The organism is Nocardia neocaledoniensis (assembly GCF_029868625.1).
GTDB lineage: Bacteria > Actinomycetota > Actinomycetes > Mycobacteriales > Mycobacteriaceae > Nocardia > Nocardia neocaledoniensis_A.
In genome coordinates, this window is record NZ_JARWOJ010000222.1 from 1 (window position 1) to 54,826 (window position 54,826).

General features: G+C 69.6%; 59 protein-coding genes and 1 pseudogene (1 of these 60 cut by a window edge). 21 read left to right on the plus strand and 39 right to left on the minus strand.

All coding sequences use genetic code 11. From position 1 onward, the window contains the following. Positions 1–201: 201 nt before the first annotated feature. The 5 genes from rlmB to carD all read right to left on the minus strand — a co-directional run bounded on the left by rlmB (position 202) and on the right by carD (position 4,379). Complete coding sequence (gene rlmB / locus QH270_RS16350) at positions 202–1,188, minus strand: 23S rRNA (guanosine(2251)-2'-O)-methyltransferase RlmB (RefSeq protein WP_280342916.1); 987 nt, start codon at positions 1,186–1,188, stop codon at positions 202–204. After that, positions 1,188–2,591, minus strand: a complete 1,404-nt coding sequence (cysS, locus tag QH270_RS16355; RefSeq protein ID WP_280342918.1) for a cysteine--tRNA ligase — start codon at positions 2,589–2,591, stop codon at positions 1,188–1,190. Before cysS ends, rlmB begins: the two co-directional genes overlap by 1 nt. A 132-nt stretch (positions 2,592–2,723) precedes the next feature. Beyond that, a complete protein-coding gene (ispF, locus tag QH270_RS16360) occupies positions 2,724–3,191 on the minus strand; it encodes a 2-C-methyl-D-erythritol 2,4-cyclodiphosphate synthase (protein ID WP_280342920.1) in 468 nt (155 codons plus the stop codon). Then, complete coding sequence (ispD, locus tag QH270_RS16365) at positions 3,188–3,889, minus strand: 2-C-methyl-D-erythritol 4-phosphate cytidylyltransferase (RefSeq protein WP_280342922.1); 702 nt, start codon at positions 3,887–3,889, stop codon at positions 3,188–3,190. Before ispD ends, ispF begins: the two co-directional genes overlap by 4 nt. A gap of 1 nt (position 3,890) precedes the next feature. Then, positions 3,891–4,379 carry an RNA polymerase-binding transcription factor CarD gene (gene carD / locus QH270_RS16370; RefSeq protein ID WP_019044685.1) on the minus strand — a complete coding sequence of 163 codons (489 nt, stop codon included), beginning with the start codon at positions 4,377–4,379 and terminating at the stop codon, positions 3,891–3,893. A 352-nt stretch (positions 4,380–4,731) separates the two neighbouring features. Here carD and QH270_RS16375 point away from each other — a divergent pair, with 352 nt between their 5' ends. Together QH270_RS16375 and radA are read left to right on the plus strand one after the other, a co-directional pair. After that, on the plus strand, positions 4,732–5,421 hold the full coding sequence (locus tag QH270_RS16375; RefSeq protein WP_280342925.1) for a hypothetical protein: 690 nt from the start codon (positions 4,732–4,734) through the stop codon (positions 5,419–5,421). Positions 5,422–5,497: 76 nt separating this feature from the next. Further along, a complete protein-coding gene (gene radA / locus QH270_RS16380) occupies positions 5,498–6,898 on the plus strand; it encodes a DNA repair protein RadA (protein WP_280342927.1) in 1,401 nt (466 codons plus the stop codon). Between the two features lie 166 nt (positions 6,899–7,064). On the opposite strand, the gene QH270_RS16385 is transcribed toward radA, so the two are convergent. Then, a complete protein-coding gene (locus QH270_RS16385) occupies positions 7,065–7,754 on the minus strand; it encodes a hypothetical protein (protein ID WP_280342930.1) in 690 nt (229 codons plus the stop codon). Between the two features lie 59 nt (positions 7,755–7,813). After that, positions 7,814–8,437: a carbonic anhydrase gene (locus QH270_RS16390; protein ID WP_280219382.1), complete on the minus strand. Its 624-nt coding sequence runs from the start codon at positions 8,435–8,437 to the stop codon at positions 7,814–7,816. Between the two features lie 90 nt (positions 8,438–8,527). Between QH270_RS16390 and QH270_RS16395 the strand changes: the two genes are divergently transcribed. Further along, positions 8,528–9,406: an A/G-specific adenine glycosylase gene (locus QH270_RS16395; protein ID WP_280342932.1), complete on the plus strand. Its 879-nt coding sequence runs from the start codon at positions 8,528–8,530 to the stop codon at positions 9,404–9,406. A 24-nt stretch (positions 9,407–9,430) separates the two neighbouring features. Here the strand turns inward: QH270_RS16395 and QH270_RS16400 are convergent, their stop codons facing one another. Further along, the gene (locus tag QH270_RS16400) at positions 9,431–10,174 is read right to left on the minus strand and encodes an alpha/beta fold hydrolase (RefSeq protein WP_280342933.1); all 744 of its coding nucleotides are present in this window, start codon (positions 10,172–10,174) and stop codon (positions 9,431–9,433) included. 72 nt (positions 10,175–10,246) lie between these two features. Here QH270_RS16400 and QH270_RS16405 point away from each other — a divergent pair, with 72 nt between their 5' ends. From QH270_RS16405 to QH270_RS16420, 4 genes are all read left to right on the plus strand, one after another. After that, positions 10,247–10,570, plus strand: coding sequence for an antibiotic biosynthesis monooxygenase family protein (locus QH270_RS16405; RefSeq protein ID WP_232996257.1), 324 nt, complete (start codon positions 10,247–10,249; stop codon positions 10,568–10,570). A gap of 195 nt (positions 10,571–10,765) precedes the next feature. Then, a complete protein-coding gene (locus tag QH270_RS16410) occupies positions 10,766–10,966 on the plus strand; it encodes a CbtB domain-containing protein (protein WP_280342936.1) in 201 nt (66 codons plus the stop codon). Beyond that, positions 10,957–11,739: a CbtA family protein gene (locus QH270_RS16415; RefSeq protein ID WP_280342938.1), complete on the plus strand. Its 783-nt coding sequence runs from the start codon at positions 10,957–10,959 to the stop codon at positions 11,737–11,739. The genes QH270_RS16410 and QH270_RS16415 overlap by 10 nt, the downstream gene beginning before the upstream one ends. A 36-nt stretch (positions 11,740–11,775) precedes the next feature. Next, positions 11,776–12,246 carry a hypothetical protein gene (locus QH270_RS16420; protein ID WP_280342940.1) on the plus strand — a complete coding sequence of 157 codons (471 nt, stop codon included), beginning with the start codon at positions 11,776–11,778 and terminating at the stop codon, positions 12,244–12,246. Between the two features lie 72 nt (positions 12,247–12,318). Here QH270_RS16420 and QH270_RS16425 read toward each other — a convergent pair whose 3' ends face one another. The 4 genes from QH270_RS16425 to QH270_RS16440 all read right to left on the minus strand — a co-directional run bounded on the left by QH270_RS16425 (position 12,319) and on the right by QH270_RS16440 (position 14,292). Continuing rightward, a complete protein-coding gene (locus QH270_RS16425; protein WP_280342943.1) occupies positions 12,319–12,756 on the minus strand; it encodes an OsmC family peroxiredoxin in 438 nt (145 codons plus the stop codon). Positions 12,757–12,816: 60 nt separating this feature from the next. Beyond that, entirely contained in the window at positions 12,817–13,197 is a 381-nt protein-coding gene (locus QH270_RS16430; RefSeq protein WP_280343086.1) for an SRPBCC family protein, read from the minus strand. A gap of 124 nt (positions 13,198–13,321) precedes the next feature. Further along, positions 13,322–13,642, minus strand: a complete 321-nt coding sequence (locus QH270_RS16435) for a DMT family transporter (protein ID WP_280342945.1) — start codon at positions 13,640–13,642, stop codon at positions 13,322–13,324. Then, positions 13,639–14,292 carry an FMN-dependent NADH-azoreductase gene (locus QH270_RS16440; protein WP_280342948.1) on the minus strand — a complete coding sequence of 218 codons (654 nt, stop codon included), beginning with the start codon at positions 14,290–14,292 and terminating at the stop codon, positions 13,639–13,641. The genes QH270_RS16435 and QH270_RS16440 overlap by 4 nt, the downstream gene beginning before the upstream one ends. 109 nt (positions 14,293–14,401) lie before the next feature. Here QH270_RS16440 and QH270_RS16445 point away from each other — a divergent pair, with 109 nt between their 5' ends. Beyond that, positions 14,402–14,995, plus strand: a complete 594-nt coding sequence (locus QH270_RS16445; protein ID WP_280342950.1) for a TetR/AcrR family transcriptional regulator — start codon at positions 14,402–14,404, stop codon at positions 14,993–14,995. Positions 14,996–15,049: 54 nt separating this feature from the next. Here the strand turns inward: QH270_RS16445 and QH270_RS16450 are convergent, their stop codons facing one another. Together QH270_RS16450 and QH270_RS16455 are read right to left on the minus strand one after the other, a co-directional pair. Further along, positions 15,050–15,910, minus strand: a complete 861-nt coding sequence (locus QH270_RS16450) for an ABC transporter permease (RefSeq protein ID WP_280342952.1) — start codon at positions 15,908–15,910, stop codon at positions 15,050–15,052. Next, positions 15,907–16,806: an ABC transporter ATP-binding protein gene (locus tag QH270_RS16455; RefSeq protein ID WP_280342955.1), complete on the minus strand. Its 900-nt coding sequence runs from the start codon at positions 16,804–16,806 to the stop codon at positions 15,907–15,909. The genes QH270_RS16450 and QH270_RS16455 overlap by 4 nt, the downstream gene beginning before the upstream one ends. A gap of 201 nt (positions 16,807–17,007) precedes the next feature. Here QH270_RS16455 and QH270_RS16460 point away from each other — a divergent pair, with 201 nt between their 5' ends. Next, a complete protein-coding gene (locus tag QH270_RS16460; RefSeq protein ID WP_280342956.1) occupies positions 17,008–18,357 on the plus strand; it encodes a sensor histidine kinase in 1,350 nt (449 codons plus the stop codon). After that, complete coding sequence (locus tag QH270_RS16465; RefSeq protein WP_280342959.1) at positions 18,354–19,034, plus strand: response regulator transcription factor; 681 nt, start codon at positions 18,354–18,356, stop codon at positions 19,032–19,034. The genes QH270_RS16460 and QH270_RS16465 overlap by 4 nt, the downstream gene beginning before the upstream one ends. A gap of 13 nt (positions 19,035–19,047) precedes the next feature. On the opposite strand, the gene QH270_RS16470 is transcribed toward QH270_RS16465, so the two are convergent. Continuing rightward, complete coding sequence (locus QH270_RS16470; protein WP_280342961.1) at positions 19,048–19,692, minus strand: vWA domain-containing protein; 645 nt, start codon at positions 19,690–19,692, stop codon at positions 19,048–19,050. A 124-nt stretch (positions 19,693–19,816) separates the two neighbouring features. On the opposite strand from QH270_RS16470, the gene QH270_RS16475 reads away from it, so the two are divergent. The 3 genes from QH270_RS16475 to QH270_RS16485 all read left to right on the plus strand — a co-directional run bounded on the left by QH270_RS16475 (position 19,817) and on the right by QH270_RS16485 (position 22,030). Then, positions 19,817–20,275 (plus strand): DUF1877 family protein, encoded by a 459-nt coding sequence (locus QH270_RS16475; protein ID WP_280342965.1) that lies wholly within the window; start codon positions 19,817–19,819, stop codon positions 20,273–20,275. A gap of 22 nt (positions 20,276–20,297) precedes the next feature. Then, positions 20,298–20,762: a YfbM family protein gene (locus QH270_RS16480; RefSeq protein WP_280342967.1), complete on the plus strand. Its 465-nt coding sequence runs from the start codon at positions 20,298–20,300 to the stop codon at positions 20,760–20,762. Between the two features lie 77 nt (positions 20,763–20,839). Next, positions 20,840–22,030 (plus strand): MFS transporter, encoded by a 1,191-nt coding sequence (locus QH270_RS16485; protein ID WP_280342969.1) that lies wholly within the window; start codon positions 20,840–20,842, stop codon positions 22,028–22,030. On the opposite strand, the gene QH270_RS16490 is transcribed toward QH270_RS16485, so the two are convergent. Beyond that, positions 21,996–22,868 carry an AraC family transcriptional regulator gene (locus tag QH270_RS16490; RefSeq protein WP_280342971.1) on the minus strand — a complete coding sequence of 291 codons (873 nt, stop codon included), beginning with the start codon at positions 22,866–22,868 and terminating at the stop codon, positions 21,996–21,998. The two genes, QH270_RS16485 and QH270_RS16490, sit on opposite strands and share 35 nt — an antisense overlap. Before the next feature lie 152 nt (positions 22,869–23,020). Between QH270_RS16490 and QH270_RS16495 the strand changes: the two genes are divergently transcribed. Together QH270_RS16495 and QH270_RS16500 are read left to right on the plus strand one after the other, a co-directional pair. Further along, complete coding sequence (locus QH270_RS16495) at positions 23,021–23,284, plus strand: hypothetical protein (protein ID WP_280343002.1); 264 nt, start codon at positions 23,021–23,023, stop codon at positions 23,282–23,284. Positions 23,285–23,293: 9 nt separating this feature from the next. Continuing rightward, the gene (locus QH270_RS16500) at positions 23,294–23,494 is read left to right on the plus strand and encodes an LLM class flavin-dependent oxidoreductase (RefSeq protein WP_280343005.1); all 201 of its coding nucleotides are present in this window, start codon (positions 23,294–23,296) and stop codon (positions 23,492–23,494) included. Here QH270_RS16500 and QH270_RS16505 read toward each other — a convergent pair. The 20 genes from QH270_RS16505 to ftsH all read right to left on the minus strand — a co-directional run bounded on the left by QH270_RS16505 (position 23,488) and on the right by ftsH (position 42,870). Further along, complete coding sequence (locus QH270_RS16505; RefSeq protein ID WP_280343007.1) at positions 23,488–23,985, minus strand: hypothetical protein; 498 nt, start codon at positions 23,983–23,985, stop codon at positions 23,488–23,490. The genes QH270_RS16500 and QH270_RS16505 overlap by 7 nt on opposite strands. Before the next feature lie 116 nt (positions 23,986–24,101). Next, the gene (locus tag QH270_RS16510) at positions 24,102–26,669 is read right to left on the minus strand and encodes an ATP-dependent Clp protease ATP-binding subunit (RefSeq protein WP_280343009.1); all 2,568 of its coding nucleotides are present in this window, start codon (positions 26,667–26,669) and stop codon (positions 24,102–24,104) included. Positions 26,670–26,919: 250 nt separating this feature from the next. Beyond that, positions 26,920–27,861 carry an esterase/lipase family protein gene (locus tag QH270_RS16515; RefSeq protein WP_280343012.1) on the minus strand — a complete coding sequence of 314 codons (942 nt, stop codon included), beginning with the start codon at positions 27,859–27,861 and terminating at the stop codon, positions 26,920–26,922. An 80-nt stretch (positions 27,862–27,941) separates the two neighbouring features. Beyond that, positions 27,942–28,538: a DUF1772 domain-containing protein gene (locus QH270_RS16520; RefSeq protein ID WP_280343013.1), complete on the minus strand. Its 597-nt coding sequence runs from the start codon at positions 28,536–28,538 to the stop codon at positions 27,942–27,944. Between the two features lie 117 nt (positions 28,539–28,655). Continuing rightward, on the minus strand, positions 28,656–29,270 hold the full coding sequence (locus QH270_RS16525; protein ID WP_280343016.1) for an FHA domain-containing protein: 615 nt from the start codon (positions 29,268–29,270) through the stop codon (positions 28,656–28,658). A 295-nt stretch (positions 29,271–29,565) separates the two neighbouring features. Further along, on the minus strand, positions 29,566–29,928 hold the full coding sequence (locus QH270_RS16530; protein ID WP_110041387.1) for a histone-like nucleoid-structuring protein Lsr2: 363 nt from the start codon (positions 29,926–29,928) through the stop codon (positions 29,566–29,568). Positions 29,929–30,043: 115 nt separating this feature from the next. Beyond that, a complete protein-coding gene (gene lysS / locus QH270_RS16535) occupies positions 30,044–31,510 on the minus strand; it encodes a lysine--tRNA ligase (RefSeq protein WP_280221771.1) in 1,467 nt (488 codons plus the stop codon). A 269-nt stretch (positions 31,511–31,779) separates the two neighbouring features. Then, the gene (locus tag QH270_RS16540; RefSeq protein WP_280343089.1) at positions 31,780–32,202 is read right to left on the minus strand and encodes a rhodanese-like domain-containing protein; all 423 of its coding nucleotides are present in this window, start codon (positions 32,200–32,202) and stop codon (positions 31,780–31,782) included. 8 nt (positions 32,203–32,210) lie between these two features. Then, complete coding sequence (locus QH270_RS16545; RefSeq protein ID WP_232996237.1) at positions 32,211–32,807, minus strand: cysteine dioxygenase; 597 nt, start codon at positions 32,805–32,807, stop codon at positions 32,211–32,213. Between the two features lie 161 nt (positions 32,808–32,968). Next, the gene (locus QH270_RS16550) at positions 32,969–33,751 is read right to left on the minus strand and encodes a type III pantothenate kinase (RefSeq protein WP_280343018.1); all 783 of its coding nucleotides are present in this window, start codon (positions 33,749–33,751) and stop codon (positions 32,969–32,971) included. 19 nt (positions 33,752–33,770) lie between these two features. Then, positions 33,771–34,190 (minus strand): aspartate 1-decarboxylase, encoded by a 420-nt coding sequence (panD, locus tag QH270_RS16555; protein ID WP_110041391.1) that lies wholly within the window; start codon positions 34,188–34,190, stop codon positions 33,771–33,773. A 14-nt stretch (positions 34,191–34,204) separates the two neighbouring features. Then, on the minus strand, positions 34,205–35,161 hold the full coding sequence (panC, locus tag QH270_RS16560; protein WP_280343025.1) for a pantoate--beta-alanine ligase: 957 nt from the start codon (positions 35,159–35,161) through the stop codon (positions 34,205–34,207). Then, positions 35,161–36,075: a Rossmann-like and DUF2520 domain-containing protein gene (locus QH270_RS16565; RefSeq protein WP_280343027.1), complete on the minus strand. Its 915-nt coding sequence runs from the start codon at positions 36,073–36,075 to the stop codon at positions 35,161–35,163. Before QH270_RS16565 ends, panC begins: the two co-directional genes overlap by 1 nt. Before the next feature lie 154 nt (positions 36,076–36,229). After that, positions 36,230–37,399 (minus strand): DUF6779 domain-containing protein, encoded by a 1,170-nt coding sequence (locus QH270_RS16570; protein ID WP_280343029.1) that lies wholly within the window; start codon positions 37,397–37,399, stop codon positions 36,230–36,232. Positions 37,400–37,467: 68 nt separating this feature from the next. Further along, a complete protein-coding gene (locus tag QH270_RS16575) occupies positions 37,468–37,941 on the minus strand; it encodes a DUF3180 domain-containing protein (RefSeq protein ID WP_110041395.1) in 474 nt (157 codons plus the stop codon). Continuing rightward, positions 37,935–38,462 carry a 2-amino-4-hydroxy-6-hydroxymethyldihydropteridine diphosphokinase gene (gene folK / locus QH270_RS16580; RefSeq protein WP_280343032.1) on the minus strand — a complete coding sequence of 176 codons (528 nt, stop codon included), beginning with the start codon at positions 38,460–38,462 and terminating at the stop codon, positions 37,935–37,937. Before folK ends, QH270_RS16575 begins: the two co-directional genes overlap by 7 nt. Then, positions 38,459–38,881: a dihydroneopterin aldolase gene (gene folB / locus QH270_RS16585; RefSeq protein ID WP_110041397.1), complete on the minus strand. Its 423-nt coding sequence runs from the start codon at positions 38,879–38,881 to the stop codon at positions 38,459–38,461. The genes folK and folB overlap by 4 nt, the downstream gene beginning before the upstream one ends. Continuing rightward, positions 38,878–39,747: a dihydropteroate synthase gene (gene folP / locus QH270_RS16590; RefSeq protein ID WP_280343034.1), complete on the minus strand. Its 870-nt coding sequence runs from the start codon at positions 39,745–39,747 to the stop codon at positions 38,878–38,880. Before folP ends, folB begins: the two co-directional genes overlap by 4 nt. Further along, positions 39,744–40,379 (minus strand): GTP cyclohydrolase I FolE, encoded by a 636-nt coding sequence (folE, locus tag QH270_RS16595; protein WP_280343092.1) that lies wholly within the window; start codon positions 40,377–40,379, stop codon positions 39,744–39,746. The genes folP and folE overlap by 4 nt, the downstream gene beginning before the upstream one ends. 133 nt (positions 40,380–40,512) lie before the next feature. After that, positions 40,513–42,870 carry an ATP-dependent zinc metalloprotease FtsH gene (gene ftsH / locus QH270_RS16600; RefSeq protein ID WP_280343039.1) on the minus strand — a complete coding sequence of 786 codons (2,358 nt, stop codon included), beginning with the start codon at positions 42,868–42,870 and terminating at the stop codon, positions 40,513–40,515. A gap of 276 nt (positions 42,871–43,146) precedes the next feature. On the opposite strand from ftsH, the gene QH270_RS16605 reads away from it, so the two are divergent. Beyond that, the gene (locus tag QH270_RS16605; RefSeq protein WP_280343040.1) at positions 43,147–44,082 is read left to right on the plus strand and encodes a hypothetical protein; all 936 of its coding nucleotides are present in this window, start codon (positions 43,147–43,149) and stop codon (positions 44,080–44,082) included. Positions 44,083–44,106: 24 nt separating this feature from the next. Here the strand turns inward: QH270_RS16605 and QH270_RS16610 are convergent, their stop codons facing one another. Next, a complete protein-coding gene (locus QH270_RS16610; protein WP_280343042.1) occupies positions 44,107–44,964 on the minus strand; it encodes a DUF1266 domain-containing protein in 858 nt (285 codons plus the stop codon). A gap of 62 nt (positions 44,965–45,026) precedes the next feature. On the opposite strand from QH270_RS16610, the gene QH270_RS16615 reads away from it, so the two are divergent. From QH270_RS16615 to QH270_RS16625, 3 genes are all read left to right on the plus strand, one after another. Continuing rightward, the gene (locus tag QH270_RS16615) at positions 45,027–45,299 is read left to right on the plus strand and encodes a DUF2277 domain-containing protein (protein ID WP_110041402.1); all 273 of its coding nucleotides are present in this window, start codon (positions 45,027–45,029) and stop codon (positions 45,297–45,299) included. A gap of 77 nt (positions 45,300–45,376) precedes the next feature. Then, the gene (locus QH270_RS16620; RefSeq protein WP_280343044.1) at positions 45,377–46,927 is read left to right on the plus strand and encodes an aldehyde dehydrogenase family protein; all 1,551 of its coding nucleotides are present in this window, start codon (positions 45,377–45,379) and stop codon (positions 46,925–46,927) included. A 377-nt stretch (positions 46,928–47,304) separates the two neighbouring features. Next, positions 47,305–48,201 (plus strand): LysR family transcriptional regulator, encoded by an 897-nt coding sequence (locus tag QH270_RS16625; RefSeq protein WP_280343046.1) that lies wholly within the window; start codon positions 47,305–47,307, stop codon positions 48,199–48,201. Here QH270_RS16625 and QH270_RS16630 read toward each other — a convergent pair. Further along, on the minus strand, positions 48,198–49,532 hold the full coding sequence (locus QH270_RS16630) for an amidase (RefSeq protein WP_280343095.1): 1,335 nt from the start codon (positions 49,530–49,532) through the stop codon (positions 48,198–48,200). The two genes, QH270_RS16625 and QH270_RS16630, sit on opposite strands and share 4 nt — an antisense overlap. 196 nt (positions 49,533–49,728) lie before the next feature. Here QH270_RS16630 and QH270_RS16635 point away from each other — a divergent pair. Together QH270_RS16635 and QH270_RS16640 are read left to right on the plus strand one after the other, a co-directional pair. Further along, positions 49,729–52,135 (plus strand): annotated as a pseudogene (locus QH270_RS16635) (serine/threonine-protein kinase). Positions 52,136–52,232: 97 nt separating this feature from the next. Then, the gene (locus QH270_RS16640; protein WP_280343097.1) at positions 52,233–54,146 is read left to right on the plus strand and encodes a serine/threonine-protein kinase; all 1,914 of its coding nucleotides are present in this window, start codon (positions 52,233–52,235) and stop codon (positions 54,144–54,146) included. Positions 54,147–54,149: 3 nt separating this feature from the next. On the opposite strand, the gene QH270_RS16645 is transcribed toward QH270_RS16640, so the two are convergent. Beyond that, positions 54,150–54,826, minus strand: partial view of an SDR family NAD(P)-dependent oxidoreductase gene (locus tag QH270_RS16645; protein ID WP_280343048.1) — the 3' portion only. It continues 154 nt past the right edge of the window; 677 of the gene's 831 nt are visible here — the last part of the coding sequence; the start codon falls outside the window, past its right edge — the gene reads right to left on this strand; its stop codon occupies positions 54,150–54,152.

Here is a 54,826-nt window from a genome sequence, read left to right on the forward strand (position 1 = left end):
AATTCTACTGTGCACGAGGGCCGCTGACGCGGTACTACGCGCGGAACGGAACTCACCCCGATCAAGGCCGCGGCACACGACGACGAAAACCCGGCCCCGCACGACCCGACCTCGAGGAGGGTCCGCCGCGTCAGCGGCGGGTCGCGGCCGTCCCGCCGATCAGGCGCGACCAAGGGGCCGCGACCTCGAGCGCGCCAGCGCTCAGACAATCCTGCGCTGTCTGGCGATGTCGGCGAGGACTACGCCCGCCGCCACCGACGCGTTGAGCGACTCCACCGGGCCCGCCATCGGGATGCTCAGGATCGAGTCGCAGTTCTCGCGGACCAGGCGCGAGAGGCCCTTGCCCTCGGAACCGACCACCACGACCGTCGGCACGCTGGCGTCGAAATCGTCGAGGGTGGTGTCGCCGCCCGCGTCGAGGCCGACGATCTGGAAGCCCTGCGAGGCCCAGTCCTTGAGCGTGCGCGTCAGGTTGGTGGCCCTGGCGACCGGGAGCCGGGCCGCGGCACCCGCGCTGGTGCGCCACGCGACCGCGGTGACGCTGGCGCTGCGGCGCTGCGGGATCACCACGCCCTGGCCGCCGAACGCGGCCACCGAGCGGATGACGGCACCCAGGTTGCGCGGATCGGAGATGTTGTCGAGCGCGACGAGCAGCCCCGGCTCACCCGAGGTCTTCACCCGGTCCATCAGGTCGTCGGGGTGGGCGTAGCGGTACGGCGGCACCTGCAGGGCCAGGCCCTGGTGCATACCGTTGGCGCTCAATCGATCCAGGTCGGTGCGCGGCACCTCGAGAATCGAGATGCCCATGTCGGCGGCGCGCTGCACGCTCTCGGTGAGCCGCTCGTCGTTCTCGGTGCCGACGGCCACGTAGAGGGCGGTCGCCGGGACGTCGGCGCGCAGGCATTCGAGCACCGGGTTGCGGCCGAGCACCAGCTCGGGACCGTCGTCGGACTTGCGCCCGACGCGCGGCACCCCGGACTTTCCGGACGGCCGGTTCTGCTGTGCCGCTTTGGCTTTCGCCGCGGCGGCGGCCCGCTTGGCGGCGGGATGCTTGGTGCGCGCCTCGGCGGGCGGGGTCGCGCCCCTGCCCTCGAGGCCGCGACGGCGCTTGCCGCCCGAGCCGACGACGGCACCCTTCTTGGTGCCGCCCTTCCTGATCGCTCCGCGTCGCTGTGAATTGCCTGCCATCAGTTCGCCTTTCCGCTAGCTGCGCCCAGCGACCATTCCGGCCCCTGCGGGGTATCGGTGACTTCGATACCCGCCGCGACGAGCCGATCCCGTGCGGCATCGGCTGCTGCCCAGTCCTTCTCCGCCCGCGCGCTCGCCCGGCGATCCAGCTCGGAGCGGACCAGCACATCGAGCGCGTCGAGCGCCGCCGAGTTGTCGGCGGCGGTGTACCAGTGCGGGTCGAGCGGATCGACGCCGAGGATGCCGAGCATCGCGCGGACCTGCCCGGCCAGCTCCGCCGCCGTGTCCACCGAACCGGCCTCCAAGGCGCGATTGCCCTCGTGCACCACGTGGTGGATTTCGGCCAGCGCCTTCGGAATCGCCAGATCGTCGTCGAGCGCCGCCGCGAATCCGTCGGTCCATTTACCGACCGGGACCTCGCCGACGCGATCGAGCACGCGATGGACGAATGCCTCGATGCGCTGATAAGAGGCGACGGCGTCGTCGAGTGCTTTGTCGGAATATTCGAGCATCGACCGGTAATGCGCGCTGCCCAGATAGAAACGCAATTCCACCGGGCGCACCCGGGTGAGCACATTCGGCACCGAGAGCACATTGCCGAGCGACTTCGACATCTTCTCCCCGCCCATCGTCACCCAGCCGTTGTGCAGCCAGTAACGCGCGAAACCGTCACCGGCCGCCTTGGACTGAGCGATCTCGTTCTCGTGGTGCGGGAAAATCAAATCCATTCCACCGCAGTGGATATCGAATTCGCCACCCAGATAGAACTCGGCCATCGCCGAGCATTCCAGATGCCAGCCGGGACGGCCGGGACCCCACGGGGACGGCCAGCTCGGCTCGCCCGGCTTGGCCGACTTCCACAGCGTGAAATCGCGCGGATCGCGCTTGCCGCGGGTGGGGGTCTCGCCCTGGTGCACGTCGTCGAGCTTGTGACCGGACAGTTCGCCGTAGTTCGGCCAGCTCAGCACGTCGAAGTAGACGTCGCCGTCAGCGGCGTAGGCGTGCCCGCGCTCGATCAACCGCTCCATCAGCCCGACCATCTGGGTGATGTGGCCGGTGGCGCGCGGCTCCGCGGAGGGCGGCAGCACGCCGAGCACGTCGTAGGCCGAATCGAAGGCGCGCTCGTGCGTGGCGGCCCATTCCCACCACGGGCGGCCCGCCTCGGCGGCCTTGTTCAGGATCTTGTCGTCGATATCGGTGACATTGCGGATGAACCACACGTCGTAGTCGTGCGCGAGCAGCCAGCGGCGCAGCACGTCGAACGCGACGCCGCTGCGCACATGCCCGATATGGGGCTGGCCCTGCACGGTGGCCCCACACAGATACACCGAGGCACGGCCGGGGACCAGCGGGGTGAATTCCCGCAGGGTCCGCGTGTCGGTGTCAAAAAGGCGCAAGGTCACGGCATTCGATCCTAGTCGGTGGGATGGCGGTGGAGATGACCGGCCGGTTCGTGGCTCGCCGACATTGTGCGGCGGCGGAACGAGGCGGCGAGGAAGCGTGGTGCGGCAGGAAGTCTTCGGGGCCCGGGTGGGCTACGAACACGCCGCGATCAGACAGGTGGCGATGGCCGCGATGCCCTCGCCACGGCCGGTCAGGCCCAGACCGTCCGTGGTCGTGCCGGACACCGAGACCGGGGCGTCCAGCAGCTCACCCAGCACTTTCTGGGCCTCCGCGCGGCGCGGGCCGATCTTCGGGCGATTGCCGATGACCTGCACCGCCGCGTTGACGACCGCGAAGCCTTCCTCGGCCAGCAGCCTGCGGACCTCGGTGAGCATCGCGGCACCGGTGACACCGGCCCATTCGGGACGGCCGACACCGAAGACGGCGCCGACATCGCCCAGGCCCGCGGCCGAGAGCAGCGCGTCGCAGAGCGCGTGCGCGGCGACGTCACCGTCGGAGTGCCCGGCGCAGCCGTCGGCGTCGGGAAACAGCAGGCCCGCCATCCAGCAGGGACGGCCGGGCTCGATGGGGTGCACGTCGCTGCCGATACCGACTCTCATCGGAGCACCTGCTCGGCGCTCAGCGATTCGGCCAGGCGCAGGTCGAGCGGGGTGGTGATCTTGAAGGCCAGCGGGTCGCCCGGCACCGTGCGTACGGCCACGCCGAGGCGTTCGACCAGCCCGGCGTCGTCGGTCGCGCCGACCTCGGTGGCGTAGGCGCGGCGCAGCAGCGCGGCGTCGAAGCCCTGGGGTGTCTGGATGGCGCGCAGGTGCGCGCGATCGGGGGTGCCGGTCACCACGCCCGCGTCGTCGACCGACTTCACGGTGTCGACGACGGGCAGGGCGGGGACGACGGCGGAACTGCCCGCGTGCAGCTCGGCCGCCACCCGCGCGATCAGCGCCGGCGGCGTGAGCGCGCGAGCGGCGTCGTGCACGAGATAGAACGCGGCGTCGGGCGCGGCCGCGATCCCGGCGCGCACCGAATCGGTGCGCTCGGCGCCGCCGACAACGACCTGCACCGGCACAGGGGGCATCGAACCGCCGGTCAGTGAGGTGGTGGGCAGCAGAGCGGTCGCGGATTCGACCAGGTCGGCGGGTACGACGACCACGACGCGGTGCACGGCACCGGACGCGATCAGCCCGTCGACAGCCAATCGGACCATAGGTATGCCGCCGACCGGGACGAACGCCTTCGGGGTGGATTCACCCAGGCGCACGCCACGACCGGCGGCAGGAACCAGTGCTACGACAGATCGCACTCTAGGAGGCCGCGGCGAGGACCTCGTCGAGCAGCGATTCGGCCTTGCCGTCGTCGGTACCCTCGGCGAGCGCCAGCTCACCGACGAGGATCTGACGAGCCTTCGCCAGCATCCGCTTCTCACCGGCGGACAGGCCGCGATCCTGCTCACGACGCCACAGGTCGCGCACGACCTCGGCCACCTTGTTCACATCGCCGGAGGCGAGCTTCTCGAGGTTGGCCTTGTAACGGCGGGACCAGTTGGTCGGCTCCTCCGTGTGTGGCGCGCGCAGCACCTGGAAGACGCGGTCGAGACCTTCCTGGCCGACGACGTCGCGGACGCCGACATATTCGGCGTTCTCCGCGGGAACCCGAACGGTCAAGTCGCCTTGCGCGACCTTCAGGACCAGATACTCTTTCTGCACACCCTTGATGGTGCGGGTCTCGATTGCTTCGATCAGCGCCGCTCCGTGGTGGGGGTAAACGACGGTGTCTCCGACCTTAAAAATCATGTGTCCCGTGCCCCTTTCGATGTTCACAGTTTAACATGCGACTCGATAACGGCGCGATCAACTGTGCAGGTCAGGGCCACAACGAGGCCATCGTAGGGGTTGACAACCCGAATTTGTTGTGCATCACGTTGTGCCAGAACGGGTTAACCGCCAGCACAGCGCGCCGTCGTCGCGCACGGCCCGCCCGGCATCGATCCGGCAATCGGGCCCGAGACACCGAACTGTTACTTCCGCGCCCGCGCGTCGCGAGCCCGGACGCCACGCGCGCGAAGCGAACTACTACGCTGCCTAGTTACTACCCTCCGATCCACCCGGTGGACGGAGTGAGCCCGGTCGACATGGAGGACAAACCGTGACTGCCCTGAAAGCTGTGACCGCCACGTCGGCGCGACGTCGCATGGCGACGGTTGCCGCCCTCGCCGCTGCCGCGGGCATCGCCCTGAGCGGCTGCAGTGCCGGCCAGCACACCCAGACCTCGTCGCAGGCCGCCGCGATCAACGGCAACCACGCCGAGGTCGGCGCGATCGCCCTGCGCAACGTGCACATCGTGTACCCCGAGGCGGCGGCCGCGCACGACAAGGGCGGCAAGGCCGTGATCGCGCTGTCGATCATCAACGACAGCGAGACGGTCACCGACGAGCTGACCAGCGTCACCACCGACCTGGGCCAGGTGAAGCTGACCGGCCCGAACGGCGACGCCAAGTTCGTGCTCGCTCCGCAGCAGACCGTGGTCGCCGGGTCCACCGCGGCCGGCGCCAAGCCCGCCGACGATCACGGCACCACGACCTCGGCCGCCCCGACCACCTCGGCCGCGCCGACCACGGCCGGTGACACGCCGTCCGATGATCCGGCCGCCAAGCCGGGCACGATCGAGATCACCGGCCTGTCCGAGAAGATCCACCCGGGCCTGACCTACAACGTCACCTTCAACTTCAAGAACGCGGGCACCGTGCAGGTGGCCGTCCCGGTCGACGCCGCCGCGGCCGAGCGCGTCGAGAACGAGCTGTCCGGCCCGGCCCCCGAGGGCGCCGGCGGGCACTGATCTCCCCCTGGGAAAGGCCGTCGCGATGATCGCGGCGGCTTTTCTTTTTGTCGGAGCCGGTCCGTAGGGTGCGCGTGTGGCCAAGACCAAAGCTGTCTTCCGGTGCACCGCGTGCTCACACGAGGTGTCCAAGTGGGTGGGCAAGTGCCCCGAGTGCGGTGCCTGGGGCACGGTGAACGAGGTGGCCGTGTCGGCGGCCGCCGCGGCGCCGGGGCGGCGGGCGATGCTGCCGAGCACGGCGGCTGCCCCGCTGTCGCAGATCGACGCGAAGGTCACCCAGGCGCGCTCGACCGGGGTCAGTGAGCTGGACCGGGTGCTCGGTGGCGGCGTGGTGCCCGGCTCGGTGGTACTGCTCTCGGGTGAGCCTGGCGTCGGCAAGTCGACCCTGCTGCTCGAGGTCGCGCATCGGTGGGCCGCGCAGCGTGACGAGACTTCGCTGTACGTGACCGCCGAGGAGTCGGCCGGACAGGTGCGGCTGCGGGCCGACCGCACCGGCGCCGTGCACGACCGGGTGTATCTGGCGGCCGAGTCGGACCTGTCGATCGTGCTCGGCCATGTGGAGCAGGTGCGGCCGACGCTGCTGGTCGTCGACTCGGTGCAGACCATGCTGGCCCCCGAGGTGGACGGCGTGATCGGCGGCGTCACCCAGGTCCGCGCGGTGACCGCGGCGCTGACGTCACTGGCAAAGGCCAGCGGCATCGCCGTGCTGCTGGTCGGGCACGTCACCAAGGACGGCAACGTGGCCGGGCCGCGCACGCTCGAGCATCTGGTCGACGTGGTGCTGCAGTTCGAGGGCGACAAGAACTCCACGCTGCGGATGATCCGCGGCATCAAGAACCGGTTCGGCAGCGCCGACGAGGTGGGCTGTTTCGAGCTGCACGAAGACGGCATCGCCTGCGTCGACGATCCGTCCGGGCTGTTCCTGCACCACCGCACCGACACCGTGCCCGGCACCGCGGTCACCGTCGCGATGGACGGCAAGCGGCCACTCGTCGCCGAGGTGCAGGGTCTCACCGTGAAGACCGAGATTCCGCAACCGCGCCGGGCCGTGAGCGGGCTCGACTACAACCGCGTCGCGATGGTGCTGGCCGTGCTGCAGAGCCGGGGGCGGGTGTTTCTCGGCAAGCACGATGTCTACGCCGCGACGGTCGGCGGGATGCGCCTGGTCGAGCCGACCGCCGATCTGGCCATCGCGCTGGCCATCGCCTCGGCCGAGGCCGATATCGCGCTGCCCGCGGGCTGGGTGATCCTCGGTGAGGTCGGGCTGGCCGGCGAGGTCCGTAAGGTCACCGGGCTCACCAGACGGCTGGCCGAGGCCGAGCGACTGGGCTTCACCACCGCACTGGTACCGCCCGGCTCGGGGCAGACCGAGATCGGTTCCATGCGCATCCACGAGGTCGGCGACCTGCGCTCGGCGCTGCGGCTGGCGTCCCTCCGCAAATCCCGCGCAGCCAAGGAAGCCGTCCCCGTGGAATAACCCCGGCAAACCGCCCTTATCGGTGAAATTCCACAATTCGCCGCCAACGACCGTTGACGTCGGCACCGATCTTGCGAACCCTGCAAATCAACCGAACTCGAACATGTGAGTTATAGCGCACCCGCACAATGCCAGGTCCCGCCGACGAAGCGGGTCCTCGACCCGTTCAGTCGGCCAGATTGAACGGCTCCGCAGCGCTGCGAATGGCGCCGAGCTGAGCGACGACCATATACGCGCCCGCGGGCACCTGCAGCCGCTCACCCGCGCACTCCGGCTGCGAGGTGGTGCCGAACCAGGTGCCCTTGTAGGACAGCTGCTCGCCCGCCTTGAGCGTCTTCACCTCCGGCGGCCCGTCGGGGTTGCAGTCGTTGCTCGCCCACAGGCGACGCTGGCCGTCGAGCGTGTACACCAGGAACTGCGGACCGGGCCCGAGATCCCGCGAGCAGGCCGCCGAGGAGATGTTGGTGATCACCGTGCCGAACGCGGGCTGGTCGCCGACGCGGTAGGTCGGCTGCGCGACCGTCACCTTCAACGCCAGCGACTGATCGCCGCAGGGTTCGGCGGCCGGCTGCGCCGCCGTCGAACTGGTCGGCGCGCCGCTGGGCGCCGAGCTCGTCGCCGAACCGCTGGTCGCGGTGGTGCTGCTCGACTCGGCCGCGCTGGTGCTCGACTCGGCACTGCTCGACGCGGCCGAGGTCGTGGTGGCCGCCGCGTTGTCACCCGAGGAATCCCCGCCGCGCGCGACCATCGTGACGAGCCAGATCACGATCGCGAGCGCGACGACGATCACGCCGATGGCGAGTGCCCGGCGACGCCAGTAGATCTCGGGAGGCAACGGTCCATTCGGTTCCAGCACGCCTCAACGGTAAGCGCACCGCGCGGACGAGCGCTCGATGACCTCGGCGTGTCGGGGTTTCAGACCGTCTCGCCGATATTGCCGACGACCCGGCGCAGGTGCACGCGTCCGTCCTGGAGTTTGTAGGTGACACTCGCGATCGCGCACTGTCCGGTGGCGACCTTCTGCGAGATGATCATCGACCGCTGCATGAGCAGCCTGCTGGTCTCCACCACGTGCCGCGCCTCGAACTCGTCGATCGAGGACAGGCCCTCGCGGCGCCCGACCAGGATCGACGGGGTGACGCGTTCGACGACGCTGCGGATGAATCCGCCCGGCACCTCGCCACCGTCGAGCGCGTCGATGGTGGCCTTCACCGCGCCGCAGCTGTCGTGGCCGAGCACGACGATCAGCGGCACGTTGAGCACCTCGACGCCGTACTCGATCGAGCCGAGCACGGAGCTGTCCACCACGTGACCGGCGGTGCGGACGACGAACATGTCGCCGAGCCCCTGGTCGAAGATCAGTTCGGCGGCGACGCGGGAATCACCGCAGCCGAACAGGATCGCGTGCGGATGCTGGCCGCTGACGAGCTTGGCTCGGTCGGCGGCGCCCTGGCTAGGATGCATCAGAGTGCCGTTGACGAAGCGTTCGTTGCCTTCGCGCAGCGACTTCCAGGCACTTATCGGATTGGAACCAGGCATAGCGACCATTGTGCACAGGCCATGGGTTACCAGCGAGTCCGGCGCGTTACGCGTCGGCAACGAGTGCCTGGCCGAGGCGGAACGGGAACAGTGAGTATCGACGCGGAAGTCCTGCTGGATTGGTTCGGCGAGACGGCGCGCGACCTGCCGTGGCGCAAGCCGGAGGCGACCGCGTGGCACATCCTGATGAGCGAGATCATGCTGCAGCAGACCCCGGTGGTGCGGGTCGAGCCGATCTGGCGGGAATGGGTGGCGCGCTGGCCGGTGCCCTCGGCGATGGCGGCGTCCTCGCAGGCGGAGGTGCTGCGGGCGTGGGGCAAGCTCGGCTACCCGCGCCGGGCGCTGCGGCTGCACGAGTGCGCGCGGGTATTGGCCACCGAACACGGTGATGCGGTGCCCACCGATGTCGACGTGCTGTTGAGCCTGCCGGGGATCGGCGCCTACACCGCCCGCGCGGTGGCGTGCTTCGCCTACGGACAGCGAGTTCCGGTGGTGGACACCAACGTTCGACGGGTGGTCGCCCGCGCCGTGCACGGCCGCGAGGTGGGCAACCCGTCCTCGCGCGACCTCGCCGAGACCGAAGCGCTGCTGCCTGCCTCGGTGCCGCGCGCCGCGAAGTTCTCCGCGGCCCTGATGGAACTCGGCGCGCTGGTGTGCACCGCCCGCAACCCCGACTGCGCGCGCTGCCCGCTGCCGTCCTGCGCGTGGGTGACGGCAGGCAGGCCCGCGGCCACCGTGGCGCGCAAGGTGCAGAAGTACGACGGCACCGACCGGCAGGCGCGCGGCCGGCTGCTCGACGTGCTGCGCGACGCGTCGGGTCCGGTCGAGCGGGTGCGCCTGGACCTGGCCTGGACCCGCGACCCCGGCCAGCGCGCGCGAGCCCTGGACTCTCTTCTGGTGGATGGACTGATCGAACAGACCGACGACGGGCTTTTCGCGCTGGCGGGCGAGGGCGGTACCACGGGCTGATCGCCGGCCCGGCCAACGAGCTGGTCAGCCGACGACGCGGCGCAGAAACCGGCTCACCTGCTCGCGGTACTCCTCCGGGCGCTCGTCGTGCACCAGGTGTCCCGCCCCCTCGATCCGCACGTACTCCGCGTCGGGGTGCAGCTCCGCCATCGTGCGCATCTGACCCGGCGGGGTGATGGTGTGCTCGCCCTCGATGAGCAGCACGGGAATCCGCAGTGATTTCCACTCGGCCCAGAAATCGCGCAGCCCCCACTCCTCGGAGATCGCGCGGAAGGTGTCGACCTCGCCGTGCAGGCGATAGCCGTCGCCGGATCGGGTGAACGCGCGCAGGAAGTAGGTGCCCGCGACCGGGCCGAAGTAGTCCAGCACCGCCTGGTCGTCGGGGAAGGGCTGGGGCCAGGAATGGATCAGCTCGGCCCAGTGCGCGGCCGTGCGGCCGGTGAAATCGGGGGCGATGTCCTCGACGACCAGCGCCCGCACCCGCTCGGGGTGGGTGGCGGCGAAGACCCAGCCGTGGATCGCGCCCATCGAATGCCCGAGCACGACCATCGGTTCGGTGATCCCCGCCGTGAGCTCGGCGAGATCGGTGACGAACGCCTCGGTGGTGAGTTCGGTGGGCGGCGTCCGGCCGTGGCCCGCCGCGTCGACGGTGTACACGTGGCCGAAGTCGCGCAGCCACGGCAGCTGATCGGTCCAGGTGCGCGCGCTGCCCATGAGGCCGTGCAGCAGCAGGATCGGGACGCCGGTCCCACCTTCGTCGTACAACACCCGCCCGATTGTGCCAGCGCTCCCCGCCTACCCGAACCAGGTTGTGCGCCGCGCGGTCGTATTGTCGGCGGCATGGCTGTTGTGAAGATCAATGCGATCGAGATCCCCGAGGGCGCGGGCCCCGAACTGGAGAAGCGCTTCGCCGCGCGGGCGCACGCGGTGGAGAACTCCCCCGGTTTCCTCGGTTTCCAATTACTGCGTCCGACCGCGGGCGAGAACCGGTATTTCGTGGTGACGCAGTGGGATTCGGAGGAATCCTTCGCGGCGTGGCGCGACGGTCCGGCCCGGGCCGCGCACGCGGGCCACGGCGGCGAGGGCGAGCGCCCCAAGCCCGTGTCGACGGGTGCCTCGCTGCTGGAGTTCGAGGTCGTCCTCGACGTCCCTGCCAAGGCCTGAGAACGGCGTTTCCCCAGGGCACGCGGGTGCGCGTATTGACGTGCACGGTCCGCGACTGTCACAGTTCGGGTGAAAACACGCGTGGGTGCGCGGTAATTCCGGTGTGAATCCGGAGCGGTCGCGCCACTGTAAAGCCAGACACCGGCACCCGCGTATCGCTCGACCATGGGACGCGTATCCCTGAGGAGGACCCGAATGGCCATCGCGCATTCACCCAGCCGGTCTACCGGCCTGGACACCCTGGCGACCGTGCTCGTCACGGCAGGTGTCGTTCTGCTCGCACTGCTCACCCTGTACCTGGTCGGCTTCGACCAGGGGGCCGTCTCGCGTAGCGGGATGTACCTGCATGAGCTGATGCATGACGGACGTCATCTGCTGGGTGTTCCGTGCCACTGACCGGATCACTCAAGACCCTGCTGTTGCGCGGCCTGCTCGCCGGCTTGATCGCCGGCCTGCTGGCCGCCACAGTGGGCTACTTCGTCGGCGAGCCCCAGGTGGACGCCGCGATCATGCTCGAAGAAGCGGCCGCGACAGATCATCACGGCGGCGCCGAGGCGCCGGCGGGGCATTCGCACGGTGGCGAGGACGAACCGCTGGTCAGCCGGACCGGACAGAAGGCGGGCCAATTCCTCGCGCTCGGTTTGGCCGGGATGGCGTTCGGCGCGCTGTTCGCGGCCGCGCTGAATCTCGCACGCCGATTCACCGACCTGCCAGGACCGCGGTTGGCGCTGGCCACCGCGGTGCTCGCGTGGGCGGCGATCGTGGCGGTGCCGTTCTTCAAGTACCCGGCGAACCCGCCCGCGGTGGGTGACCCGGAGACGATCAACGAGCGGACCTGGTTGTGGGTAGCGGCCGTCGTTCTCGGTCTGCTCGCCGTCGCGGCCGCCGTCGCGGCGTATCGGGCGCTGGCGGGGCAGCTGGACTCGCTGCGGCTGATCGCGGGTGTCGGCGCGTTCGTGCTGGTCACCACGCTCGGCTATGTGCTGCTGCCCGGGGTGAACGAGGTGGCCGACGACTTCCCCGCGACGCTGCTCTGGCGTTTCCGGGTGGCCTCGCTCACCGAAACGACCACGCTGTGGGCGGCTTTGGGCTTGGCGTTCGCGGCGCTCACCGAATTCGCCTCGCGGCGTAGCACTCCCGTATCGGGTGAGGTCGCTACCGCGGGGTGATTCGCGCCGGTACAGCGGGCGGGCAGGGTCGGTTTCATGACCGACACTGCCCGTTCTGTTTCCGCCTACCGCTCCGTTCCCGGCTACCGGCCCACCGCTGTCGGCGTCGCGTTCGGCGCACTGATGACCGCCTTGGCCGCGGGCGCCGCCGAAGGACTGCTGCGCGCGGTCCGCGGCGGTGGCGAGTTCGGCGCCACCGCGGCGGGACTGCTCCCCCGGCTCGCGATCTATCTCGTCGTCGCGGCGGTAGCGCTGTACATGGTGCGGGGCAGCCGGGTCGCCCGCGCGCTGATGACGGTCGGGATCGGCGTGGTGGGGCTGCTCTCGCTGATCCTCGAGCCGGTGGCGGTGCTGCTGTCGACCGATGACTACGGTGCGCTGTTCGCCGAGCTGGCGCCGTCCTCCGCCGTGCTGGCGGGCTGCCGTGCCGTGCACATCGTGGCGGTGCTGATCGCGATTCCGGCGATGTACACCCCGGCCGCGCACCGCTGGTTCACCCAGCGCTGATCGGATCAGCGATCCGCCCCAGCGCAGCCGGTGGACCGACTGCGCCAGGGGCTGGACACTCGATCGAGCGGTTCAGATCAGCTCCGCGTCCAGTTCGACCTCGGCCACGCCCGCGAGCGCCTTGCTGACGGGGCAGCCGTTCTTGGCGGCGGTCGCGGCGGTGTAGAAGCCCTCGGCATCGAGGCCTGCCGCGACGGCCCGCACGGTGAGCTTGATCTTGCTGATCCGGAAGCCGCCCGACGGATCGGGCCCGAGGGTGACGTCGGCGGTCACATCCAGGCTCTCCGGCGTCCCGCCCACGTTGGCGATCTCCGCCGAGAGCGCCATCGAGTAGCAGGACGCGTGCGCCGCGCCGAGCAGCTCCTCCGGGCTGGTGCCGTCGGCCGCGTCGGCCACCCGGCGCGGGAAACTCACATCGAACTTGCCTGTACCGGAGCTGACCAGCTCGACCTGCCCCGATCCATCCTGCAGCCCGCCTGCCCAGAGTGTGCGTGCGCTACGAGTCGGCATATCAACTTCCTTCGTGTGTGCGGTGTGGGACGTGTCCGAAGGTACTCGCCGCCGCGTGGCTCAGGGTGCGGTGCTGGTGATTTCGTCGAGGCGTTCCAGTTTCTCCGGCCAGACCTGTCGGTGCAGGTCGCGGATGGCTTCGGTGGGGAAACCGGAGTGGCGCAGCCGCAGGCGGATGCCGCGGGGCTGCTTCAGGAATTCGGCGGCGACGACGGTCTCCACGCCCTCGGTGGCGGCGGTGACCCAGGTGAACTCGATCCGCCGATCCGGTTCCAGCAGCAGGATGCGGCCGTAGTGCGGGTTGCGCTTGTCGGGGGTGCCGGTGTCGAAGTAGAGCGGTTCGTTCACGCCGGGGCGCCCGAGGACCGATCCGGGAACGGCCAGCCACAGGTCGAGACCCTTGGTCCAGGCCGCGTAGAGCAGGCTGGGAGGTGCCTTCATCACGCGCTCGACCGTGAGCTCGTGCGGTCGCGCAGACAGGTCCGGAGGGCGAACTACTGACTGGTCCATCAGCCGACCTTACCGGCCGCGACCGGCCGATCGCCGCATCGGGTGTGCGCCAGCGTCACTCGGGATTGGTGACGCGGGCGAGCACGATACCGCCGAGGATCAGCGCCAGCGCCAGCACGCGGCCCGCGCTCAGCGGATCCTTGTGCACGACGACGCCGAGGCTGATCGCCCCGAGCGCCCCGATCCCGGTGAACACGGCGTAGGCGGTGCCCACCGGCAACGTCTGCATCGCCCGCGCCAGCAGGTAGACCGCGAACGAGCCGAGGGCCACGCACAGCAGGGTCGGGCCGAGTTTGGTGAAGTTCTCCGTGGGCTTGATGGTCTGGGACCAGATGATCTCCACGAGACCCGCGAGTCCGAGCACGATCCAACTCATCGCACGTAATCCTTTGCCAGCGTGGTGACTTCGGTGAGCGCGGCGGCGAGCGAGGACTCGTGCGCGGCGCGCAGGTGGGCCAGGTTCGGGTCCTGGACGGCATTGGCCAGTTCGGCGTGCACGAACACGGTGTCGGTCACCGCGAAATGCCCGGCGAAGAAGTCGCGCAGGTAGCGCTCCTGATAGTCGAACGCGGCCTTGGGCGCGCCCGGCGAGTAGGCGCCGCCCCGGGCGCTGACCACGACGAACCTGCGGTGTCCCAACGACATTCGCGGAAAGGTGACCTGGTCGAGCCAGGCCTTGAGCGCGGCCGGGATCGAGTAGTTGTACATCGGCGTGCCGATGAGGATCACGTCGGCGGCGAGCAGCTGCGCGAGCAGCGGTTCGACGACGCGCCACGCGTCATTCGCGGCCGGCGTGGTCGCGAGTTCCGGTAGCCGGTCCAGGTCGGTGGCGCCCGCGGCCAGCACGGCATCGCAGAGCTCGGTCCAGCCCGCGCCGATGAAGGGCGTCGGTTCGGCGGACAGATCCCGGTAGGTGTATTCACCCTCGGGCGCCGCAGCCCGCCAGGCGCGGACGAATTCCGCGCCGAGACGACGGCTGACCGAGGTGGTGCGCGCACTGGCGTCGAGGTGCAGCAGGTGGGTCATCATGAAACCTTCCACAAGTGGACATTGCGTCCGTTTCTCTGGTCTCACGACGATAGAACACAAGTGGACAGACTGTCCACATATTCTTTTCTGGGCTACAGTCGACGACATGGAGCCCCGATCCGACCTGCTCACCGGTGCCGCGCCACCGCCCGCGGAGCGCACCGACGCGGCCCGCAACCGCGCCAAGGTGCTCAGCGCGGCAGCCGAACTCTTCGCCACCAACGACCCGCGCACGGTCACGATGGACGACATCGCCAAGGCGGCGGGCGTCGGACGCGGCACCCTCTACCGCCGCTATCCCGACCGCACCGCGATCGCCGTCGCCCTGCTCGACGAGCACGAGCGCGCACTCCAGGAACGGCTGATGCGCGGCGAACCGCCGCTCGGTCCCGGCGCCCCGCCAGCCGAGCGGCTCGCCGCCTTCTACGGCGCGATGGTCGAATTGCTCACGGCCCATGCGCATCTGGTGCTCGGCGCGGAGACCGGCGGGGCGCGATTCGCCACCGGCGCCTACGGCTTCTGGGCCGTGCACGTGCGCGCGCTGCTCGTCGAAGGTGGTGTCGCGCAGCCTGATTCGCTGGTCGACAGCGTGCTCGCGCCGCTGGCCGCCGAGGTCTATCTGCACCAGCGCGAGCGCGGGCTCTCGCCCGAACAGATCACCGAGGGGCTGCGCGCCCTCGCCCACCGGATACTGGACTGATCCGCCGGGCCGGGCCGCCGCGATGACGGCCGCGGCCCGACGGGTCACGCGGGTTCACGCCAGGTCGCGCCGACTCATCAGCCGAACGGTGCCACCCGCGAAGACGGCCACGTAGGCGGCGAGGACCGCGAAAGACTCTCCACGCGTGAGGATGTCGAGCACACCGGGTGTCGCCGGACCGCTCACCTCACGCATCGCACCGGCCAGCGAGCCCGCGGCGGTGCCGGGCAGCAGGTCGGTGACCGCCTCGATCGGGCTGAAGATACCCGCCACCCCGCGCAGCAGGTTCTCGACCACGAGCACCCAGACCAGGCCGAGACCCACGGCGAGCGCGGGGCCACGGGCGATGGCTCCGATCAAGCCGCCCGCCAAGGTCCACATGCTCAGAATGGCTGTTCCGGAGACGATTCCGAGTACCGACCGATCGACCGAGGGCAGCGTGACCGCCTGTCCCTCGGTGACCGCGATCAGCGCGGACACGCCGAGATCGACCGCGAAGGCTACACAGACCAGGGCGAACACCACCACGAGCAGGCTCACCAGCAGCCCACCGACCACACTCGCGCGCCGCGGGCCCTGGGTGAACACGGTCTTCCACGTGCCCCATCCGTACCCGCTGCCCACCGCCAGCGCGCCGAGAATGAGCATCAGCGCACCGCCGAACATGGCCATCCCCTGGGTGAACACCTCGGGCACCGCGGCGGGGAGCAGCTGACCGAGCAGCACCTCGCGCGGGAGTCCGTCCGCCATCGCGCCGCTCTCCCCCGAGGTGTAGGCCAGGTAGTTGAACAGATAGGCGAAGGTGAGATTGAGCAGCACCCAGGTGCCGAGAATGACCCAGAACGCGGGCCACCGGCCCAGCCGCACCGCCTCCGCGCGCATGGTCGACCACAGTTCGTTCGGCACACCGGTCATTTCGCCACCTCCACGGCAGTCATCTCGAAGAACACTTCTTCCAGGGATTTCTCGTCGACGCGCAGCTCCAGCAGGTCGGCGCCCGCCGCGAGCACCGCGCGGGCCACCGCCGGCGCCGTCGCGGCCGTCGTCTCGACCCGGAGGCCGGCACCGACCGGGCGCACCGGCGTATCGAGCACGGCGCCGATCGCGTCGGCCGCCACGCGCAGCGGGTCGGCGCGCACGAACAGTGATGCGGTGCCGCGCAATTCGGCGACCGTCGACTCGGCGAGCAGTCTGCCGCCGGAGATCACGCCGACCCGATGGCAGATCTCCTGCACCTCGGCCAGCTGATGACTCGACAGCAGCACCGTGTGGCCATCCGCCGCGAGGTCGACGATGAGCGTGCGCATCTCGGCGAGCCCGGCGGGATCGAGTCCGTTGGTCGGCTCGTCCAGGATCAGCAGGTCGGGGCGCCCCAGCAGGGCGGCGCCGACACCGAGACGTTGTTTCATGCCGAGCGAGTAGGTGCGGAACCGATCGTCCGCGCGGTCGGCGAGGCCCACCCGCTCGAGTGCCGCCTCGACCTCGGCGGCGTCGTGACCGCGGTAGCGCGCGAGCACCCGCAGGTTGTCGCGGCCGGACAGGTACGGATAGAAGCCCGGGCCCTCGATGAGCACTCCGATCCGGCGCAGCACGGCCGGATCGCCCGGCGCGCGACCGCGCACTGTCGCGGTCCCCGAAGTGGGCCGGACGAGTCCGGCGAGCATGCGCAGGGTGGTGGTCTTGCCCGCGCCGTTGGGCCCGAGGAAGCCGTAGATCTCGCCCGCCGCGACACGCATGCTCACCGCGTCGACGGCCAGATGTTCGCCGTAGCGTTTGGTCAGCCCGTCGGTGACCACGATGGAATCGTTCATGGACTCAGAATCCGCGCCCGACCGGGCCGGCCACATCCGTCGCCGAGCGGCTTCGGCACTACGCCGCGCGGCCTACTCCGGCGGGCCGCGACGCTGGGAATTCGCCGCCGCGCGCGGGCTGACCGGCCCAGGTGTGGCCCGCGGCGGAATTACGCGCGCAGGCCGACGCGGGCCGGCCCGCTACGCAATAGGGTGAATCACGTGGGAGCGTCTGCGAAATGGGAGCGTGGCTCGGTCGTCGTCGACTGGGGCCTCGCGGCGGTGGTTGCGGTGGTCCAGCTCGCCGGTAGTTCCGGCGCCAACGCGCATCAGACGGGTGTGCGTTCGCTCGACGCGTTCGCGTATCTGTTGCTGCTCGCGGGCCCCATCGCGCTGGGTTTCCGGCGGCTGCTGCCCGAGCCGGTGCTGCTCGTCGCGTTGTTCGCCGCGGTGGTGTACGTGCTGCGTGACTACGGGTACGGGCCGATCTTCCTCTCACTGGTCATCGCGTTTCTCACCGCCGCGGTCCAGGGTTCGAGACTGCGCACCTATCCGGTGGTCGCCGTCGGCTTCCTCGTCATGGTGTGGCCGGTGCCCGCGCTGCTCGGGCGGGGCGCGGGCGCGTGGCAGATCTTCGGCCTGCTCGCGTGGCTCGGTGTGCTGATCGGCATCGCCGAGGGGATCAGGTCGCGGCGCGCGGTGCTGCTGGCCCGCAGGCAGCGGGCCGAAGCGGCCGAACGGGACGCGCAGGCGCAGCAGGCCAGGGCGGCCAGCGAGGAGCGCCTGGCGATCGCCAGGGAGCTGCACGACGTTCTCGCGCATAGTCTTTCCCTGATCAATGTGCAGTCTTCGGTGGCACTGGAACTGTTCGATCGCAAGCCGCAGCAGGCCGCCGCCGCGCTGGCCACCATCAAGACGACCTCCAAGGAGGCGCTCACCGAGGTGCACACGCTGCTGCACGCGATCCGCAGCGGCGCGCCCGTCGCGCCGGTGCTCGAGGAGATCCCGGCGGCGGACGACGCGCCTGCCCCCGCGCCACGGCCGGAACCGCCGCGCCCGGCGCCGCGGATGCCCGCGCCCACCCTCGAGGACCTCGAAGCGCTGCTCTCGCGCACACGCTCGGCGGGGCTCGCCGTGGAGACCAAGATCATCGGTACGCCCAAGAAGCTGCCGAGCGTGATCGATGTGGCCGCGGCCAGGATCATCCAGGAATCGCTGACCAACGTGGTGCGCCACGCGCCGGGCGCGAGCGCGCTGATCACCCTGCGCTACACCGCCACCTCCGTCGACATCACCGTCGACAACACCCGCCCCACCGGAGTCGCGCCCCGAGGTGGGCCGGGTGGAAACGGCATCATCGGGATGCGCGAGCGCGCCCATGCCCTCGGCGGTGCGCTCACCGCGGGGCCCAAACCGTCCGGCGGATTCCGGGTGGCGGCCAGATTACCCACGCGGGCGATGTCGGCGCCGGACGTGACCGAGCAGCCTGCGCCGCCCGGTCCGGGGAAGGCCCCAGGCGAGCCGGGCACCGGTACGGCAGCGAGCGCGGGCCGAGCGGAGCCGACCGCATGAACCAGCCTCCGCCCCAGCCTGTCCGGGTGTTGGTCGCCGACGATCAGGCGCTGGTGCGCGGCGGATTCGTCGCGCTGCTCGACGCCCAGGACGACATCGAGGTCGTCGGCGAGGCCGAGAACGGGGAACAGGCCGTGCGGATGACCCGCGCGCTCGTCCCCGACGTCGTGTTGATGGACATACGCATGCCGATCCTCGACGGGCTCGCCGCGACCAGGATGATCGCCGACGATCCCCAGCTCGCCGAGGTGCGCGTGGTCGTGCTGACCACCTTCGAGCTCGACGAGTACGTCTTCGAGGCGATCCGCTCCGGCGCCGCCGGATTCCTGGTCAAGCACACCGAACCCGCCGACCTGTTGCGCGCCGTCCATGTGGTCGCGGCCGGCGACGCGCTGCTCTCCCCCGGCGTCACCCGGCGGCTGCTCGCCGAGTTCGCGACGCACGCCAAACAGCCACCGCCACCCGCGCTGGCCGAGCTCACCGACCGCGAACGCGAGGTGATGGTCCTGGTGGCGGAGGGGCTGACCAATGCCGAGATCGGCGCGCGGCTCTACCTCAGCCCCGCCACCGCCCGCACGCACGTCAGCCGCATCCTCACCAAGCTGGGTGCCCGCGACCGGACCCAACTCGTGGTGCTCGCCTACGAGTCGGGGCTGGTCCGTCCGGGCTGGCAGTAGGCGCCGAGCAGGCTCAGCTGCCCGGGTTCGCCCCGCGCCGCTCCGCCTCGGTGAACTCGCCGCGCGGTGCGCCGGGCGCGGCGGCCTGGGCCCGGCGGGAGTAGGCGGCGGCCGCGCCGAACGCTCCGGCGACCCCGGCGGGTGAGGCCGCGTAGGTGATGGCCTGACCGGGTGCGATGCCGAGGTTCGTGCCGATGGCGACCGCGTCCATGTTCGCGCCGAGGAACAGGAAGGTCCAGTCGTAGCGCTCCTCCTGCTGCTTGATGAGCGAACGCACCGCCTCGTTGGTCCACTCCCGGCTGGAGTTCTCGTGACCATCGGTGAGGACGACGACGATCACCGTGCCCGGCCGCTCGTTTTCGGGCCGCGCGGCGAGTTCGGCGCCCACATCGGTGACCAGCTTGCCGAGCGCGTCGTAGAGCGCCGTTCCCCCGCGCGGCACCAGATTCGGCGGCGGCACCTCGGCCAGCGGCCGATTCGCGTAGACCAGCTCGTAGCTGGTGTCGAACTGTGCCAGCGTCACCTCGATGGTCTTCGGCACCTCGCGCTGCTGCTCGAGATACGCGGCGAGCCCGCCTTCGGTATCGGCCTTGATCGTCTGCATCGACCCGGACCGGTCCAGCAGGACCGCGATCAGTGTGCGATTGGAATCCGTCATACGAACACCCCCGTGCTTGTCTTCCGATGAACAAACCCCACCGTACGCCGACTCACCGACCCGCGAATGCCGTCGCAAGCGGGCGAAAAGGTATCGCCAAGCCGCCGTTGCGACCGTCGTTCCCATGGGCCTGGTCTATGTCTTCTCCCGCATCACCCGAGCCGAGGCGGCACTGCTCGCCGAGACCCCGGACACCGCCGACGATCTCCTCGAATCTCTGCACGCGCGCGGCGATCTGCCCAGCGGCGACCTCGACAAAGCGTGGGACGGACTGCGCTGCCTGCTGACCGCGGCCCTCGACTTCGACCTGCTGCGCGACGACGAGACGAATACCCGCGAGGACTGCCTCACCGTCTGGTCGCCCGATGAGATCGCCATCGCCGCAGCGGTTCTCGCCGCCACCCCGTTCGACCACCTGGCCGAGCACTTCTCGCCCGAGCTGATGGACGAGCAGGGCGCGCTCCCCGACATCTGGGACGAGGAGTGGAGCCTCGGCTATCTACGCGACGCCTACGACGTACTGCGCATCTTCTTCACCCATGCCGCCACCACCGATTCGGCGGCCCTCGCCCGCTTCGAATAGTTACTACTGGAACGAGAGTGGTATGGGCTTGATCATGTCGTTCACCAGGGTGAGCGCGGCGGATCTGGCGCGGATCAGCGCGGTGACAGAGGTACTCGACGAGTTTCTCGATGAGCTGGAAAGCCCGCAGGGCGAGCCGAGTGGGTATCTGGACAAGGCCTGGGCCGGATTGGAATACCTCCTGGCGGAGGCTCGCGTCGGCGTCGACCTGTTCTATACCGGCAGGCCGCTCGCCAGGGACAACTACTTCGCGTGGAGCCCCGACGACGTCGCCGACGCGTCGCGGCGGCTGAACAAGTTTCCCTTCGACGAGCTGGCACTCTTCTACGACCCGGTGGCGATGGACGCCGCGCGTCTGTACCCCAACATCTGGATCAGGGACGGCGACGACGGTTTGCGGTATCTCCGGCATCACTACTACGGACTGGTCGACGTCTTCGCGTACGCGGCCGAACGCGGGTCCGGATTCCTCCAGCACTTCGGCTGACACCAACTCTGGCGTTTGAGGCGGCTCCGTCGGCGTTTGGGGTGGGAGGGGCGGGACGTGTCCTTGTTGCATCTGGCATGACGACAACGACAACCGCCGTCCCGGCGGCACCGGAGACCCAGCGCCGGGCGTGGCCCGCGCTGTCGACCATGTTCCTCGGCAGCTTCGCGCTGGTGACCGCCGAATTCCTGCCACCGGGCGTGCTGACGGTGCTCGCCGACGATCTGGGAGTCCGGGAGGGCGTCGTCGGGCTGTCGGTGAGCGTGACGGCGCTGACCGCGCTGCTCGCGGCCCTCGGCCTCGGCGCGCTGTTCCCCCGGGTGGACCGGCGGACCCTGCTGGTCGTGCTCACCGTGGGCGCCGCGCTCTCGAACATCGTGGTGGCGCTGGCGCCCAATATCGCGACGCTGCTGCTCGCGCGGTTGCTGCTCGGGGTCGCCGTGGGCGGGTACTGGTCGATGGCGATGGTGATCGCCGCCCAGCTGGTGCCCGCGGCGCGGCTCGGTAAGGCGATGATGATCGTGAACGGCGGCACCACCGTCGCGACCGTCGCCGGGGTGCCGATCGGGGTGCTGCTCAGCGGGTATGCGGGCTGGCGGACCACCTTCGTCGTCGCGGCGCTGGTCACCGTCGCCGCCGCGGTGGCCGCGCGGCTGATGCTGCCGCCGATCGCGCCGAGCAAGGGCATCGGGTTCGCCGCCATGGGCGCGGTACTGCGGGTGCCGAGTGTGGCGCTCGGGCTGGTCAGCGTGGTCGCGGTGATCGGCGGGCACTTCGCGGGCTACACCTACATCCGGCCCGCGCTCGCCGAACTGCTCGGCGCCGGTCCGACCGTGATCCCCGTACTGCTCGCCCTGTTCGGTGTCGGTGGGCTGATCGGCAACTTCGTCCTCGGCGCGCTGACCGATCGGCACCTGAACGTCCTGCTGCTCGCCGTCCCGACGACGATCGGCGCCGCGCTCCTGGCGATCATCGGCTCCGGCGCCGTGCCCGCCCTCGGCTACGCCGCCGTGCTGATCTGGGGCGCCGCGTTCGGCGGGATTCTGAACGTCATCCAGGTGTGGCTGTCGCGGGTGCTGCCCGATCGGGTCGAGGCGGGTAGCGGGCTGGTGGTCGGCGGTTTCCAGCTGGCCATCATCCTGGGTTCCGCGGTCGGTGGGCTCGGCGTCGACAGCATCGGGCTGACCGCCACCTACACCCTAGCGGCGATCGCCGCGCTGGTCGGCGGGGTACTCATCCGCAGTTCGCTGCCCCGCGCCGCCCGCTGACCCGCACCGACGTCGTCCCGGCCGCACGCCGCCATTCCGACGGTGTGCGGCCGGTGTGCCGTCGGAAGGCGCGACCGAACGCGGCCTCCGAGCGGTAGCCGAGGCGCCGCGCCACCGCGCCGACCGAGGCGTCCGGCTGGGCCAGGAACCGCTGGGCGCGCTCGACGCGCAAGCGGGTCAGATACCGCCCCGGCGTGAGGCCGGTCGCCGCCTGGAAGCGGGCGGCGAATCCGGACCGCGACGCCAAGGCGACCTTGGCCAGCGCCTCCACCGTCCAGTCCTTTCCCGGATCGGCGTGCAGGGCCGCGACGGCCCGCGCCACACCGGGCTCGTCCACCCGCAGCAACCACTGCTCGGGGGCACATCCTCGCGCGTACCAGTTCTCGATCGCCATCGACGCGATCAAGGTGACGACCCGGTCGCCCTGCACGCCGGCCGGATCGGGGCACTGCTGGACCAGGTGGCCGAACATCGTCGCCACCAACGGCACCTGTCCCGGCAGATCGGTGAGCCAGATTCGCGAGGGCAGCGCCGCCAGCACGCTGTCGGTGCCGACCGAGGTGAGCCGCACGCACAGCACGGTCGACGCCGCGGGCGCGGTGATCGCGAACCGTTCGGCGCGCGGGACGAACAGGAAGTCACCGGTCGCCAGGTCCCGGGTGGCGGTGAGCCCCTCGACCCGGATCAGGCCGTCGAGCACCAGCAGCGCGACCGGCGCTCCCGCCAGATGCGCCACCCCACCGTCGGCCAGCACGAACTCGTCGCGACCGGTATACCGCCACTGCAGCGCGGCGAGTACCTCGTCGAGGCCATCGGCACCGGATTCGATCAGCGTCACCACACACCTCCAACCGACTCACGGTACCAAGCTGATTCGAGGTCGACGGTGGCCGAACCGCCGCCGTGCACACCGCACTACGCCCGCTGACGTACCCCGGATCGAGTCGCGCGGCCGATGTCCGCGACATCCGTCGCGAGGAGGCTGAAGCCATGAACACCTTCGACAGCGCATCGACGCTCACCCTGCTCGCCGACCACTACGACGGTGGCTGGCATCCCTGGCCGTTCTTCTGGATCTTCCCCCTGCTGTTCTGGGTCACCGTGCTGGCGGTGCTGTTCTTCGCCCGCAGACGCTGCGCGGATCGCGGCAGCGGGCTCGCCGCCCTGCGCGACGGCTTCGCCCGCGGCGAGATCAGCGAGGCCGAGTACCGAACCCGCCTCGCCGTGCTGACCGAGCCCCGCGCGAAGAGGTAGGAGCGGGCCATGCGATTCGGCATCATCTTGACTCCGAGCTCAGGCACGGAGTGGACACGGGCAGTGGTCGACGCCGAGCAGCGGGGCTATTCGGCCGTGCTGCTCCCGGACACGCTCTACACACCCTCACCCCTCCCGGCGCTGGCCGCGGCCGCCGCCGTGACTCGGCACCTGCGGCTACGCCCGGTCGTGGAACTGGCCCGTCAGTAGATGGCACTCCAGTAGGCCTCGACCACGAAACCGACGATGTAGCGGGGGTTCTGGGGATCGTCGGTCACCGTGACCGTCGCCTTGGACAGGTCGATCTTCATCCCGTCGTCGTGGCGAAACTGCTGGCTGTTGGCAGTGTAGGTGAAGAACGGCGCCTCGAACGGCTGAGCCCGCAGACCGGGCGCCCAGGCGCGCAACACCCGGGTGGTGTCGGCGCGTTCACAGACCGCGAACTTCTCCTTGGAGTTGCGCAGCGCGCCGATCAGCAGCACCGGCCGTTCGCCCTCGACGCAGCGCGCGCCCTGATCCAGCCACCCGCGCGCGTCGGCGGCGGTCGGCAGTACACCGTCCACGACCGGCCCCTTGGTGGTCGTCACCGCCGCCGTGGACGTCGGCGGCGCGGCGACCTCCGAATCGGCTGTGCCACAACCCGCCACGGCGATACCGACAACGATCACTCCGGCGCACCGCGCCTTTACCCACCCGAACATGCGGGTAAACATAGCAATTCGGGCGGCGGTATCGGTGGGCGCTGCTATATCGGCTGACCGGAGACGAGAAAGCCCGCCCCTGGTAATCCAGGGGCGGGCTTTGCTCGTTCAGCCCGTTACTCGCCGGAGGCGGCGGCGTCGGGCGCGGTGCCCTCGCCTGCTCCGGTCAGGACGACCTCGGGCTTGTCGTCGCCCGCGGTGGCCTTGGTCAGCTTCGTCTTGCCGGCGAAGGTGAACTTGGCGTCCTCGCCCTGGCCTTCGCCGTTCCAGCCCTCCACGTCGACCGTGATGGTCTGGCCGGCGCCGATCTCGCCGAAGAGGATCTTCTCCGACAGCTGGTCCTCGATCTCGCGCTGGATCGTGCGACGCAGCGGACGGGCACCGAGGACCGGGTCGAAACCGCGCTTGGCGAGCAGGCTCTTGGCCTGGTCGGTCAGCTCGATCGCCATGTCCTTGTTCTTCAGCTGCTTGGCGACGCGGCCGATCATCAAGTCCACCATCATCACGATCTGCTCGCTGGTGAGCTGGTGGAAGACGATCACGTCGTCGATGCGGTTGAGGAACTCGGGGCGGAAGTGCTTCTTCAGCTCGTCGTTGACCTTGAGCTTCATCCGCTCGTAGTTCGAGCCCTCGGCGTTGGACTGGGTGAAGCCCAGGCCGACGGCCTTCGAGATGTCGGAGGTGCCCAGGTTCGAGGTGAAGATCAGCACGGTGTTCTTGAAGTCGACCGTACGACCCTGACCGTCGGTGAGACGGCCGTCCTCGAGCACCTGCAGGAGGGTGTTGTAGATCTCCTGGTGCGCCTTCTCGATCTCGTCGAACAGCACCACCGAGAACGGCTTGCGCCGCACCTTCTCGGTGAGCTGGCCGCCCTCTTCGTAGCCCACGTACCCGGGAGGGGCACCGAACAGGCGCGACGCGGTGAAGCGGTCGTGGAACTCGCCCATGTCGATCTGGATGAGCGCGTCGTCGTCGCCGAACAGGAAGTTCGCCAGCGCCTTGGACAGCTCGGTCTTACCGACACCGGACGGACCGGCGAAGATGAACGAACCGGACGGACGCTTCGGATCCTTCAGGCCGGCACGGGTGCGGCGGATCGCCTTGGAGACGGCCTTGACGGCGTCTTCCTGGCCGATGATCCGCTTGTGCAGCTCGTCCTCCATGCGGAGCAGACGGGTGGTCTCCTCCTCGGTGAGCTTGAAGACGGGGATACCGGTCCAGTTGGCCAGCACCTCCGCGATCTGCTCGTCGTCGACCTCGGCCACGACGTCCAGGTCACCCGAACGCCACTGCTTCTCCCGCTCGGCGCGCTTGGCGACGAGCTGCTTCTCCTTGTCGCGCAGGCGCGCGGCCTTCTCGAAGTCCTGCGCGTCGATGGCGCTTTCCTTCTCGCGGCGGGCGTCGGCGATCTTGTCGTCGAACTCGCGCAGGTCCGGCGGCGCGGTCATCCGGCGGATGCGCATGCGCGCGCCCGCCTCGTCGATGAGGTCGATCGCCTTGTCCGGCAGGAACCGGTCGTTGATGTAGCGATCGGCCAGCGTCGCGGCGGCGACCAGGGCACCGTCGGTGATGGACACCCGGTGGTGCGCCTCGTAGCGGTCGCGCAGACCCTTGAGGATGTTGATGGTGTGCTCGACGGTCGGCTCGCCGACCTGCACCGGCTGGAAGCGGCGTTCCAGCGCGGCGTCCTTCTCGATGTACTTGCGGTACTCGTCGAGGGTGGTCGCGCCGATGGTCTGCAGCTCGCCACGGGCCAGCTTCGGCTTCAGGATCGAGGCCGCGTCGATGGCGCCCTCGGCGGCACCCGCGCCGACGAGCGTGTGCAGCTCGTCGATGAACAGGATGATGTCGCCGCGGGTGTTGATCTCCTTGAGCACCTTCTTCAGGCGCTCTTCGAAGTCACCGCGGTAGCGGCTGCCCGCGACCAGGGAGCCCAGGTCGAGGGTGTAGAGCTGCTTGTCCTTGAGGGTCTCGGGGACCTCGCCGTTGACGATGGCCTGCGCCAGGCCCTCGACGACCGCGGTCTTACCGACACCGGGCTCACCGATCAGCACCGGGTTGTTCTTGGTACGGCGGCTCAGCACCTGCATGACGCGCTCGATTTCCTTCGAGCGGCCGATGACCGGGTCGAGCTTGCCCTCGAGCGCGGCCTGAGTGAGGTTGCGGCCGAACTGGTCGAGCACCAGCGAAGTGGACGGAGTGCCCGCCTCACCGCGCGAGCCGGAGCCCTCGACGGGTTCCTTGCCCTGGTACCCGGACAGCAGCTGGATGACCTGCTGACGGACGCGGTTCAGGTCGGCACCGAGCTTGACCAGAACCTGGGCCGCGACGCCCTCGCCCTCGCGGATGAGACCGAGCAGGATGTGCTCGGTACCGATGTAGTTGTGGCCGAGCTGCAGCGCCTCGCGCAGACTCAGCTCCAGCACCTTCTTCGCGCGCGGGGTGAAGGGGATGTGACCGGACGGCGCCTGCTGGCCCTGACCGATGATCTCCTCGACCTGGCTGCGCACACCCTCCAGCGAGATGCCAAGGGACTCCAGCGACTTCGCCGCCACGCCCTCGCCCTCGTGGATCAACCCAAGCAGGATGTGCTCGGTGCCGATGTAGTTGTGGTTGAGCATCCGGGCCTCTTCTTGGGCCAGGACAACGACACGCCTCGCGCGGTCGGTGAACCTCTCGAACATCGCTCCCTCACTCTCCTGCTCCGACATTCTGGCAACTGACGCCGACCGACAACTGTCGCCGTCAGCCTGCCATGAAGCCCGGGGGTTGCGGCCCCCGCCATCCACTCTAGTTGGCAGGGGATTCCGCCGCCGCCGGTCCACCCTATTGATGACCGGCGGCAACATGGTCATTCACTCATAACGCGCACGTCGCGGCATTCGTTTCCGCGCGAGTTTTGCCTACAGCGAAATATGTCGGGTGGGTGACGGCTCAGCCGGTGAACGGCGGCACGAACTCACACGGTACCGGCGCCTGCCGGGCCGGATCGAGGGCGTTGAGGGCGTGCGCGGCCGCGCGCGGGCTGCCCGCGATGGCCATGTGCTCGGAGTAGTCCTGGGCACAGCCGTCCTGGACGACCACCGAGGTGGCGTTCGGGCCGGGCACGAGCCCGGAGGTGTAGGGGACGACCAATTCGTCGATCGAGGACACGATGTTGGTGTAGGTGACCTGCGGGCTGTACACCCCGTCGGCGTTGAGGGCGGTCATGAAGGGCGAGCCGGTGAACATCTGCCCGCACGCCTGGCACAGCGACGAGGAGACCGCGTCGAAGGCGGGCCCGGCGCCGAGCGCCCGGCTGAAGGTGGCGATGTCGCCGGCGCCGAACGCGTTGGTCCCGAGCCAGGGCGGCGCGATGCCGACGAGCTTGTCGACCTTCGCGGCGCCGCCGAGCCGCTTGATGTAGTAGTTGCCGACGATATTGCCCTGCGAGTGGGCGATGAAGTCGACCTTCGCGGCGCCGGTGCGCGCGAGCACCCGGTCGACGAACGCCGACACCTCGAGGCCGCTCTGTTCGATCGGGCGCATGCCGCCGATCGCCGAGACCGGCCACGGCAGCCCGTACGCACCGTAGGTGAGCGAGTACACGCAGTACCCCTCGTTGGCCAGCAGCGGGGCGTACACACCCCAATTCGTCTGCGCCCCACCGCCGGTGCCGTGCAACAGCACCACCGGATTCGGATGCGCGGCCGAGGGCACGCAGTCCGGGTCGTTCGCGCCGGGCAGCGACCCGCCGGGGTTGGTGAGTTCCGGCGCGATGCCGGCGAAGAAGTTGTAGTCCACCGGGTAGGGCTCGGCGGCGGCGGTGTTCGCGCTCGCCCAGGTCAGCAGGGCGGCGGCGGCCAGAACCAGCAACGATCTCGAACTACGTCGCATGCGACGACTCCTCACTAGAACGTGTCCCAGCATTCTGGAACACGTTCTAGTGATTGCGGAGCACTATTGGCCGATTGCCATCAGCGCTGGTACGGCGCGGCGCCGTAGCCACCGGCCTGCGGAGCGGCCACCGCCTCCGAAACCGGTTGCGCGGCAACGGCGGCCGAGACACTCGACTTGCCCTGCTGCACCCCCGCCGCGAACAGCGCGCCGCACAGCACCAGGAACGCCGCGGTGTGCAGCACGGCCCGCAGGATGTTCCAGCGCACCCACGCGGCCTCGTAGTCGGCGCGCACGGCGGCCGTGTCGATGATCGCCGCCGGGTCGCCCGCCGCCTCGAGCGCGTCGTTGAGCGGCACGTTCAGCGCGACGGTGACACCGAAGGCGATCACGTTGAGCGCCAACGCGATTCCGAGCCAGACCAGCGTGCCGCGATGCTGCGCGCCCAGGCTCAGCACCGTCGCCAGCGCGGTGAAACCGACCGTGCCCATGAACCCGAGCATGAACCACGGGTTGATGATCACCACGTTGACCTTCTGCATGACGTCGATCAGCGTGCGGTCCCCGGTCCTGGCGAGCGCGGGCATCACCGAGATCGCGTAGGCGTAGAACACGCCGGCGATCAGCCCGGTGCTGAGCACCGCCAGCACGATGGCGGCCATCCGAACTGCGAACATGATGTCTCCTGACTCGTCGTCCCGGAGTCCCGCTCCGGCGTTACGACCAAGTCAACCGTGTCACGCGCCGCGGCGACATCGTTCAGACGCTCACGGACCTACGCGAGCGTCGCGTCCTCACAGATCGTGGTCGGAGATCATCCCGCTCTGCATCGCCAGCGCGGCCAGCCGGGTGCGCTTCTGGTTCTGCGGCAGGTTCTCCACCCCGAACTTCGCGAACAGGGCACGCAGATGGGTCTTGATCGCGTCGATCGAGAGGAACAATTCCTCGGCGATCTGCTGATTCGAGGCGGGCGTGGCGAAGCCGGTGCCGTGTTTGTACGGACGGCACAGTGCGATCAGCACCGCCCGCTGGGTATCGGTGAGCGAACGCATGGTGGGAATCGAGCCGGAGGAGGTATGCGTCGCGTCGTCGACGACGCCGCCGAAATCGAAGAAATGCACGAGCGTGGTGCCGACCCGGATGCGGTCACCGGGGCTGAGGCGGCGGCGACCGATCAGCCGTTCGCCGTTGACGAAGGTACCGTTGCGGGAAAGCCCGTCGTCGACGATGGTCCAGTGCGCGCCGAGATATTCCACGGCGGCGTGCAGCCTCGAGACTTCGGCGTCCCACCCGAGGACCAGATCGGCCTGCACATTGCGGCCGATGGTGAAACGCTGCTGTTCCGGGTCCAAGGACAATTCGTGCTGCCGCCCGGTGTCATCGGTATACCGGAGAAATGAACTAGCCATCGCGGTCACAGCGCCATCCCGCCTCTCCACGAATCAGGCCGGACTCGTGCGCGTCGGCTGAAGGTCGGCGGATGGATGGTGAGCGGGCGGCCACGATCGCCCCTGCCCGACGAGTTACCCATGTACTCGCCGGACCAGGTCGGATGGTCGGCAACCGCCGACATGAAAAACCTTGCGCACGAACATCAGTCTATCTCCAGGAGAGAGACCCGTCGCCTGCCCCGACCGGAGTGGGCACCGGCTCCGCGAGGCCGGTCCGGGATCGACCCGAAGCGATCCCGGACCGCGGTCGAACTCAGGCCTTGCCGACTTCCTTGTTGTAGGCCTCGGTGATATCGGCCGAGATGCGGCCGCGAGCGGAGACCTTGTGGCCCTTGCGACGAGCCCATTCACGAATTGCGGCGCTCTGTTCCCGGTCCATGGAAACGCGGCTCTTGCCCTGCGGAGCGGGGGCGCCTGCCGCCTTCGTCCGGCGACGGCCGCTCACGCGACGGGCGTTGGCGACCCATTCGTCCAGGCCTTCGCGCAGCCGGGCCGCGTTGGCCTCGGACAGGTCGATCTCGTACGACACACCGTCGATAGCGAACTCGATGGTCTCGTCCGCGATGGACTCACCGTCGACATCGTCGATCAGGCTAACGGTGACCTTCTTTGCCATGAGATGAACGTCCTCTCGAAATCGTCAAGCCTGCCTCCAGGCCGAATACCCGAGGCAAGAATACCTCTAAATACGAAAATTCCAACACGAGCCCATCAGCTCGCAAATCTACTGGTCAGCGACTACTCGGCCGGACAATAGGGAACAGGATCGTTTCCCGGATTCCCAAACCGGTCAGTGCCATCAACAAGCGGTCGATTCCCATACCGGTTCCGGTGGTCGGCGGCATGCCGTGTTCCATGGCCGCGAGGAAGTCTTCGTCGAGGACCATCGCCTCGTCATCACCCGCGGCGGCCAGTCTCGCCTGATCGACGAACCGTTCGCGCTGGATCACCGGGTCGACCAACTCCGAATAGCCCGTTGCCAACTCGAAGCCGCGCACATAGAGGTCCCACTTCTCGGTGACGCCGGCCTTGCTGCGATGCTGACGGGTCAGCGGTGAGGTCTCCACCGGGAAGTCGCGGACGAAAGTCGGCGCGTACAGCTTGTCGCCATACGCGTGTTCCCACAGTTCTTCGACGAGTTTGCCGTGTCCGTAGCCCTTGCCCGCGGGAATTTCCAGACCCACCCGATCGGCGAGCGCCAGCAATTCCTCCACAGTCGTTTCCGGGGTCACCTCGACACCGATGGACTCCGACAGGGACGGATACATCTCGACGGTCGTCCACTCGCCGCCGAGATCATATTCCGTACCGTCGGCGAGGGTCACCACGAGGGTGCCGAATGCTTCCTGCGCGACTTCCTGGATCAATTCCCGGATCATCGTCGCCGAGTCGTCGTAGGTGCCGTAAGCCTCGTAGGTTTCCAGCATCGCGAACTCGGGGGAATGGGTGGAGTCGGCGCCCTCGTTGCGGAAGTTGCGGTTGATCTCGAAGACCTTCTCCAGGCCACCGACCACGCAGCGCTTCAGGAACAGCTCCGGCGCGATACGAAGGAACAACTCCATGTCCAGGGCATTGGAATGGGTGACGAACGGGCGGGCGGCGGCACCACCGTGGATGGTCTGCAGCATCGGCGTCTCGACCTCGAGGAAGCCGCGGCGCTCGAGCGCGTTGCGCAGGGCGCGGACCACGTTCACGCGGGTACGGGCCATTTCCCTGGCCTCTGGACGCACGATCAGATCGACATAGCGCTGCCGGACGCGCGACTCCTCGTTCATCTCCTTGTGCGCCACCGGCAGCGGCCGCAGCGACTTGGCCGCCATCGACCAGGAGTCGGCCATGACGCTCAATTCACCGGTCCGCGAGGAGATGACCTCGCCGTGCACGTACACGAAGTCACCGAGGTCGACGTCGGACTTCCAGGCGGCCAGCGCGTCGGCGCCGACACCGTTGAGGCTGATCATCGCCTGCAGCTTGGTGCCGTCGCCCTCCTGCAGGGTGGCGAAACACAGCTTGCCGGTATTGCGGACGAAAATGACGCGGCCGGCGATCCCGGCCTGCAGACCGGTCTGGGTATCGGGCTCCAGATCCGGGTAGGCGGCGCGGATTTCGGCCAGCGTGTGCGTGCGCGGCACCACCACCGGATAGGCCTCGCCGCCCTCGGCGAGTAGCCGTTCCCGCTTGTCCCGGCGAATCCGCATCTGCTCGGGGACATCACTGTCCACGGCGGAACTGACGGCGCGGCCGGTTTCGGCGGGGTTAGGGGTGCTCACATCCGATAACAGTAGCGTGTCGCGCAAATGCTATGCGCCCCGCCCGCACCGATCTCGGCGGTCGGCAGGCAGCGCGCCGCCCATTCCTCGGCGCAGTGCAATCCACGTCACACAACCGAAATACAATCCCAGCTCAGCGGCGCCCGAAGCCGCACGCGGACAGGGCAACTCACCCCGGGATCGGGGCGCGGTACGGGCTAGAGCGCGGCGAGCGCATTCAGCTCGCGCGCGAAATGCGGCGCGCCGACGGCGACCGAGGTCATCCCCGCCGACTTCAACGCCTGATATCCACCGATGAGATCGGTGGCCCGGTGCAGGCCCAGCTGCTGCAACGAGGCCGCGGCGAGCGAGGAGGTGTAGCCCTCGGAGCAGAAGATGATCCATTCCACGTCGTGGTCGGCGGCCAGCGACAAACGCGCCGACGAGGTCGGATCGAGCCGCCATTCCAGGACATTGCGCTCGATGACCAGCGCGCCGGGTAGTGAACCTTCCCGAACCCGCTGCGCCGCCGGGCGGATGTCGACCAGAATCGCGCCGCGGGCCAATGCGTCGGGCAGGTCGTAGACATAGAGCCTGCGCAGCTCGGCACGGGCGTTCTCGAGCATCTGATCAATAGTCAAACGGCTCATCACAGGTCACCTTCGGGCTGGTCGGTGAGGACGGTTTTGGTGCGGCGCAGCGTGCCGTGGCCGGTCACCTCGTAATAGGACATCGCCGACAGCGGCGGGGAATAGGCGTGCACGCTCAGCGTGGGATCGAGCGGTCCGACGGATTCGGCGGCGGCGGGCGCGCGCACCACGTCGTGCACCCAGCCGATCGGGAACGAGGCCTGATCACCGGCGGCCAGCGTGCGCCTGCGCAACTCGGTGCCATTCCAGCGGAATTCCGAGAGCGCGCCGGACAGGACGGTGAGCGCGCCGAGGGAACCGGCGTGATCGTGCAATTCCGTGGATTTTCCCGGCGTCCAGCTGATCAGCCAGACATCGACCTCGTCGTCGGCGATCAGGCGGGTCGCCCAGCGTTCCTCGGTCGGCCAGAGCCCATCGGCGGGCAGCAGGTGGTCGTAGCGGCCCGCGAGGACGTCTTCGGCACCTTCGTCGGTGAGTCGCAGCAGGTCAGCGGGGCGCAGACGGGTCGGCAACGCGGAAGCCACCGCCCGGTCGAGCGGGGGTGTCGCGGAGTAGCCATCGCGCGCGGAGGAAAGGGAAAGGACAGAAGAACGCATGAGCGAATCTCCAGGAGGTGTGAATCGGTCGAGGGAAAACGTCAGCCTCGAACGATCGAGGCAGGTCAGCCTCGACAACACTCCTGGGTGCTCACACGGAAATACACGAGCGTGAGTTTAGCAGCTCCCGCGCGCGACGGCGAAAATGAGCTGCGCCACACCTACTTCTTGTTGCGCTCGTACACGTGCCGCAGGCCCGTCAGGGTCAGATGCGGCTCGTGCTGATCGATGGTCTCGGACTCCGGGACGATCAGCGGGGCGCCCGCCCCGGTGGCGACGACGGTGACATCGGTGCCGGAGAAGGCGTCGAACTCGTCGCGGATGCGGTCGATCAGGCCGTCGACCAGGCCCGCGAAACCGAACACCGCGCCGGACTGCATGCACTCCATGCTGTTCTTGCCGAGCACCGAGCGCGGCCTGGTGAGCTCCACCCGGCGCAGCGCGCTGCGCTCGACCAGTGCCTCGGTGGAGATCTCCACGCCCGGCGCGATCACCCCGCCGAGGAACTCGCCCTTGACCGAGACCAGGTCCACGCAGATCGCGGTGCCGAAATCGACGACGATCGCGGGCCCGCCGAAGCGGCGGAACGCGGCGAGGCAGTTGACGATGCGGTCGGCGCCGACCTCCTTCGGATTGTCCACCAGCAGCGGAATACCCGTCCGCACACCGGGTTCCACCAGCACGTGCGGCACATGCGCCCAGTAGCGCGCCAGCATCGTGCGCAATTCACGCAGCACCGGCGGCACCGTCGACAGGGCCGAGACGCCGACCACCTGGTCGAGCTCGTCACCGACCAGGCCACGCACCTGCATGGCGAACTCGTCGGCGGTCAGCAGCGGATTGGTGTGGATCCGCCAGTGCCGCACCAGCTTCGCGTGCTCGCCGCTGCCGGAGAACAGGCCGAGTTCGATACCGGTGTTGCGGACGTCGATCGTCAGCAGCATCGCTGTCCCCCCGCCGCGCTCAGGCGAACGACAGGGAGCGCGGGGAGGTCAGGCCGGAGCCCTCGGGCGCGTGCGCCGGGTCCGAACCGAGTTCCACCGGGCGGTTGCGGTCGTCGACGAAGACCACCTTCGGGTCGTAGTCGCGCAGTTCCTGCTCGTCCATCTGGCCGTAGGCGATGAGGATGACCAGGTCACCGGGATGTACCAGGTGGGCGGCGGCGCCGTTGATGCCGATCACGCCCGACCCGCGCTCGCCCGCGATCACGTAGGTCTCGAGGCGGGCGCCGTTGTCGATGTCGACGATGCAGACCTGCTCACCCTCGAGCAGATCGGCGGCGTCGAGCAGGTCCTGGTCGACGGTCACCGAACCCACATAGTGCAGGTCGGCGTGGGTCACCGTGGCGCGGTGGATCTTCGACTTCATCATGGTGCGCAACATCGTGGTGGCCTTTCTCAGTGCGCCTGCGAGGCAGGCAGGGAGTTCGCGTCGGGGTGCCCGTCGAGCTGGGCACCCAGGACGATCGGGGCGTTGTCGATCAGCCGGGTCGACCCGACCTTGGCCGCGACGAGCAGCCGGGCGTTTCCGTTCACCGGCGCGGGGCCGAGGTTCGAGTCACGCAGTTCGAGGTAGAGGACCTCGATGCCGTCGACGGCGTCGAGCACACCGCGCGCGGCCTGGACGACGGCCTCCGGACCGAGGCCCGCGGCGTGCCGCCCGGCGGCGAGTGCGGCCGAAATGCCCAGCGCGGCTTCGCGCTGGGTGGCGTCGAGGTAGCGGTTGCGCGAGGACAGCGCGAGACCGTCGGGCTCGCGGACGGTCGGGTAGGCGACGATCTTGGCGTCCATGTTCAGGTCGCGCACCATCTGCCGGATGAGCGTGAGCTGCTGGTAGTCCTTCTCGCCGAAGTACGCCTCGGAGGCGTGCGCCAGGTTGAGCAGCTTGGCGACCACCGTGAGCATCCCGGCGAAATGGGTCGGCCTGGTCTCGCCCTCGAGTTCGGCGCCGAGCGGACCGGGCATGATCGTGGTGCGCGGCCCCTCCGGGTACATGTCGGACGCGGACGGCGCGAACACCAGGTCGACGCCCTCGTGCCGGAGCAGTTCGAGATCGGCGTCCAGGGTGCGCGGATAGGCGTCGAGATCCTCGTTCGCGCCGAACTGCAGCGGGTTGACGAAGATCGAGACCAGCACGACCTGATTGGTCAGCTTGGCCTGGCGGATCAACTGCAGGTGGCCCTCGTGCAGCGCGCCCATCGTCGGCACGAAACCGATGGTGCGGCCGGCGCCGCGCAGCGTCTTGGTGATCGTCGCCAGGACCTCCGGGTCGTGGTGGACGGTGAGCACGCCGGGCTTGTACGCGCCGGTCGCCCTGGCGCCACCCTCGTGGTGATGCACTTGCCTGGGTTCCATCAGTGGCCTTTCTCGGCGAGCAGATCCAGCAGGGCCGGGTTGGTCTTTGCCAGTTCGGCGGTGCGCAGCGACATGGCGCGGTAAGCCGCGGCCAGGCGCTCGTCCACCGACTCGAGTGCGGACAGGTGCGCGGCGACCGCGTCGACATCGCCGCGCGCGACCGGGCCGGTCAGCGCGGCGCCGCCACGGCGCAGCGCGTTGTCGAGCGCGGCGGAGACGAGCGGGGCGAGCAGGCGTTCGGGCAGGCCGTTGGGCTGCTCGTCGACCAGGGGCTGACCGAGCAGACCCGGCCCGTCCAGGGCCGACCGCAGCGCGGCGACCGCGTCGACGATGACCGTGACCAGGTGATTGGCGCCGTGCGCGAGGGCCGCGTGGTACAGCGTGCGCTGTTCCTCCGACACCCGGACCGGTTCGCCACCCATCTCGATCACCAGGGCCTGGCCGATCGCGTACCCCACCTCGTCGGCGGCGGTGACGCCGAAGCAGGCGTTGGCCAGGCGGTCGATGTCCTCGTCGTGGCCGGTGAAGGTCATCGCCGGGTGGATGGCCAGGCCGAGCGCGCCCTGCTCGGTGAGCGGGGCGAGCACGCCGACGCCGTGCGCACCCGCGGTGTGCACCACGATCGTGCCGGGGCGCACGACATTCGCCGTGGCGAGTCCGCGCACCAGCCCCGCCAGCTCGGCATCGGGGACGGCGAGCAGCAACAGCTCACTGCGCTGCGCGATCTGCTCCACGGGCAGGATCTGCGAGTCGGGCAGCCGCGTCCGCGCCCGGTGCACCGAGGCATCGGAGATCGCGGCGACACCGAACACCACATGTCCGGCTCGCTCGAGCGCGACACCGAGCGCCGAACCCACCCGTCCCGCCGAGACGATTCCCACCGTCAGCCGTGCGGGCGCGGGGTCGACACCCACGTTCGCGCCATCGGAATTGACACTTCTCGAGGTCAACGTTGTCCTCTCGATTGCGTTCCAGTCCCGCCGTGCGGGTACCGGACGTACGCACCGAGAATAGCTGGCCATCAGCCAGGGGCCGCAATGATCTCCACCACAGCCTGGGCCGGGCGGCTCAGGACCGCGAGCTGGACTCCGATTGCAGGTTGGCCATGATGTCGGCGACCGAGAGGCGGGGGGCGCCTTCCTCTTCGGCGCGACGGCGGCGGCGGGAGCTGGTGCCCACGGTGGGGGTGCCGGCCGTCGGCTTCGGGGCCGGTGCCACCGGGTCACCCTCGGTTGGGGCGGGGGTGGCGGTACTCGTGCCAGGAGTCGGTGTGTCCTCGACCGGCGTAGGCGCCGCGGGGGCCGAAGCCGCTGCGCCGCCGGCCGCGGTCGGAGCGGGAGCGGTCGGGACGGCTGCGGCGGGGAAATCACCCGTGACCTGGGCGGACGTCACCGGGAAGTCGCCCGTGGCCGGCGCGGCCGCCGGCTTGCCGTCGGTCTCCGAGTCGGCGATGGGATTGCCGTCGTTGTCGACCCTGCGGGTGTTCGGCGCCGACAGGCGCGGCGGCGGGGTCTTGCCGTTGGCCGCCGGCTGCGACGCCTGCTCGGCCTTCTGGGACTCCGCGTAGTCGTCGAGCTGAACCGCGGAGGTCTCGGCGGTGACCGGGTCGTCGTAGGGGTCGGCGAAGTTGGCCGAAACCGGCTGCATGAACACCGGTTTCAGTGCGCTGGGTGGTTGCTGCCACGGACCGAACCACGCGGCGTTGGCATCCACCGGGCTATCCGGAAATTCCTGATCCGCGTCGTCGAAGGCGTCGAAATCGGCGGCGGGCAGGGCGTCGATCCGGACCGCGTCGGCTTGCAGAGCGGGCTGTTCCTCGGGCAACGGGCCGTCGAAGAGGGCCTGCAGGTTCTGGCGCAGCAGGGCGAGCTCGGCGCGCAGGGCCGCGATCTCCGAGGCGTCGGCGCCGACCTCGGCGCGCACCCGCGCCTCCACGCCCATCTCGTACTCGCGCCGCGCGTTGATCTCGCGCTCGAGCTGCAACTCGTACACCGTCTGGAGATCGCGCGCCTTGGCCTGGTCGACCGCTGCTTCCTTGCGGTACCTGGTGGCCGCGAGCGCGCCGATCACGGCTGCCCACAGCGCAGCTACCAGGCCTACGCGTACATATTGGACGTTCTCGCTGAAGATCAGGAAAACGCTTGCTGTCAGACCGAGCAGGATGAGCACGCCGATGAAGAGCTTTCCCGCGTCGTCCCGCCGTCGACGGGGCGTTGAGCTACGGGAGGGTGAAACCATGTGGGCCAGGGTAGCCGGAAACTGCTGGTCGGCCCACCAAAGATCGCGGTGATTCCATTCGCAAATTGCTAGGTGGTAGCGGGCTCGTCCGGCGGTTCCTCCGGCGCGCGGCAGCAGTACTCCAACCACAATGCCGCAGCAACCAGGGCAGAACCGGCGAACATGCCGACCACCGCGCCCGGCGAATCAGCGGCGGCCGCCGTCAGCGTGCCGCGCTGTGGGAATACCCACAGCAGGAACCCCAGCCACACCCCGGCCGCCAGCGACCCCACCTGCAGCGAGGCCTTGGCCAGCGCGACCGTGCGCGCCACATTGATCGGGTGCAGTTCCTTCGGGCCGTCGCCGATCTTCTCCTCGGCGATCTTGGCCTTGATGACGAAACCGAGCGCCGCCTCGATGGCGGCCACCGGCAGCAGCGAGGCACCGGCGGCCACCGAGATGGACGGGAACGTCGAATACGCGAAGCGGGTGCCGATCCACGCGATCGCGGCGGCCACCACGACGTTCAGCGCGAGGTCGAGAACCCGGGTCGGCTTCAGCACGGGCGCGCGCTCTCGTCGCGCAGCACGAGATCGGTGCGCACCACGCCCGCGCGCTCGGCCTGGTCGAGGCCGGCGAGCAGGTCGGCGATCGGGACACCGTTCAGCAGCGCCGACGGCTCCACATCGAGCCACGGCACCAGCACGAAGGCCCGGTTGTGGGCCTGCGGGTGCGGCAGGATCAGCGCGGGGTCGCTGTCGCGGACGATGGCGGCGCCGCTGTCGTCGGTACAGGTCACCACGTCGACGTCGAGGGTGCGCGCGCCCCAGCGCACCTCGCGGACCCGGCCCGCCGCCTGCTCGAGGTCCTGGCCGAAGCGCAGCCAGGTGTAGTCGTCGAAGGCCGGATCCTCGGCCAGCACAACGGCATTGAGATAGTCGTCCTGGTCGACACCGCCCCACGGGGCGGTCGTGTACACCGGCGAGACCGCGCGCACCCGCTCCCCCAGCGCCTCGACCACGCCGCGCAGGTGCGCGAGCCGGTCGCCGAGGTTGGACCCGATCGACAGCACGGCGCGACTCATCGACGCGGCCCCGGCTGCACGGTGCGGTAGCGGGTGGCGACCACGCGGACATCGGCGAACGTGTGTGGGATCGGCGCGGACGGCTTGTGCACCACCACCTCCACGGCCTCGATGCGCGGATCGGCCATCACGTCGTCGGCGATCTCGGAGACCACCGTCTCGATCAGATCGCGCGGCGGGCCGGCCACGATGCGCACCGCGCGCTCGGCGAGCGCGCCGTAGTCGACGGTGTCGGCGAGGTCGTCGGAGGCCGCGGCCGCGGCGAAATCGACCCAGACCGTCAGGTCGACGACGAATTCCTGGCCGTCGCGGCGCTCGAAATCGAAGACGCCGTGCCTGCCGAACACGCGCAGTCCGCGCAGTTCGATGCGCGAGGTCGCGGGGCGGCCCGCGGGTGGGGGCAGCAGCGGTGAGTTCATCGGGAGACTCCTCGGGCGGCGGTGGCGCGCTGCCACGCGTCGACGACGGCGATCGCGTCCAGCGAAGCACGCACATCGTGCACTCGCACACCCCACGCGCCGTGCGTCGCCGCCAGCGCGGAGACGGTGGCGGTGGCGGTTTCCCTGCCGTCCGGCGGGCGCGGGCCGGACGCGTCGGCCAGCAGGGCGCCGAGGAACCGCTTGCGGGAGGCGCCGATCAGGATCGGCAGACCGCCGCTGACCAGCTCGGGCAGCGCGGCGAGCAGTTCCCAGTTGTGCTCGGCGTTCTTGGCGAAGCCGAGGCCGGGGTCCAGGATCAGCCGTTCCGGCGCGACGCCCGCGGCGACGGCCAGGTCGACCTGGGCGTTCAGTTCGGCGCACACCTCGGCGACCACGTCGTCGTAGTGATCGGCCGGGCCGGTGTGCCGGTAGTCGGCGCCGGCCCGCCAGTGCATCAGGATCCACGGCGCGCCGGACTCGGCCACGACCTTCACCATGTTCGGATCGGCGCGGCCGCCGGAGACGTCGTTGATCACCGACACGCCCGCTTCCAGCGCGGCCGCGGCGACCTCGGCGCGCATGGTGTCGACACTGGTAGGGACGCCCGCAGCGACCAGCGCGCGGATCACCGGCGCCACCCTGGCCGCCTCGGTACCCGGGTCGACACGGTCGGCGCCCGGCCTGGTCGACTCGCCGCCCACGTCGACGATGTCGGCGCCCGCCTCGTACAGCGCGATGCCGTGTGCCACGGCCAGCTCGGGATCGAGATAACGGCCGCCGTCGGAGAACGAATCCCCGGTCACGTTCACCACACCCATGACCACACACGAGCGGCCGTCCCGCGCGGGCACCAGGTGTCGGCTCATTTGCGCAGGATCAGGTCCAGCGCCTCGGCGCGCGAGGCGGCGTTGGTCTGGAGCAGGCCGCGCACCGCCGAGGTGGTGGTGCTCGCGCCCGGCTTGCGGATGCCGCGCATGGCCATGCACAGGTGCTCGGCCTCGACGACGACGATCGCGCCGCGCGGATCCAGCCGCCGCATGACGGCGTCGGCGATCTGGCTGGTCAGCCGCTCCTGCACCTGGGGGCGCTTGGCGTAGAGATCGACGACCCGCGCCAGCTTGGACAGGCCGGTGACCCGGCCGTGCGTGCCGGGGATGTACCCGACGTGCGCGACGCCGTGGAAGGAGACCAGGTGGTGCTCGCAGGTGGAGAACATCGGGATGTCGCGGACCAGCACGAGTTCCTGATGACCCTCGTCGAAGGTCGTCGCCAGTACCTCGTCGGGCTCGGTGTAGAGCCCGGCGAACATCTCGCGGTACGCGCGGGCCACCCGGGCCGGCGTGTCGACCAGACCGGGACGGTCCGGGTCCTCGCCGACGGCGACCAGCAGTTCCCGGACCGCTGCCTCGGCCCTGGCCTGGTCGAACGGTCGTCCCGTCGCCAGCGCCGTCAGATCCGCCGGGCTGTTCGCGCCGAGTTCGCCCGCCGGATCGGCGATCTGCCCGTTCCGCGCTGGCTCAGCGAGGTTCTTGTCGGCCGACAACTTCTCCGTACCTCCACATCACCGGATGATTCCGGCTTTTCCGCCGGTCCTGTCCGGCGTCAGACAGTCGAGCGTAGTCGGCCGTCGGTCAGCGACGGCCGTTCGGCCCTTCCCAGTCCTTGTTCTCCGGCTCGGCGCCGGACGGGGTTTGCTGCGGCGGTGCCTCGCCCCACGGCTGGAAGCCACCGCCGTGCCGCGGCTGCTCCGGCTGAGCCCACGCACCGCTCTGACCCTGCGGGGCCTGCGGCGGCTGTTGCTGCTGCTGTTCCTCACGCGGCGGCCACCCCGGCGCCGACCAACCGGCCGGTGCGCCGTAGTCGGGGCGCGAACCGTGCGTGCCGCCCTGGCGCGGGAACGCCTGGGTCGGCGCGCCGGACGGCAGCGGGTAACCGCTGGCAGGCGGCGCGGGCTGGGCGTACTGCGGCGGCTGGGCCGGGTAACCGTTGGCGGGTTCCAGCGGCGCGCCCGCGGGCACCGGAGCCGGCGGCACCGGCTGCACCGGCGGCCACGGCTCGCCGCGCTCGGCGGCCAGCTCGCCCGGCGTCTTCACCGGCGGCTTGTCCGAGGGCAGCCGGTCACCGAAGTCGTTGAACGCGGTGATCCGCGGCCGCTTCTCGACACCGGCCAGGATGGTCTCGAGATCCTTGCGGTGCAGGGTCTCGCGCTCGAGCAGCGCGGTCGCCAGCGCGTCGAGCTGCTCGCGGTACTCGCTCAGGATCGACCAGGCCTCGGTGTGCGCGGCCTCGATCAGGTTGCGCACCTCCTCGTCGATCTCGCGGGCCACCTCGTGCGAGTAGTCGGACTGCGTGCCCATCGAGCGGCCGAGGAACGGGTCACCCTGCTCCTGGCCGTAGCGCACGGCGCCGAGGCGGGCACTCATGCCGTACTCGGTGACCATGCCGCGGGCGATCTTGGTCGCCTGGTCGATATCGGAGGACGCGCCGGTGGTCGGCTCGTGGAACACCAGTTCCTCGGCCGCGCGGCCACCCATCGCGAACACCAGCCTGGCGATCATCTCCGAGCGGGTCATCAGGCCCTTGTCGTCCTCGGGCACCGTCATGGCGTGGCCGCCGGTGCGGCCGCGGGCCAGGATGGTCACCTTGTAGACGGGCTCGATATCGGGCATCGCCCAGGCCGCCAGGGTGTGGCCGCCCTCGTGGTAGGCGGTGATCTTCTTCTCGTGCTCGCTGATGATCCGGCTCTTGCGGCGCGGACCACCGATCACGCGGTCGACCGATTCCTCCAGCGATTCACCGGTGATCACCGCGCCGTGCTCACGCGCGGTGAGCAGCGCGGCCTCGTTGATGACGTTGGCCAGATCGGCGCCGGACATGCCGACGGTGCGCTTGGCCAGGCCCTCGAGGTCGGCGTCGGGCGCGATCGGCTTGCCCTGCGAGTGGACCCGCAGGATGGCGCGGCGTCCGGCCAGGTCGGGGTTGCCGACGGGGATCTGCCGGTCGAAACGGCCAGGACGCAGCAGCGCGGGGTCGAGGATGTCGGGGCGGTTGGTCGCCGCGATCAGGATGATGCCGGTGCGGTCGCCGAAGCCGTCCATCTCGACGAGCAGCTGGTTCAGCGTCTGCTCACGCTCGTCGTGGCCACCGCCGAGGCCCGCGCCGCGCTGGCGGCCGACCGCGTCGATCTCGTCGACGAAGATGATGCAGGGGCTGTTCTGCTTGGCCTGCTCGAACAGGTCGCGCACGCGGGAGGCGCCGACACCGACGAACATCTCGACGAAGTCCGAACCGGAGATGGTGAAGAACGGGACGCCCGCCTCGCCGGCGACAGCGCGCGCGAGCAGCGTCTTACCGGTACCGGGGGGACCGTAGAGCAGCACACCCTTCGGGATCTTCGCGCCGAGGGCCTGGTAGCGGGCCGGATTCTGCAGGAAATCCTTGATCTCGTACAGCTCTTCGACGGCCTCGTCGGCACCGGCCACATCGGCGAAGGTGGTCTTGGGCATGTCCTTGGACAGCTGCTTGGCCTTCGACTTGCCGAAGCCCATCATGCCGCCGCGGCCACCGCCCTGCATCCGCGACATCACGAAGATGAACAGGCCGACCAGCAGCACCATCGGCACGATGAACAGCAGCAGCTGGGAAAGCCAGCTCTCCTGCTTGACGACCGTGTCGTACGGAGCGCCGGACTTCTGCACGGCGTCGAGCACCTTGGCCGAGTTCTCACCGCCGCCCGGGTACTTGGCGACGATCTTGCTGTTGTTGTTCGTCGCTTCGTTGCCATTGTTCAGTTCGACGCGGAGCTGCTGCTCCTTGTCATCGATCTGCACGTTCTTGACGTTGGCTTTGTCTTCCAGCTGGCTGAGCGCCACGGAAGTGTCGACACTCTCCCAGCCGCGCGTGTCATCGCTGAGAAAGCTGAACAGCCAGATCATGAGCATGATGCCCGAGATGATCGCCAAAGTGCGAAACACTGTCTTGCGGTTCATAGAGCGTCGGCCGGACGGCCCAGTCCTTTCCGGTTATTTCTCCGGGTGTGCCTAGCGAAGCGTCGAGATCGGCGGGTTTCGGATGCGGACATGCCACGTTACCGCGTACGGTCTAGTTCGATACATCGCGCAGTTCGGCTGCTGGTGCAGTTGCACTGGTAAACGCTCGAGGCACGAGGGAGGTTCCCGAATACCTCGGACGTGTTGTTGCAAGTGGCCACAATCATGTCATGCCCGCCATATCGTGGACGACGACACAACTACAGCGCAGGGGGTATGGACATCGTCGAGCTACGCACACCCACAGCGATTCTGCGCCACGGACGTGGACGGCTGACCGTTCTCCGCCCTGGTACCGACGGCGAGCGGGTACTCGATGTTCCCATCGCCGACCTGCTCAAGGTGCGGCTGAACCGCCGCGCCGACGACGCGGTGGTGATCGAGATCTACCTGCGGTATCCCACCCCGGTGCTCACCGGCGTGCCCGCCGACCGCACCCCGCTGCCGGTGCTCATCGCCGAGCACGACGTGCCTGCCGCGCTCGGCATCGTCGACCGGATCAACGACCAGATCATGGCGACCAAGCGCATCGACGTGGCCGCGCCCGATCTCACCCCGCCCGCGCCCGAGTGGGGCAAGTCGGGGCCGACCAGGGCCGATGTCGAGCGCGCGGTGCGCAGGATGGCCCCGCGCCGGGAGTCGCGCGCCGCGGTCAACGCGCTGAACAGGTACGTCACCCCCGACGAGTACGTGCTGGAGACCGCGATCGCCGTGGCGGCGCCGCCCGCGGGCAACGGCACCGGCCTGCTCGCGGCGACGACGACGCGCCTGCTGTTCATCGCCATCGGCGGCGAGCGCTACGCGCACGAACTGCCGGTGCCGGCCATCCTCGGTGCCCGCACCGTCGAGGGCTCGCGCTCGGCGCCCGGCGAGATCGACACCAGGCACGGTGGCGGCTCCGGCATGGACGTCAGCGACGGCAACCGCACGCTGCACTTCGCCGGCGTCGACCGCGCCGACACCGAGCGGGTGACCTGCGCGGTCAACTTCGCGGTGCGCAGGCAGGCCGCCGACGGCGCCGCGGGCCCGGCCGATCCCGGCGTCTCCCAGCTCTACGCGGAGTGGGAACTGCTGGTGGAACGCCACTCGCTCGGCATGGTCGACGACACCCAGTTCCAGCGCTACGGCCGCGGCATCCTGCGCAGCCTGTAGCGACCGGGCCGAACCGAACCGGGCTCAGTTCGGTTCGGTCACCTCGGCGTCCGTCTTCTGCTCGGGCTCGTTGAGTTCGATCCGGCGCCACGGGCTGGTCGGACGGGTCCACAGGCGCAGCAGTTCCATCCGGCGGTCGACTCCGCCGTTCTTCAGTTCGGCCAGGTCCTCGGTGGCCTGCCAGTAGGTCCAGCCCGCCAGGTAGGCGTCACCGAACTGGCGCCAGTTGCGGTAGCGGCGCTGGGCGGGCGGGAGCGCGCGCATGACGTACTCCCAGGCCACGTCGGCTTCGAGATAGCCGGCGGTGAACGCCATCCTGGCGACGGCGACGACGCGAGCCAGGTCCCAGGCGTGGATGTCGTTGGGCAGCGGCCGGGCCAGGTGCTCGGTGAAACCGATCTTGATGGCCTGCGCCCAGATGTCGTAGTCGCGGACCAGCGCCTCCGGGTTGTCCATCCCCCGAAACGAGCCGACCTGACGGAGGAAGGCGCGGTGCCGGTCGGCGCGTTCACCGAAACGGTCGCGTTCGCTGGCGTTGATGGAGGCCATCACCAGCGGATGCACCAGCGCGTAGAGCGGTGCGTGCATGCCTTCGAGCAACTGTTCCATCGACGCGCGGGCCTCGGTGCCGTCGGTGATGCCCCACGCGCCGGTCAGCGTGTCGATGGCCAGTTCACGGCGGTCGCCGAGGGGATGCTCGCGTTCGGGGCCGAGCAGCATGGCGTCGTGGAAGGCGTCCCAGCGGGTGGAGTAGAAGGCACCCAGCGCCAGTGCGCGCAGTTCGTCGTCGCTCACGCCGGCGCCGGACCAGTGGTCTTCCTCGCGCTCGTCCAGCTCCGGATACGGAAAGGTGGTCAGCGCTGGTACTCCCCTGGCAGGCATGGGGCCGAGTCTAGTGCCGCGGATGCCTCGCGTGACCTGTCACACAGGTCTATGGTTCTGACATGTGTAGAAATATCACCGTCTTGCGTGGTCTGGAGCCTGCCGCCACCGAGCAGGAGATCTACGCTGCCGCCTTGCAATATGTGCGCAAAGTCGGCGGCATCTCCGGGCTGAGCAGCACCACCAAGCCCGCCGTCGACAAGGCCGTCGCCGCCATCGCCGCCGCGACGACCACACTGCTCGCCGAACTCCCCGATCGCCGGGTGCCGCCGCCCACCGAGCCGCCGCTGCGCCGGATCGCCGCCAGGGACGCCGCCGCGCAAGAAGCCGGATAGATCCGGGTCGGTCGGGTCCGTTCTGTGCAACGCTGTAGTTGGTGAACTGAAGCACACAACGCAGTGGGAGCACTCCAGTGACTGAACTCGACCAGACCGCGGCCGTGATCGAAGTACGCAATCCGGCGACCGGTGCACGCACCGGCACCGTCCCGATCGTCGAGCCGGACGATGTCGCGGCGGCGGTTCGTGAATTGCGCCTGTACCAGCCCGAATGGGAGGCGATCGGCCCGGAGGGCCGCAAACGCTGGCTGCTGAAGATGCAGGACTGGCTGATCGACAACACCGAGCAGCTCGCCGAGGTGTTGCAGTCCGAGACGGCCAAGCCGCGCGTCGACGCGCTCATCGATCCCGCCTTCGCGGTCGACCTGCTCGGCTACTACGCGCGCCGCGCCGGGAAGTTCCTCGCCGACGAGCACCCGTCCCCGCACAGCCCGCTGGCCAGGGTGAAGTCGCTGACCGTCGCCTACCGCCCGTATCCGGTGGTCGGGGTGATCACCCCGTGGAACTTCCCGCTGGCGATGCCCGCGATCGACGTGTTCCCCGCGCTGGCCGCAGGCGCCGCGGTGATCCTGAAGCCGTCGGAGGTCACGCCGCTGTCGGCGGTGGAGCTGGCGCGCGGCTGGGCGGAGATCGGCGCTCCGCCGGTGTTCAAGGTGGTCACCGGCGCGGGTGCGACCGGCGCCGCCGTCGTCGAGAACGCCGACTACATCCAATTCACCGGGTCGACCGCGACCGGTCGCAAGATCGCCGCCGCCTGCGCGGAGCGCATGGTGCCCTACAGCCTCGAGCTGGGCGGTAAGGATCCGGCGATCGTGCTGGCCGACGCCGATATCGACCGCGCCGCGCACGGCATCGCCTTCGGCGGGATGTTCAACGCCGGCCAGGTGTGCATCTCGGTGGAGCGCGTCTACGTGGAGGCTCCGGTCTACGACGAGTTCGTCGCCAAGCTCACCGACGCGGTGGCGGCGCTGCGCCAGGGCGCCGACGGTCGCGCGTCGAAGCACGACGTGGGCGCGCTGGCCAACGAGAACCAGGTGCGGATCGTGCAGCGCCACGTCGACGAGGCGGTCGCCGCGGGCGCGCGGGTCACCACGGGTGGCAAGCGCACGGGCATCGGCACCTTCTTCGAGCCGACCGTGCTGGTCGACGTGGACCATTCGATGTCCTGTGTCGCCGAGGAGACCTTCGGTCCGACCCTGCCGGTGATGAAGGTGGCCGACGAGGCCGAGGCGATCCGGCTGGCCAACGATTCGATCTACGGCCTGTCGGCCTCGGTCTGGACCGGCGACAAGGCCCGCGGCGAGCGGGTGGCCAGGCAGCTGAACGTGGGCGCGGTGAACATCAACGACGTGTTCGCCAACCTGTTCAACCCGGCGATGCCGATGGGCGGCTGGGGCCTGTCCGGGGTCGGCGCGCGCTGGGGTGGCGCGGCCGGTGTGCGCAAGTACTGCCGCGCGCAGGCGATGACCAAGCCGAAGCTGCCGACCATGAGCAAGGAATTGTTCTGGTACCCGTACGACATGAACAAGCTGGTCGTCGCGGTGGCGGCGATGCGGGCGGCGGGCGCGCGCGGCATCCGCCGGATCGACCTGCCCGCGGTGCTGCGGTTGAAGAAGGAGCGGTAGCCGCGAATCCGGGCGTGGCTACCGCTCGTCGCGCCCGGATTCCCCGCCCCAAAACCTGTTTGTGACGAATATCACTAGTCGATCTTGACGACGGCGAGAACAGTGGTCAGCGGTACGTTTTGCCGCGCGAACCCCACCGCGAAGCGCCCGCGACGACGCGCGAATTCCTGTGAGCCCGGCCGCATTTTTGCTGGTCAAACGCCCAGCCCGAGGCGCGTCCGCGGCCGGCGCACAACAATGACGCCTCAATGATGCAGTGCAACATGCCAGGCCATATGCTGTCCGATACCAACCTGGTGACTGTTTTGATCCACCTACGCGAACTTCCTTGCCCGTTTTGGCTGGAATTTCCCGACCGATTCTGATAGCAAGGTGCTATGGACCCGCATTTGCGCGATCTGCGGTATTTCGTCGCCGTCGCTGAGGAACTGCATTTCACCAACGCCGCCCAGCGGCTGCACATCGCTCAGCCGACGCTCTCCCGCCAGATCCGCCAGCTCGAACGCCAGCTCGACGTGGTCCTGTTCGACCGCAACCAGCGCAGTGTCGCCCTCACCGTCGCCGGTAAGGAACTACTCGAAGGCGCACGCAAGATCCTGGAACTCTGGGAGGTCACCAACGTCTCCCTGCAGGAGGCCGGAGAGGTGCTGCGCGTGGGAATCCAGTCCGCGCTCGGCCGAGGTCTGCTCAACGACCTGGAGAGCGCCAGCGGCCATCGACTGGCCCTGCACGCCGCCTCCTGGAACGACCCGTCCAGCGGCCTCGCCGGCCGCCAGGCCGACCTGGCCCTGGTGTGGCTGCCGCTGCCCGACCCCAACCGCTACCGCTGGCAGGTGCTGCGGACCGAGCCGCGCTGGGTCCTGCTGCCGGAGAACCACGCGCTCGCCGAGCAGGAAGCGATCGATTTCGCCGACCTGCTCGACGAGCCGTTCATCGCCCTGCCCACCGAGGCGGGCGCGGTGCGCGACTTCTGGCTCGGCAACGACGCCCGCGGCGGCCGCGCCGCCAAGATCGGCGCCGAGGCGGCCACTCCCGAGGACAAGCTCGAGGCCGTGAGCCTCGGCCTCGGCGTGTGCCTGCTGGCGGAGAACAATGTGCCGATGTACCGCTGGCCCGGCCTGACCGCGCGTCCGGTCACCGGGCTGTCCCCGTGCGAGCTGGCGGTGGCCTGGCGGGCCGACGACACCCGCCCGACCATCCTGGAATTCGCCGGGCGCGCCGTCGACGGCGGGTTCTCCGAGCCGCAGCCGCAGCCGCAGGCCATCGCGGTCTAGTTCGTCAGCTCCAGTTGGGCGGCGAGGCCGAGCAAGGTGGCCTCGCTGCCCGGCGGGCCTGCCAGCTGCGCCGCCAGCGGGGTGTGCGCCTCGGGATGGGTGCCCATCGGCACCGACGCTGCGGGCCAGCCGAGCAGATTCCAGACGCCGGTGAAGGGCGCGTAGCGGGCCGAGGCGAGGACGTTCGCGGCCCAGCCGCGCTTGCTCCACCGCCTGGCTTTCGGTGGCGGCGCGGCGAGCGTCGGGGTGATCACCACGTCGAAGTTCTCGAAGAAGTCGACCATGCCCGCTTCGATCCGGTCGACCTGGCTCGGCCGGACCAGGCGCAGCCTGCGGATCATCCTGCCCACCGCCAGGTGCCGCCTGGTTCGGCGTTGCAGCAGTTCGGGATTCGGCAGCCGCTCGGCGTCGGCCAGTCCGACGCTCGGCCAGCGCAGCAGCATGGCGAGCGCGGCATCGCCGTAGGGCAGCTCGATCGGTTCCACCAGGTGTCCGGCCGCCGCCGCCCGCGCGCCCGCGGTGCGCGCCGCCGCCGTCCAGTGCCGATCCATCCGGACCAGCCGCGACGGCGGAGCCACGGCCAGTCCGATGCGTAGTCGGTGTGGGGCGCGTAGCTCGGCCAGGTCGGAGCGTTCGGCCAGCACCGACAGGACCAGCGCCGCGTCGGACACCGTCGTCGCCAGCACGCCGTTCTCGGCCATGCCTGCCCACGAGTCGGCGCCGATCCCGGCGGGCACCACCTGTCGACCCGGCTTGATCCCGAAGACACCGCACGCCGCGGCGGGGACCCGGATGGAGCCGAGCCCGTCGTTGCCGTGCGCGATCGGCACCAGCCCCGCGGCCACCGCAGCGGCCGCGCCACCGGAGGAGCCACCGGCGGATCGCCCGACATCGCGCGGATTGCGGGTGACGGTGCCGTCCTCGTCGGTGGTGGCCCACAGGCCGAGCTCGGGCATCGCCGTCACCCCGACGACGATCGCCCCCGCGGCCCGCAGCCGCGCCACCACCGGATGATCGGCCGTAACCGGGTCGGTCGAGGTCGCCGCCGAGCCCGTACGCGTGGGCACCCCGGCGACCCCGATGTTCTGCTTCACCGCCACCGGAACCCCGGCCAGCGGCAGCTCGTCCAGATCGTCGCGGGCGGCCAGTTCCAGTGCCTCCGCGCGCGCCTGTTCGGCGCGGACGACGGTGAACGCGTTGATCTTTCGATTCTCCGACGCGATGCGCGTCAATGCCTCGGTCACCACGTCGACGGGCGTGATCGTGCCCGCGCGTACCCGGGCGGCCAGCGCCGCCGCCGGGCCGCCGATGGGATAGGCCTGGGCACCCATCGTCACCTCAGCGTCTGTCACGCCGTCGTCGTCGACGGACTCCCATGCTACCGCTGTGAGGTCTTCGTGCATCTGCGGATTCGCCCCCGTCGCATGGTCTCGAGATTCGGGTGATCTGCCGTGAATGCGCAAGTTATCATTCGGAGAGGGCTCGGGGGCCGATGGTGTCGGTGTGGCGCGAACCTTAGGTCGGTGGATGAGCAAGAACACCGGAAACGGCGACCTGCCCGACGGTCGGTCGACGAATGTGCGCGGCGACATGGTCGAAGCGTTCGCCGAAGCGTGGGGTTCCGCGGCCGGGCGTCCACCCGAGATCGCCGAATTCCTCCCCGACGCGCGCACCCTGCGCAGACAGGCGCTGCACGAGCTGATCCGCGTCGACCTGCGCAATCGCTGGCTGCATCACGCCGGCGCCGACATCCCACGCAAACGCCTCGACACCTACTGCGCCGAGTTCCCCGAACTCGACCGGGCGACGCTGCCCGCGGGGCTGGTGTTCGAGGAGTTCGTGATCCGCAGGCACAGCGGCGAGCGCGTCGACCCCCGTGAGTGCCTACGCGAATACCCGGACCAGGCGTCGAGCCTGCGCGGGCTGCTCAACACCGACGAACTCGAACAGAGCACACACCGCGCCGACGCGACCGTGAACCATCCGGGCGAGGAGACTCGTACTACTGAGGTGACCACGCCCGAGCTCGATCTCACCGCGACAGCGACGTCGGCGGCGACCGCCGCCGACTCCTCGCCGGGTGTGTTCGCGCCGCTGGACCGCATCGAGATCGGCCAGCGCATCGACGATTTCGAATTGCTCACCGGACTCGGCACCGGCGCGTTCGCCCGGGTCTTCCTGGCCAGGCAGCGCTCGATGCAGCGACTGGTGGCGGTGAAGATCTCCGCCGATCGCGGCACCGAGCCACAGACCCTGGCCCAGCTCGACCACGACTACATCGTGCGCGTCTTCGATCAGCGGCTGCTCGACACCGGCGCAGCGCCCTCGGACAAGCGCAGGCTGCGGCTGCTGTACATGCAGTTCCTGCCCGGCGGCACCCTGCTCGGCCTGCTGCGCTGGGTCCGCGCGACCCCACCCGCCGAACGCAGCGGCAAACTGCTGCTCGACGCGGTCGACGCGGCCATGGAGGAGAAGGGCGAGATCCGGCCGACCGACTCGAGCGTGCGTGCCGAGCTGGCCGAGCTGACCTGGCCGGAAACCGTCGCCTGGCTGGGCAGGCGCCTGGCCGAGGCCCTGGACTACGCCGCCGCGCACGGCGTACTGCACCGTGACGTGAAACCGGCGAACGTGCTGCTCACCGCCGAGGGCGTGCCGAAGCTGGCCGACTTCAACATCAGCTTCAGCCGGGAGGTCGAGGGCACCAGCCCGGTGTCGTACTTCGGTGGCTCGCTGTCGTACATGTCGCCCGAGCAGCTGGAGGCCTGTCATCCCGGCCTGTCCCGTTCGGCCGGCGACCTGGACACCCGCTCCGACATGTACTCCCTCGGCGTCGTCCTGTGGGAACTGCTCACCGGCGCCAAACCGTTCGACGACAACACCGCCACGGCCGCGGGCAGCGGCGACGAGACCCCCCTCGAGGCGATGCTGGAACGGGGCCCCCCCGGGGGGGCGGGGGGGGGGCGGCCCCCCCGGCGCGCCCCCCGCCCCCCCCCCCCCCCCCCCCCCCCCCCCCCCCGCCGGGCCCCCCCGCGTCCTGCTCACCTGCCTGGAACCCGATCGCGACCGCCGCTGGCCCGACGGCGCGGTGCTGGCCAAGCAGTTCGACCTGTGCCTGGACGAGCGCGCGCGCAACCTCGTCGACCCGCCGCCGACGAGCTGGCAGTTCCGGTGGCGCCGGGTGCCGTTGCTGGTGATGGTGCTCGCCGTCGGGGTGCCGAACGCGCTGGCGTCCTGGTACAACATCGTGCACAACCAGCAGCTGGTGGTGAGCAGGCTCAGCGAGACCGCGCAGCAGTCGTTCGTGGTGATCACCGCCGGGGTGAATCTGGTGTTCTTCCCGCTGGGCACCGTCGTCCTGCTGTACCTGGCGCGCTTCGTGCTGTCGGTGCCGCGCGGCATGCGGCACGGGAAACGCTACGACCCGCCGACGCTACGCCGGACTAGACACGACACCCTGCGGCTGGGCGATCAGTTCGTCATCGTCGCGTTCTCGCTGTGGGCGATCTCCGGGATCACCTTCCCGATCGCGCTGCGCCTGTCGTCGGGGGATGTGCCGAGCCGCGCCGTTGTCCACTTCCTCGCGTCGCTGCTGGTGTGCGGCGCGATCGCGGTGGCCTATCCGTTCTTCCTGGTGACGTTCTATCTGGTGCGCTGCATCTATCCGATCTTCCTGCGGCACGGCGAGATCAGCGTCGACGACGGCGTCTGGCTGCGCGCGCTCACCCGCCGCTGCACCTGGTACCTGGCCATCGCGGCCTCGGTGCCACTGCTCGCGGTCGCCGGCGTCACGTTCCTGCCACCCGACGACATCGCGCACGTGATCGTCGCGGTGCGGGTGCTCTGCGTCGGCGGCATCGTCGCCTTCATCGGCTCCTACCTGCTGTTCCGTGCACTGGAGGCCGACCTCGCCGCCCTCGAGCGAGTTGTCAGCTGATCGGATGAACCACGGCCGAGTTCGGCCCGTACCACCGTCCGTGAGCCCGACGAGTACCACCGAAGCGACCAGGCCCGCACTCGACCGCACCGCCGACATGCACCCGACCGATCGCCGTGAACTCGACCGGATCGAGGTCGGCGGCCGGATCGGTGATTTCGAACTGCTCACCGAACTGGGATCGGGCTCGTTCGCACGGGTCTTCCTGGCCAGGCAACGGTCGATGCAGCGGCTGGTGGCGGTGAAGATCTCGGCCGACAGCGGCGACGAGCCGCAGACCCTCGCTCAGCTCGACCACGATTACATCGTGCGGGTTTTCGATCAGGACACCATCGACTCGCCCGTAGCCGATTCCCCGGATCTGCGCCTGCTGTACATGCAGTTCCTCCCCGGCGGCACCTTGCTCGGCGTCCTGCGCTGGGTGCGCGCGACGCCGCCCGCCGAACGCAGCGGCCGGTTGCTGCTCGACGCGGTCGACTCCGCGATGACCGAGAAGGGGGAGATCCGGCCGACCGATTCGGCCGTGCGCGCCGAGATCGCGGGGTTGAGCTGGCCGGAGACCGTCGCGTGGCTGGGCAGCAAACTGGCTGCCGCGCTCGGCTACGCCGCGGGTAAGGGGGTGCTGCACCGCGACGTGAAACCGGCCAATGTCCTGCTCACCGCCGAAGGCGTGCCCAAGCTCGCCGACTTCAACATCAGCTACAACCGCGCGGTCGCCGAAAGCTGCCCGGCCGCCTACTTCGGCGGATCGCTGACCTACATGTCGCCCGAACAGCTCGAAGCCGCGCACCCCGGCTGTCCCCGCACCGCCGCCGACCTCGACACCCGCGCCGATATCTACTCTCTCGGCGTGCTGCTGTGGGAATTGCTCACCGGCAACAAACCTTTCGACGACACGATCGGCATCGGCGCCGTGGCGCGGTCCGCGTTTCTCGCCGACAGTCCATCGGCCGTCACCGCGACGGCGCCACCGCGCACCACCGCTGCCCAGCCCGACGCGGTCGGCGCCTTCGCGTTGGGAGCGGCACTCCGACTCCGGAACGCGGGTGTACCACGGGAAGCGTTGGACCGTGTGCCCGCCGACTGCCCGCCGGCGTTGCTGCGAGTCCTGCTGACGTGCCTGGCCATCGATCGTGCTGACCGCTGGGCCGACGGTGGCGTGCTGGCGATGCAATTCGAGCTGTGCCTGGACGAGCACGCCCGCGGACTCACCGATCCCCCGCCGAGAAGCTGGCGAATCCGGTTGCGGCCGTACCTGTTTCTGATCCTGGCGCTGTCGATCGCGGTCCCGAATGTGCTGGCCGCCTACTACCAGCGTGAGCTGAACACGGCGCTGATCCACAGCCGGCTCGATCCGTCCACCCGCGCGGCGCAGCGCGATGTCTCCGACCTCACCAATCTGATCTTCTTCTCCGCGGGTGGCGCGACCCTGATCTACCTGGGACGACGACTGTTGACGATTCCGCGCAGGCTCCGCGCGGGCGTCGCCTGCGCACCGGCGGCGCTCGAGCGCGCCCGCCGGGACTGTCTCCGGTTCGGCCACCTGGCCGTCGCGGTGGTGTTCGCGCTCTGGGTCGCCGCCGCGGTGATCTACGCGGTCACGATCGGGGTGGCCGACGGAGCGCTGCCGGTACGCGTCGCGGTGCACCTGCTGCTGGTGGCCGCGATCTGCGCCGCTGTCGCCATGACCTATCCGCTCTTCCTGATCACGCTGTACCTGGTGCGCTGCGTCTATCCGCTGTTTCTGCACCACGGCAGGGACTTTCGCGACGACGGCCGATCGCTGCTCGCGCTGGCCGAGAGGTGCCGTCGGTACCTGGTTGTCGCGGCGTCGATTCCGCTGCTTGTTGTCGCCAGCGCCACGTTTCTGCCCGTCCCGGACCTGTTGACGACGATCACCCCGCTCCGCACGATCTGTGTGGGCGGGGTGATCGGTTTCGTGTTCTCCTATGTCGTGTTCCGGCTCATCGAGGCGGATATCCGCGCCCTGCTGCGCGTCGTCGGAACCTGATCCTCAACCCGCCTGCCTGCTCAACCGCTCCCACTTCGCGAGTTCGGCGGTGCGGGCGGCGGTCAGGTCGGCGACCATGTCGTAGGCGGCGTCGCCGAGGATGACGCGCTTGGGCGGCTCGGCCATGTCGACGATGCGCAACACCACCTCGGCGGCCAGGGCGGGGTCGGCGTCCTTCGATTCGCTCCACATCTGCTCGAGCCAGGCGCGCAGTTCGGCGTAGGCGGGGTTCTGCTCGGTCATGGTGAGTCCGCTGGTGAACAGGCCGGTCTCGTAGCCGCCGGGCTGCAGGATGGTGACGGCGATGCCGAAGCGTTCGACCTCCATGGCCAGCGCCTCGGTCATGGCGTCGAGGGCCGCCTTGCCCGCGCCGTACACGCCGGTCGCCGCGAAGCCGCCCGCCGAGCCCATCGAGGAGACCTGCAGGATGTGGCCGGAGCCCTGCTCGCGCAGCAGCGGCACCACCGCCTGACTCACCCACAGCGCGCCGAAGAAGTTGACGTCGAGGTGGTCGCGGGCCTGCCGCTCGGTGACTTCCTCGAGCATGCCGAGGACGACGCCGCCCGCGTTGTTGACGACCACATCGAGCCTGCCGAACACGTCGAAGGCCTTGCGCGCCCCGGCGAAGACGGCGGCGCGGTCGGCGACATCGAGCGGGAAGGTGACCAGTCTGCCGTCGG

Excerpts from the sequence above, each read along its gene's own strand:
- QH270_RS16625 (WP_280343046.1), top strand. The coding sequence starts at position 47,305 with ATGGACCCGCATTTGCGCGATCTGCGGTATTTCGTCGCCGTCGCTGAG.
- QH270_RS16520 (WP_280343013.1), bottom strand. The coding sequence starts at position 28,538 with ATGTTCGCAGTTCGGATGGCCGCCATCGTGCTGGCGGTGCTCAGCACC.
- QH270_RS16450 (WP_280342952.1), bottom strand. The coding sequence starts at position 15,910 with ATGACCGGTGTGCCGAACGAACTGTGGTCGACCATGCGCGCGGAGGCG.
- panD (WP_110041391.1), bottom strand. The coding sequence starts at position 34,190 with ATGTTGCGCACCATGATGAAGTCGAAGATCCACCGCGCCACGGTGACC.
- QH270_RS16405 (WP_232996257.1), top strand. The coding sequence starts at position 10,247 with ATGGCTGTTGTGAAGATCAATGCGATCGAGATCCCCGAGGGCGCGGGC.
- QH270_RS16605 (WP_280343040.1), top strand. The coding sequence starts at position 43,147 with ATGGACATCGTCGAGCTACGCACACCCACAGCGATTCTGCGCCACGGA.
- QH270_RS16630 (WP_280343095.1), bottom strand. The coding sequence starts at position 49,532 with ATGGGTGCCCAGGCCTATCCCATCGGCGGCCCGGCGGCGGCGCTGGCC.
- rlmB (WP_280342916.1), bottom strand. The coding sequence starts at position 1,188 with ATGGCAGGCAATTCACAGCGACGCGGAGCGATCAGGAAGGGCGGCACC.
- QH270_RS16480 (WP_280342967.1), top strand. The coding sequence starts at position 20,298 with ATGGGCTTGATCATGTCGTTCACCAGGGTGAGCGCGGCGGATCTGGCG.
- QH270_RS16510 (WP_280343009.1), bottom strand. The coding sequence starts at position 26,669 with ATGTTCGAGAGGTTCACCGACCGCGCGAGGCGTGTCGTTGTCCTGGCC.
- QH270_RS16550 (WP_280343018.1), bottom strand. The coding sequence starts at position 33,751 with ATGCTGCTGACGATCGACGTCCGCAACACCGGTATCGAACTCGGCCTG.
- QH270_RS16530 (WP_110041387.1), bottom strand. The coding sequence starts at position 29,928 with ATGGCAAAGAAGGTCACCGTTAGCCTGATCGACGATGTCGACGGTGAG.
- QH270_RS16455 (WP_280342955.1), bottom strand. The coding sequence starts at position 16,806 with ATGAACGATTCCATCGTGGTCACCGACGGGCTGACCAAACGCTACGGC.
- panC (WP_280343025.1), bottom strand. The coding sequence starts at position 35,161 with ATGGAACCCAGGCAAGTGCATCACCACGAGGGTGGCGCCAGGGCGACC.
- QH270_RS16505 (WP_280343007.1), bottom strand. The coding sequence starts at position 23,985 with ATGTTCGGGTGGGTAAAGGCGCGGTGCGCCGGAGTGATCGTTGTCGGT.
- QH270_RS16485 (WP_280342969.1), top strand. The coding sequence starts at position 20,840 with ATGACGACAACGACAACCGCCGTCCCGGCGGCACCGGAGACCCAGCGC.
- QH270_RS16475 (WP_280342965.1), top strand. The coding sequence starts at position 19,817 with ATGGGCCTGGTCTATGTCTTCTCCCGCATCACCCGAGCCGAGGCGGCA.
- QH270_RS16495 (WP_280343002.1), top strand. The coding sequence starts at position 23,021 with ATGAACACCTTCGACAGCGCATCGACGCTCACCCTGCTCGCCGACCAC.
- QH270_RS16465 (WP_280342959.1), top strand. The coding sequence starts at position 18,354 with ATGAACCAGCCTCCGCCCCAGCCTGTCCGGGTGTTGGTCGCCGACGAT.
- QH270_RS16430 (WP_280343086.1), bottom strand. The coding sequence starts at position 13,197 with ATGAAGGCACCTCCCAGCCTGCTCTACGCGGCCTGGACCAAGGGTCTC.
- folB (WP_110041397.1), bottom strand. The coding sequence starts at position 38,881 with ATGAACTCACCGCTGCTGCCCCCACCCGCGGGCCGCCCCGCGACCTCG.
- QH270_RS16445 (WP_280342950.1), top strand. The coding sequence starts at position 14,402 with ATGGAGCCCCGATCCGACCTGCTCACCGGTGCCGCGCCACCGCCCGCG.
- QH270_RS16420 (WP_280342940.1), top strand. The coding sequence starts at position 11,776 with ATGACCGACACTGCCCGTTCTGTTTCCGCCTACCGCTCCGTTCCCGGC.
- QH270_RS16545 (WP_232996237.1), bottom strand. The coding sequence starts at position 32,807 with ATGCGTTCTTCTGTCCTTTCCCTTTCCTCCGCGCGCGATGGCTACTCC.
- QH270_RS16410 (WP_280342936.1), top strand. The coding sequence starts at position 10,766 with ATGGCCATCGCGCATTCACCCAGCCGGTCTACCGGCCTGGACACCCTG.
- QH270_RS16390 (WP_280219382.1), bottom strand. The coding sequence starts at position 8,437 with ATGCCTGGTTCCAATCCGATAAGTGCCTGGAAGTCGCTGCGCGAAGGC.
- QH270_RS16515 (WP_280343012.1), bottom strand. The coding sequence starts at position 27,861 with ATGCGACGTAGTTCGAGATCGTTGCTGGTTCTGGCCGCCGCCGCCCTG.
- QH270_RS16425 (WP_280342943.1), bottom strand. The coding sequence starts at position 12,756 with ATGCCGACTCGTAGCGCACGCACACTCTGGGCAGGCGGGCTGCAGGAT.
- folK (WP_280343032.1), bottom strand. The coding sequence starts at position 38,462 with ATGAGTCGCGCCGTGCTGTCGATCGGGTCCAACCTCGGCGACCGGCTC.
- QH270_RS16640 (WP_280343097.1), top strand. The coding sequence starts at position 52,233 with ATGCACCCGACCGATCGCCGTGAACTCGACCGGATCGAGGTCGGCGGC.
- lysS (WP_280221771.1), bottom strand. The coding sequence starts at position 31,510 with ATGCGGATTCGCCGGGACAAGCGGGAACGGCTACTCGCCGAGGGCGGC.
- QH270_RS16470 (WP_280342961.1), bottom strand. The coding sequence starts at position 19,692 with ATGACGGATTCCAATCGCACACTGATCGCGGTCCTGCTGGACCGGTCC.
- QH270_RS16440 (WP_280342948.1), bottom strand. The coding sequence starts at position 14,292 with ATGACCCACCTGCTGCACCTCGACGCCAGTGCGCGCACCACCTCGGTC.
- QH270_RS16610 (WP_280343042.1), bottom strand. The coding sequence starts at position 44,964 with ATGCCTGCCAGGGGAGTACCAGCGCTGACCACCTTTCCGTATCCGGAG.
- ispF (WP_280342920.1), bottom strand. The coding sequence starts at position 3,191 with ATGAGAGTCGGTATCGGCAGCGACGTGCACCCCATCGAGCCCGGCCGT.
- QH270_RS16570 (WP_280343029.1), bottom strand. The coding sequence starts at position 37,399 with ATGGTTTCACCCTCCCGTAGCTCAACGCCCCGTCGACGGCGGGACGAC.
- QH270_RS16525 (WP_280343016.1), bottom strand. The coding sequence starts at position 29,270 with ATGGCTAGTTCATTTCTCCGGTATACCGATGACACCGGGCGGCAGCAC.
- QH270_RS16615 (WP_110041402.1), top strand. The coding sequence starts at position 45,027 with ATGTGTAGAAATATCACCGTCTTGCGTGGTCTGGAGCCTGCCGCCACC.
- folP (WP_280343034.1), bottom strand. The coding sequence starts at position 39,747 with ATGAGCCGACACCTGGTGCCCGCGCGGGACGGCCGCTCGTGTGTGGTC.
- ftsH (WP_280343039.1), bottom strand. The coding sequence starts at position 42,870 with ATGAACCGCAAGACAGTGTTTCGCACTTTGGCGATCATCTCGGGCATC.
- QH270_RS16435 (WP_280342945.1), bottom strand. The coding sequence starts at position 13,642 with ATGAGTTGGATCGTGCTCGGACTCGCGGGTCTCGTGGAGATCATCTGG.
- QH270_RS16500 (WP_280343005.1), top strand. The coding sequence starts at position 23,294 with ATGCGATTCGGCATCATCTTGACTCCGAGCTCAGGCACGGAGTGGACA.
- carD (WP_019044685.1), bottom strand. The coding sequence starts at position 4,379 with ATGATTTTTAAGGTCGGAGACACCGTCGTTTACCCCCACCACGGAGCG.